The sequence below is a fragment of the Occultella glacieicola genome, from assembly GCF_004353825.1.
GTDB classification, from domain to species: Bacteria; Actinomycetota; Actinomycetes; order Actinomycetales; family Beutenbergiaceae; genus Occultella; species Occultella glacieicola.
Genome location: NZ_SMNA01000011.1, coordinates 115,344 through 162,460 on the forward strand (window position 1 = coordinate 115,344; position 47,117 = coordinate 162,460).

Below are 47,117 nucleotides of genomic sequence, written 5' to 3' on the forward strand. Positions count from 1 at the left end.
GCTGCGCTCTCGACTCACGGCAGACGGCGCCGTCGTCGACGGCACCAACTGAGCAATCGTGAATCAACATGCCGATTTGACCACGGAATGGCAATGATCGCGCGTCGACCCGGAGTCTCTCGGCGCTCAGCACCCCAATGCTTCACACCCAGCGGACACCAGACGGTCGTACTGCCACCGGTAGTCGAAATTGCTGCGCCGGTTCTCGAAGGGCAGGTGATCTGAATGCCGGCTGTGTTGTTTCCTGGCGACGCAGTGACGTTGGCCGTCGAGATGGAACCGCCAGAGCCGACACCCGGTGAAGTGCTCATCCGGCTCACCAAGTCCGGTGTGTGTGGCACGGATGTCCACTACTGGCGCGAGACTCCACAACAGCGCGGGCACAGACGCGACGTCGTGCCGGGACACGAGGCCGTCGGCGTGGTGGATTGCGTGGGACCGGGTGTCGTGGCATTCGGACCGGGTGATCGCGTCGTCGTCGGCATGCTCCATATCGGCTGCGGGCGATGCCGAGACTGTGCGTCCGGAAACTACTCCCATTGTCTCGACAAGCAGGTCTTGGGACGGACCCTGCATGGCTCGTACGGGCAGTACGTGTGCGTGCCCGACCGAGCGGTGTACCGACTGCCGGACGCCCTGACGGACAGCGTCGCGGTCATGACCGCGTGCAACCTGTCCACCGCTCACTCCGCGGTGCGCAAGGCGGCCTTGTCTGCTGGCGGCAAGGTCGCGATCTTCGGACTGGGAGGGGTGGGGTTGTGCGCGCTGATGGCCGCCGCCACACACGGCGTCGAAGTCACCGCCATCGATCCCATCGCCGGTCGACGGGACATGGCAGCTTCGTTGGGCGCGACTCTCGTGAGCGACCCAGAAGACTTCCACGCCTCGCTGGCCGCCGGTCACACACGTGGCTACGACGCCACGATCGAGTGCAGTGGGCACCCAGGTGCACAAGCAGATTCGATTCGGGCACTGGTCCCCGGAGGGCGGTCCGTGGTCGTCGGCGGTGGAGGTCGGTTCACGTTCCGAGCCGAAGAACTGCTGGCACGTGAGTTGACCCTGGTCGGCTCCTCGGTGTGCCCCGCCGATCTGTTCTACGACGTGCTGGACTTCGCTGCCACACACCATCGAGAACTTGAGGGGCTACTCGGGCCGACGTTCGGCATCACCGACGCAGAGCAAGCCTTGCGACACTCTGCCGACGGGGGCATAGGCAAGCCGATCTTCGACTGGCCGCACTGAACCCGATCCAGGACGGCCCGGACCCCGCTTCCAGTGCCCGAGCAGGCACCGCCTGACGCGGAGTTGAGGCCACCTGGACCTCGACTCACGGACTGACCGACCCGCACTACACGGTGCCGCCCACGTGTCAGGCGAGGTCTTGACCCGAAGTTTCGAAGAGAGCGACTAGGTGTTGAAGCGGAACTCCACCGAGTTCCGGTACCGACCAACCTCGGATCGAGCGGCACCATGGAGCTACTCCGGCGGTTGCAGCCGCGGGTTCCCCGACAGCGCCCGATCCCACCCGTGACGCTCATGGACGGTCTTAACGTGGGCCTCGGCGTTCGCCTTGGGCGCCGACAATTTGCTGCAGGTCATGCCCGACCGAGCGGAAACGCTTGTGCCCGATGGATTTCCAGTCCTCTCCGAGCACTCCGTGAAAGCCGAAGAGAGGCAGACGATGCTTGCCCAGCGCTTGATCGAGTCGGCAACGGCCGCACGCAACTCTCGCTCGAGGGGTCGAAGTCCGCACCTTCCCGTGTGCGTCGATCTTGCCCCCCACGTCCAGCGTGGTCGCGCCGACGAGGCTTGTGCCGGCGCGCTCCCGTAGCACCTTGGAAACGACGACGGCTTGCGAAGGGTCAGTGCGCCACTGTGATGAACGTGCACGAGGCCGCTGGCAGGTGCAGGTCGCCGACGGATGTCGCGACGCGAGTCTCGTGCTCGAGAGCGTCCGTGCCGAGCGGTGACCGGTACGACTCGGCCATGGTGATAGTGCCTGCAGGGACATCGAGCGTTGCGCTCAGCGTCTGCTCACTGCGGTTGAGGATCGCGATCTGTAGGACGCCGTCGGTGTTTCTGGTGGCCACGGCGTCCAGCGCTGGGACCTGTCGCGGAACGCTGCTGGGATCGACACGGACGGAGGGGTTGCGGCTGTGCAGGTCGGGGACCTCGACCTCGGGTGCGTCGATTTGTACGTCCATGCGAGTCCCGGTCAGGCGTTCCCGGTAGGTGCGGAAGATGGGAAACAGTGCTGATCGCATCACGGTCCCATGACGGGCGTCGAGGACTGCGTTTCCGTTGACGAGGAATACGTAGTTCGCCATGGTGACGACATCCGCAGCGCGGAGCATGGCGTGGAACACACCAGCGACGAAGATGGCGTCGCTGCCCGTCCGCGGTGCCGTCCGATCCAGGCGAAAGGTGTCGTCTGCCTCCTGTCGGTAGTGTCGAATGTTCCACTCGTCGATGGCGATTCCGACTACCCGCGAGGCAGTTAGGTTGTGCTTGCGGACCAGTTGGCCCATCGCCTCGATCTGTGCCTCGAAGTGCAGGGGTGCCAGCATGACGGCTCGGCGTGCCTCGCTGCTGGCGGCAGGGTGCCCATCGCGATCGACTCTCGACCCGTAGAGGTGGAGGGAGAGGAGATCGATGCTGCTTCCTGCCACATCGAGGACCGTCGAATCCCAATCGGGGTCGGTGGCGCCGCTCGAGCCGACCCCGACGAGGCGGACGTCAGGCTGGTAGCGGCGGAAGAAGCGCGCCCAGCTGTCTAGCGTGTCTGCGTATTTCGCCGCCGTCATCCGCCCGGCCTCCCAGGCACCCCAGGTCTCATTGCCCAGGCCCCAGTACGCGACGGGCCACGGATCGTGGCGCCCGTTGCGCATCCGCTCGAGGACGTCGCTCGTGGGCTGGGAGCCGGTGGTGTAGTCGAGCCATCGGAGCGCCTCGATCATGGTGCCGGTGCCCATGTTGACGTTGATGTAGGAAGCTGCGCCCACGCGTTCGCACCAGTTGAGGAACTCGTGTGTTCCGAACTGGTGACTCTCGAGCTGGCCGCCGCCCCAGTGCCAGTTGGGTCGCACGGGGCGCCGCTCGAGGGGGCCGACGCCTTCCTCCCAGTGATAGCAGTCGGCGAAGCAGCCCCCGGGCCAGCGCACGACCGGTACCTGCAGCTCGGCCGCGGCAGCAATCACGTCCTCGCGGAGCCCGTCGTCGTCCATTAACCCCGGGTAGACGCAGTCTTCTACGTGCTCGAAGTACTGTCCGTAGATGTCGCGGTTGATCTCAATCGGTGCCGCGGGTTCCGCCACCGTGATCGTGCTGGTCAGAGTCCTGGCGTTGGTCATGAGGTCCTTCTGGTTCACTTTGCGCAGCGGGTAGATGAAGGCTCCCGCGAAGCGAGAGGGACCTGCTCAAGACTCCGTCACTATGAGTCCGCCTCCCGCTGTCGCCGTACATCTAGGCGGTCTCAATCTGCTCGGCGGATTTGGGACGGCGGAACGCGCTGCTACTGCTTGAGCACGAGGTAGAGGTCATACTTGAACGCGGTCGCATCGGGCCCGTCGATCCTCAGCCGCAGCCAGCCACCGAAGTGCGAGATCGGGACCCGGATGCCCTCGGCACCGGCTGGCAGCACGGCAGATGTCCCATGGGGCAGCCAGCGTCGTCCGTCTGCGGAGACCTCGACCTCCAGTGCGATCGGGTCGGGGCAGGGGACAACCGCATACAGGAACGCCGTGGCTTCCCCTGCCCAGGCGCACTCGTACGGCTCGGTGTGATGGGTGCCGGAGAAGTCGGCATGCCGCTCCAGGATCGCGGTGTGGCTCTCACGGATCATCCGATAACTCCCGTCGACAGCATCACCGAGTCCACGTAGAGGAAGGATCGGGAGTCGGTGTTCGCGTCCACCCAGAACCCGACGTTGAGCATCCCGCGCAGGTTGGGCCAGGCGGGCATAGTCAGCGGTTCGAGCGAGGCGCCGGACCAGACACGGTCGTTGCACTGGAACTCCAGGTAGCGCATCGTCGCCAGATCGAAGTCCACCCTCAGGTAGTGCCAGTTCTGTTTCGTGGCCAACTCGTTGTAACAGAGGTCCTGACGGCCGTCGGGGACGTCAGTCCACTGATCGTTTCCAAGGTGGAAGTGGGTCCTGGTCTCGGAGGAGATCGTCTGCGCGCGGCGGGGACTCGCCTTGTATTGCCATTGGTGCCGTGGCGGGCCGTCGCCGTCGGCGTTGAGGAAGCGCAGGTGCGGCATCACCCGGTGTTCGTCGTCCTGTAGGTCGAGGAAGATGCCAAAGCTGCGCACGTCACGGTCAGACAGCGTCATCGACGTCGCCTCCGGTTTGGAGGTGACCCATCCCTCGACGCGGATCGGCTGCGCCCGCCGGAACGTCAGGCGCTTCAGGGCAACGGCGATGCTGTCGCGGCGGGCACGGGTGGCCAGTTTCATCGCGTAACTGCCATGCAGCGAGCCCGCGGTGCCGGTGTCCCACATGGTGAGGTTGCTGAGCATCGGGGGTCGGAAGTCGCGTTGCTCGGGAAGGATCGTGTCCAGCGAGCCCTCGTAGTTCCCGGTCAGCAGCGTCCAGCCCTGCAGCCCGCGGTCGAAGTCGTCGTCGAGCAGTATCTGGGATAGCGGCTCGAAGCCGTCGGCGGCGTTCACAGCGGAAGCAGTACGGCTCGGCTGGGCGAGGCCTCTGCCTCGGCCAGGGGCAGAGGCAGGCAGATGAGCAGGTATTCCCCGGGGTCGACGTGGTGCAGCACGAGGCCCTCCACAACGGTGACGTCGGCGCCCAGCAACGTGTGGTGTACCGCGCGATCCGTTGAGCCGAAAGGTTCGATGGAAGGTGCGTCGATCCCGATCAGGGCGACGCCGGCGGTGACCAGCCGCTCGGCCGCCGCTCCGGAGAGCGCGCGGAAGTGAGGGTCGAACGACTCGCCTGCGCGTGCTGGCGCCGGGGTTCGCAGGAGCAGTCGCTCCTGCGGCTGCGGCTGCAGGGCGTCGATCTCGGCGGCCTCGATTGTGCCGGTCGGCGCGGCGACCTCGGCCACCCGGCAGCGGCCGATCAGCGGTGCCAGTGACTGCCCGCCAATCCGGGCGCCTCCGGCGAGGTGGTGGTAGGGGGCGTCGACGTGGGTGCCGGTGTGGCTGTTGAGCAACCAGCTGCTGTGAGCGGTCCGTTCGCCGGGTCGATGCCTGGAGTGCCAGCGCACCTCCGGCGGGAAACGATCCTCCCACGATGCCATTCCCGGCAGGATCGGTGCGGAGATGTCGATGATCGGCCCGAGCGACGTCGAGAGTGCACTCATCGCGCCAGCACCCCCCCGTCGACGGCGATCGCGTCGCCCGTCATGAAGGAGGCGTCCGGGCCGCACAGCCAGGTAGCGAGTCGGGCGACCTCGTCGGGGTCGCCGAGCCGCCGCAGCGCCGCGTTGTCCAGATACGCCTGTTCCTTGACCGGCTCTTTGGTGATGACGCGCTCCACCATCGGTGTCCGAATGTGGCCAGGCAGGATCGCGTTGACCCGAATGCCGTGCTCGGCCTCTTCCAGCGCGGCGCAACGGGTGAGGCCGATGATCCCGTGCTTGGCAGCTACATAGGCGGCGGCACCTCGGACGCCGCGCACTCCGACGACCGATGAGGTATTGACAATCGCGCCGCCGCCCGCGCGCCGCAGCAGCGGGATCTCGTGCTTCATCGACAGCCAGATGCCCTTGAGGTCGATGTCGATCGTCCGGTCCCAGTTCTCCTCGGTGCAGTCTGCGATAATCGCGCGCTGCTGCTCCACGCCGGCGCAGTTGACGGCGTGATCGAGCCGGCCCCAACGCTCTTCGATGACGGCGGCCAGGGCGCGCATGTCGTCTTCGCGTTGCACGGCACAGGGCACGAACAGCGCAGTCCCACCCGCCGATTCGATCTCGGCGGCGGTGCGAGCACCACCGTCGGCATCGACGTCAGCGATCACCACCGCGGCGTCCCCGGCGGCGAAACGCAGTGCGACAGCCCGGCCGATACCGGACCCACCGCCCGTAACTAAAGCGACTCGTTGACTCATGTGGAGTACTGTAGCGCTACAAGCGACCTGTGAAGCGCAGATCCGAGAATCGTGGGGTAAAACTGTCCGATGACCACGCTGCAAGACGTAGCGGCGCACGCCGGAGTCTCACCGATGACAGTTTCCAACGTGGTCAACGGTCGCCCCGGGGTCGCTGAGTCCACGAGGCTGCTGGTTGACGCTTCCATTCGGCACCTCGGGTACAAGCCGAACCTCTCCGCGCGACGCCTGGCCAAGGGCCGCACCGGCATGCTGACTCTCAGCATCCCCGAGGTGGAGATCCCGTATTTCGCGGAGATCTCCAGTGCGATGCTGCGGGCCGCTCTTGAGCGCTCGATGGACATCCTCATCAACCAGAGCGACTGGGACCGCGATCGCGAGCTGGATCTGATCCACGGCTCGATGAGCCTGCTGACCGATGGAATCCTGCTCTACCCCTCGACCCTGACGCAATCCGATCTGAACGGTGCCCGTCCTGGCGTCCCGCTGGTGCTGTTCGGGGGTTCGGAGGTGTTCACCAACGTCGATCATGTGGTGATCGACAACGTCGCGGCGGCTCAGGAGGCCACCGAGCACCTGGTCTCGCTCGGGCATCGGCGGATAGCCTTGATCGGTCCCCACCTGGAGCCGAATAGCCGCAAGCCGAACGGGCGTCTCGCGGGTTACGCCCGGGCACTAGAGGTAGCACGGATCAAGCGCAGCCAGGAGCTACTGGTCAACGTGCCCACCTATCACCGGGTCGACGGCTACCGCGCGATGCAGCAACTGTTCGAACTCCCGCAGCCGCCCACCGCGGTGTTCTGTCTCAGCGACCTGCTGGCGGTTGGCGCGCTGCACGCGGCCTACGACCGCGGCGTCGCGGTTCCCGGGGAGCTATCGATCATGGGGTTCGACGACGTCGAGGAGTCGCGGTACTCGAACCCGGCGCTCACCACGATCAAACCGGACAAGCTTGCGATCGCCAGGCACGCGCTCGACCTCATCTCCGGGCCAGGCGAGGGTTCCGAACAGAACGGGCCCCGCACCGTGATCACCAACCACGAGTTGGTTATCCGGGCAAGCACCGCGGCGCCGGGCCGCACTGCCGCCCACTGACCAGATTAGTCATCGCCGCGACAGTTGCGGACCGTGCATACGTACCTCCGACCGTCCTACTTGCGGGAGGGTGTATGTAGCGCTACAGTCGCGGTCGGAGGTTCCACCGTGCAACGTCGCCACTTCATGTTCCTTGCCACTGCCGCAGCCGCCGGCGCTCTCAGCCACGTGTCCCTGGAGGCACGACTCGCCGCAGCAGCGCCGCGGACGATCCGCCCCGAGCACCCCAGGCTGCTGCTCACCGACCTCGATCGGATCCGCAACGTCGCGGTCGGCGACCCGGTCGCCGAGGCGTGGTGTGCGGAGATCGTCGCCGTCGCCGAGGGGCTGACCGGCCAGCCGGTCTCGGCGTACACGCTCTCGGGCGGCCGACTGCTCGCCGTCAGTCGCGAAGTACTGCACCGGGTCTACTCCTTGGCGACCGCCTGGATCCTCACGGACGACCCGCGCTACGCGACGCGGCTGTGGCAGGAGCTCGACGCGGTGTGCGCCTTTCCTGACTGGCATCCGTCACACTTCCTCGACACCGCCGAGATGACGCACGCGGTCGCCATCGGCTACGACTGGCTGTACGGCCACTGGACCAGCGCCCAGCGCGGTGTCTTGGAGACAGCGATCATCGCCCACGGGCTGAGCGCCGCGCTCCCCGCCTATGCGGGATCGCAGCCGTGGCCTGCGTGGCCGAACAACTGGAACATCGTCTGCAATGGCGGCATGGTCGCGGGTGCTCTCGCTGTCGCCGACGTCGACACCGATCTCGCCGAGGACATCTTGGCCAAGGCGCTCGCCTCGTTGCCGCTCGCCCTGGAGGCCTACGGTCCCGACGGCGGCTACCCCGAGGGCCCGGCCTACTGGGAGTACGCCTTCAAGTATCTCGTGCTGCTCGTCGCGAGTCTGGAGAGCGCCACCGGGGACGACGAGGGGATCGCCGACCTGCCTGGCGTCGCGGACACCGGTGACTTTCCCCTGCACCTGACGGGCCCAACTGGCCTGATCTTCAACTACTACGATGGCGCGGACACGCCGGTGCATGCGCCTGAACTGCTCTGGCTGGCCCAGCGATTCGGGCGGGACGACGTCGGGTGGATCGGGCTGCGTGGCGTAGAGGAGCGCAAGTCCGGTTGGCCGAAGTTGGCGAGCGGCCTGATCTGGTATGACCCCGAGCTGGTGCAGGGTCCGGTCGAGGCCGACACGGCTCTGGATGCCCGATTCGACCGCTGTTGCGTGGTGACCTTCCGGAGCGGATGGGAGAGCGAGGAGGCGCTCTACCTCGGCGCCAAGGGGGGCGACAATAGCGAGCGGACGCTGGAGATATCTGGCCACTCGGACATGGACATCGGGACGTTCGTGCTCGATGCGCTCGGGCAGCGCTGGTTCACCGAGCTCGGCAGTGACGACTACGGCCTGCCCAGCTATTTCCGGAGCCTGCGCTGGAGCTACTACCGCAAGCGCCCCGAGGGTCAGAACACCCTGGTCATCGGGCCGGGTGACATCGACTCACCCGGGCAGGCGCTGCAAGCGGTCGGTACCGTCGTCGCTCGCGCGGTCGGACCCGAGGAGGCGTGGGCCGTCATGGACGGGACTGACGCCCGGGACGGCATCGTGTCCTGGCGGCGTGGCTGGCGCCTGTTCGACCACCGTCGCCGGGTCCTGGTCCAGGACGAGTTCGAGCTGGACGAGCCCCAGGACGTCTGGTGGTTCGCCCACACCGCCGCCGAGGTCGAGATCGCAGCGGATGGTCGCAGCGCGACCCTGACGTCCAGGGGTGAGAGCTTGCTGGCGCGAATTACGACGCCCGGTGCGGTGTTCCTCGCACTTGCTGCCCGGCCGCTGTGGACCTCGCCGGACCCCGCGGGACAGTCGCAGAACCGAAGCATCTCCAAGCTCGCGATCCGGCTTGTCGGGGTACAGCAGGGCAGCATCGCCGTGGAGTTCGAGCCGCGCGTGCCCGGCGCTCCGGCGGCAGCGCCGGAGCCGGTGGTGCCACTCGCGGACTGGGTCGCGCCGGCGAGCGAGGTCGCCATGCTGACGTCGCTTGAGAACGATGACACGCCGATCCCCGCGTTCGCACCCGGCAACTTCAGCTACCGCGTGGGCGAGCTCGCGAACCTGACCGCTACCGCGGAGTCTGGGGCGAGCGCCACTGTCACCGACGGTGACGCGTCCACCCCGGCCACCGTGGTTGTGACTAAACCTGGCCATCGCCCCGGTCGCTACCTCATCTGGCAGCACAACCCGTGGGGTCTGGGCAACTTCGCCCGTCCGATCATCGCCAGCGACGACGACGGCAACGTCCCGGAGAACACGATGGACGGCCAGACCGGTACCCGCTGGTCCGCGTTCGGCGACGGGCAGTGGATCGCCTTCGACTTGGGCTCGGATGGGCCGATCGGGAGCATCCGGATTGCCTGGCAGAGCGGCGAGGCCCGGGTCGCGTCCTTCGCGATCGAGGTCGCCGGCGAGGACGACCTGAGCTGGACGCCCGTCTGGCAGGGGCAAAGCAGCGGCACTACCGCGGGGCTAGAGACGACCACCTTCGGTTCCGTGACCGCGCGCTACATCCGGATCGTGTGCTTCGGCACCTCGACCGGTCAGTGGAACTCCATCACCGAGGTCGAGATCCCGGGTCGCGAGGTCGAGACCAGCTGGCTGGAGCGGGTGGAGCGCCTGGAGCTCGCCGTCGGCGATGTTCCGGTCGATGGCAGCGCGGCCAGTACTCTCGCCGGTATCGCGCGGAGTGGCGCTCAGATCGACGTCGACGACTGGACGGTCGAGTACCTCTCGCTCGATGAGTCGGTGGCCACCGTTGACCAGAGCGGCGTGATCTCTGGGGAGTCAATCGGTGCGGCCACCGTGGTCGCGATCGCGACGTCGCCTGGTCGGCGCCTGCTTCACACGGCTTGCACCGTCGCGGTCGGGGATCCGGACCGTCCAAGGTTCGCCTCTATCGGGGACACGTACGTGCGCGCCGGGCAGTACGCCGATACGAACTACGGGACATTCGGGGTGCTCCGGGTGAAGGCGACCCTCGACCCGGACGACGACCTCCACCGACGTGCGTTCCTGGAGTTCGCGCCGCAGCCGCAGTCGCGTCCGATCGCGCAGGTGCTGCTGCACCTGTCCGCGAGGGTGGCCGATCCAGCCGGATCGAGCATCGACCTGGTGGTCCGTGCGGCCGCTGGTGCGTTCGACGAAGCGGCCACGACCTGGAACGACCAACCTGCGCTCGGCGCGGCGCTCGGCGTCGTACCCGTCGACAGCTCCGTCGCGTGGCGCACGGTCGACCTCACCGACGAACTGGCGGAGCAGATTGGCGCCGGCGAGGCCGTGCTGCTTGCGCTCGTCCAGGAACCGGCCAGCGGTACCGGGCTCGCCACCGAGGTCTCAGGTCGACGCTCCACGACGATCCCCTACCTGGAGGTCGTGCTCGCATGAGCCCGACCGGCTCCGAGAGCACCGATTCCAACACATCCATCCCCCGCGACGACCCGAAGGGCCCCACCACCATGCACGCATCACCCGCGCGCGACCCCCAATTCGGCGCGGTGTCGCGCCGCCTCGTCCTCGGCGGCTTCCTCGGTGCCGCCTTCAGCTCCCTCGCCCTCGCCTCATGCTCGGGCGGCGGTGGCGGCAGCGGTGGAAATGGCGGTGGGTCGCAGGGCACCGGATGGACCCCACCGGCGTACATCCCGTTCGACGGCGTGACACCCGACCTGCCGGGATCGGACATCGGGGTGGCACCAGCCTTCTTCAACTATCCGCACAGCCCGATCGCGCGCGAGGACTTCCCGCTGCCACAGACCGACGGCGTCACGGCACTGCTGCAGGGCGGCGTGCCGCCAACCGCACCGGACCAGAATGAGGCCTACCGGCTCTTCCGAGAGCAGTCCGGCAACCTCATGGAAGCCGTGACCATCAACGCCGACGAGTACAGGAGCCGGTTCCAGGTCGTAATCGCCGGCGGCGACATCCCGGACTTCATGCAGATGCTGACAGTGCCGCAGTTGCCGCAGCTGCTGGAGGCCGAGTTCAGCGACCTCACGGACATCCTCGGCGGCGACGGCGTCGCCGCCTACCCGGGACTGGCAAACATCCCCACGCCGTCGTGGACCATCCCGAAGATCAACGGACGCCTCTGGGGCATCCCGCAACCGCGGCCACCGGCGGGCCGGATCCTGTCCACCCGCGGCGACATCTTCGAGGAAAAGGGCCTGGATCCCTACCCCGACCTCAACTCGGGGGAAGATTTCATCGAGCTGCTTGCGACCCTCACCGACCGGGGGAACGACCAGTTCGCGCTCGGCACCGACCCCGTGAGTTGGCTGCTCAACGGCCTGCTCGAGATGATGGAGGCGCCCAACACCTGGGCGGTTGAGGGCGGCACCTTTACCCACATGTTCAATTCCCCGCAGATGGTCGAGGCACTGAACGAAGGCAAGAAGATCATCGATGCCGGCTACCTCCACCCGAACTCCTTCTCCGACCCGGGACAGCACAACACCTGGTGGCGCGCAGGGACCACCTGCATGCTGTGGCAGTCCTTCGCCGGCTGGGGCACGTTCGCGCGGTCCGAACCGTCGTGGAACATCGGGTACGTGCGGCTACCGAAATGGGCCGGCGGGGGCAAGGCGCCGCTCTGGAAACTGCAGGCGGGTTACCCGGCGTTCGTCGCCATCAAGAAGCAGACGAGCGATGCCCGCCTGGAGGAACTGCTGCGTATTGCGGACTTCATCGCCTCGCCCTTCGGGACCGAGCAGTTCCTCACCGTCAACTACGGCGCCGAAGGTTTCACGTACGAGCGCCAGGACGGAGAGCCCGAGTTCCTGCCGGACCAGCGGCCGAACACCGTCCAAGGATGGCAGTACTGCGGCGCGAACGCGAACGCAGTGCTGTACGCCCCCGGTCAAGACGGGATGGTCCGGCGGCAGCACGCCTACCTCGAGGAGGTGATCCCCGCGGGCACCGAGAACCCGACGCTGGGGCTCTACTCCGAGACGGCGGTCACCGCGGGAGCGTCCTGGGAGCAGCGCACCGGTGACATGCTCCGCGAGGTGCTACGGGGCGCGCAGCCGGTGTCGGCCTGGGAAACGATGGCCAGTGACTGGAAAGCCGACGTCGGCGACAAGATGGCAGCAGAGTATGGCGAAGCAGCAGCAGCCGGCTGAGCGCCGTGCGGCGGGCCCGCACCAGCGGCCGTACATGGGAGCGCCCGTGTATGGCAACGGCCGGCACGTCGCCTGCCGTGGACTCCGGATCTGCACACCCGGCGGCCCCGAATGACGCGCGGCGACCTCGCGCAGACTCGCAAGCCGACGCGGACTCACGAAACATCCGCCACGCGCCCGGCGAGGTCCACGCCCTCCGCACCCTCTGGTGGCGCAGCCATGCGCAGGCGCCGGGCACGGCGCGACTGGAGCCTACTGGCGATCGCGTTGCCCGGCGTCGCTGTGTTCCTTTGCTTCCACTACCTGCCGCTGCTGGGGAACGTGATCGCGTTCAAGGACTACCAGCCGTTTCTAGGCATCCTCGACTCGGAGTGGGTCGGCCTGGACAACTTCTCAGTCCTGTGGGAGGGCAACCCGGCGTTCCTCAACGCACTGCGCAATACCATCGTGATCACGCTGCTGCAGTTGGCCTTTACCTTCCCGGTGCCCATCATGTTGGCGCTGCTCATGAACAGCCTCGCCTCCCAGCGGTTCAAGCGCATCGTGCAGTCGGTGCTGTACCTGCCGCACTTCCTGTCTTGGGTGGTGGTCGTCGCGCTGTTCCAACACATCCTGGGCTACGGCGGGCCGCTGGAGAGCCTGATGGCTGCGCTCGGCGGACCGGAGCCTGAGATCATCGGCAACCCCGACTTCTTCAAGCCGCTGCTCATCATCCAGGACATCTGGAAGAGCGCCGGCTGGGGCACCATCCTGTTCCTCGCGGCTTTGTCGGGTATCGACCAGAGCCTGTATGAGGCTGCGGAGGTCGACGGTGCTAGCCGCATGCGACAACTCTGGCACATCACGTTGCCTGGGATACGTCCGGTCATCATCCTCATCCTCATTCTGCGGATCGGCGACATCCTCAGCGTCGGGTTCGAGCAGATCATCCTGCAGCAACCCGCGGTCGGGCTCGCCGCTTCGGAGGTACTGGACACCTACGTCTACAACAACGGGATCATCGGCGGGCAGTGGGGTGTCTCCACCGCCGTCGGGCTGGTCAAGGGGGCTATCGGGGTGGCCCTGGTGTTGCTCGCCAACAAGGTCGCTCACATGTTCGGTGAGGACGGCATCTATCGAGGAGCAAACAAGTGACCGGCATGACCCTACCGGTGCAGGATCGCATCCCCAGGTCCAGCCCGAAGCGGCGGCTCCGCAGGGGCCGATCCTCACCCGCAGCCGAGGCGCTCAAGATCGTCGCGCTGTCGGTGTGCTGCCTGGCGGTGATCGGCCCGTTTCTCATGGTGATCTCGACCTCGCTGGCCGATCCGCTCCAGATCGATACCGGGGGCGGCATGGTGATCTGGCCGGAGCGACCGACCCTCGAGGCCTACCGGGTGATCTTCGCCGGGGGGCAGGTGACCCGGGCGCTTGCCGTCACCGGCTTCGTCACCGTCGTGGGGACCGCAGTCGCGCTGACCGTGACCGCGATGCTGGCGTACGCGCTGTCACGCCAGAAACTGCCGTTCAAACGCATCATCCTCATGGGTGCACTGATGACGATGCTGTTCTCCGCGGGAATGATCCCGGTCTACCTCACTGTGAAGGGCTTCGGGCTGCTCGACTCGTTGTGGAGCCTCATCATCCCGGTGAGTGTCTCGGCGTTCAACTGCATCGTAATGCGAGCGTTCTTCCAGAACCTGCCGGCGGAGCTGTCCGAGGCGGCGGCGATCGACGGCGCCTCGGAGATGCGAATCTTCCTCACCATCGTGCTGCCGCTGTCCAAGCCGATCCTGGCGGCGATCGGGCTGTTCTACGCGGTCGGGTTCTGGAACACCTTTTTCTCCGCGCTGCTCTACCTCAACGACCAGGAGAAGTGGCCGATCCAGCTGGTGCTGCGGCAGTACCTCATCAACAACGCCGCGATCAGCGCCGGTGACGCTGTCGCCGCCGGTGACCTGCCGCCGCCGCAGCCCGCGTTGCAGATGGCGATCCTCATCGTCTCGCTAGTACCCATCGCGTGCGTCTACCCGCTACTCCAGAAGCACTTCACGAAGGGGTTCCTCACCGGTGCCGTCAAGGGCTGACACTTCGGCGTGCGGGCACGTTCTCGAGACTTGCCTCGGACTGCTGGTCCACAGAACACGACGTCGGGTCTGCTGCACGAACAGGTGACATTGGCTAGTCACGCAGCCTGACTGGCTGGCGTGGTCTTCGATGGGCGTCAACCGGCCCAGGGGGTGCTGTCTACGGCGACGGTGGTAGGTCCGCTCGATCCAAGTCACGAAGACGCCCTTGAACGCGCAGATGTAGAGCTTGCCTTCGTTGGCTTGGATTCCAGTGTTCGGGGTGATGTCGCCGATCCAGAGTTCGTTGGCGGCCGCGGCGTTGAATTCTTGCCGGGTCCGGCCCTTGTCGTCGACCACGGCACGCAGGTCCTCGTGCAGAGGTGGCCCGGGCTTCTTGCCGTTCCTGCCTCGCTTCTTGCCGAACGCCGACCACCAGCCGTTGCCTCCCGGCAGATCTTCCACGCGGTGCGCTCAGCCATCGCAGTGCCGGCATCGCGGGCCTCATCGACCAGGAACCGGTAGCCGAACTCGGGATCGTCGCGGTGGGCGTCGAAGAGCACGTTGGCGCGGTAAGCCTGGTCGAGGTCAGCAGACGCGACCCGGACTCCCGAGCCAGCGCTAGTAGGGCTGGCCGGCGATCTTGAGCATCCGGCACGTCACCGTCACGGGGATCCCGTCATCGGCAAGGTCACGGACGAGCGGGGAACTCATTTTCCCGGCAGATGCACCTGAGAGAAGTACGACGCGGCACAGCGCAGCACCTCGACTTCTTGCTCGAGAGTCTTGATCCGCCGCTTGGCTTCACGCAGCTCAGCGGACTGGACCTCGGTGGTGCCGGGACGCTGACCGTCTTCGATGTCGGCTTTCTTCATCCAGCTATACGCGTCGTGAAGTGGACCCCGAAGTCCATGGCGATCTGCTCCAGCCCGACACCAGGCTCACGGTTCCTGGCGACCCTCACGACGTCGTCGCGAAACTCCTTGGGATACGGCTTGGTCACAGTGATCACCCTTCGAGCCCAACCCTCGGGCTAGGCAGATCAGGTGTCACCTATCCGTGCGGCAGACCCGGCATCGCCGTAGAATTGCGCACACCCAAGCAACGATCTCACCTGCAAGTTCCGCGTGAGAATCGTCCTTGTGGAGGCTAAGACATGCCATCCGACCAGTTCTCGAGAGGGCTCACGGACGGAGGGGTCCCCGCCCCGTCGATCGGATCGATCGGGCTAAACAGCACGCTCAAACGGAACGCTGTGACGGCTGGCAGCTCGATGGCGAGCTTGGTGACGTTGGCGTTCGTCGACTGCCCGCTCGGCACTGGAGAGCTCGCCAGTGGCGCGGCGGCAGCCACCGTGAATACCGCCCCCGCCGGACCTGCGAGGATCCGCGCGAGGAGGCGTGCACCGCGAAGCGTGAGTTCCGCAGACAACCCGTCCGGCGCGACCTGGACAGCCGCGTAGGTGTGCATGAACCACCAGGCGTCGACCGCGTCGTCGGCCACAACTTCATCCTGAACGATGACCTGTTGCCGCGAGTCGATCATGGCGAGCCCACGCTCCCAAGATGTGACTGCAGCTCCCGGAACGGCGGCGGTGAGATCTGCGATCGCGAAGGCGCCTGAGGCCCACGAGTCATGGCGAGTGATGCTCGCCGACGCGCTGGGATCCTGATCTGGTCCCGCTGTCGGATTGATGACCAACGTGTTCTGACCCTCGGCGCGCTTGCGGTAGTAATTCCACCTTTGGCCGTTCGGCCCGTAGTTGAAGTACCCCGACAGCCCGTAACTGTCACCGCCGAGATCGCTGGCCCACCGTTGACCAATCGCGTCGATGACGAAGGTCCCGAGGTCGAGATCGGCATGATTGGTGCTGTTGTCCCCTGCCTTGAAGCCAACGAAGACCGCGTTGGGATCCTCCCAGGCGCTGCGAAAGGTGGCCAACTCGATGTTCTGGAAGTAGCGGTCGAGTGTGAGCCCCGACGCCGTCGGGTCCAGGTTCTTGCTCGGGTCGTACCACAGGAGGTAGCGCGGAAGAAAGAGTGAATCCGTGGAACTGCTCTGGCTTCCCCACCACGTGTAGGCTGGCTTCGAGTATCTATTGGATAGCCACAAGAGCTCGGGAGGCTGTTGGGCTGTGGCATCCGAGTCATAGAAGTTAAAGAACTTCCCGGTTGGGCTAGTGAGGTGTATGGCAAAGTCGCCAGTCTCGGACAGGCCCGGAACGTCCGATAATTCATCGTCATCGCCGAGTGCGGATTCGAGTGCGGCGAGATAGATGACCAGGTACCTGATCGCGTAACCCCAGTATCCACCTTCGGGGTATCCACCATCAGGGCTCAACTGCTCGACACCTGGGAGAATCGCACTCAGGCTCTCAGCAAGCACATCGGCAGCGATCGTCGGCGACTCCTGTGCGATTGCGAGCGCGCCGAGCCCAAAACCGCTGTTGCACACGGTTCCCACGTTGTTGATCGAGGTCAGCGATGGGGCATTATTGAGATAGCCGCTCATCGCAGGCTGCAGACCCTTCTCGACGATGGCGTCCAGAGCGGTGGTGCGCTGGGTGGCGGTCCAAGACTCGAACAGCCAGTCGTAGGCGATGGCGACGGCGTGGGTCATTTCTGCCATCGGCAGATAGTCACCGGCGAGGTTCGGAGGATCGGAGGGGCTCCATCTCGGGAACCCGGCGATGGCCTCAACCTCATCCCAGGCGCGCTCGGCATAGGTTTGGGCACCGCCAAGCTGAGCGAGCATCGAGAGGGTGTAGATTCGATTGACAGTTGTCCGTGAGATGTTCAGAAGGTTGCCGCTCACGAATGTTGGCGGCGCCACCGTCAGCAGCCCCGTTCCGAGTGTCTGAAGCGTCCCGAACCATGACGCCGATACTTGGTCATTGGCGATACGCGCCGATACATCAGCGAAGTCTGTCGCGGTCGCAAGCAGACGTGGATGAATCCCTGCGAGGCTTCCTCGTACCCCCCGGGTGTCGTCGACTCCGTCAAATGCGACCGTTCGACCTGTGGCCGCCGATGCGCACGCGGCCGCGGCCAACTTGAGGGCCGTCCGACGGCTCGGCGACGTATGGAAGATCGCTCGTCCTACCATAGTTTTACTCCTCCGTGGTGGCACCAGTGCCGCATCGTTGGTCAGGTAGTCCCAGGCGGCCGTTGAGTACAATGAGGCAGCCGCATATCGAGGAACACCGCATTCCTCGGGAGGCCCCAATTCCTCCGCGCTTACTGGCTTTGCGTGACCAACTCAACATTGCTCCAGAGATCTCGTCAAGATTGATTCAACAATCAATCTCGTTCAATCCAGTCCAGCATCGGACGAACAGCGTGGCCGCGGACTCCGGCCGACCTCATCAAGGATCTAGACGGCAGAGTGCGGCAGCGCCCTTCTCCCCCCACCACGACACCGCAGACTGCCATCAGCCAGTACAGACAAGCCACATCGGCGTTCCGGGTCGGGCAACACCGCTGGCGCGTCGAACCCCCACCCGTGGCGGTAGCTACGAAATCGCCACGCTGGGCCGCGGCCCTTCAAGTATCGAACCGTGACGCGCCGAGGCATTCCCAGCCTGATGGGAGTGGGAGGGAGCGCTCACCGATGCAGGTCGCCGTGTCCGTCGCCGGCCCGATCCAGGGCCTGCTCTCCATCGGCCGCTATCTGAGGATGGGCCCTCCGAGCGGCCTACGAGCCTGCGCTGCGCCGGAACCGGCAGCGACAGGCAACCGTGCGGCGCTCACGCCTTCGCCAAAGCGCTCGGGAGCGCCACAATCACGCGCTGCCATGGGCAAGGTACGCCGGGATCGACGACAGGTTCCACGACGAGCTCATCCCGGAGGTCGACGACTGGCGGGTCTACTTTCAACTCGACGGGTCTCCCGGAAGCCCGCTCTGGAGCTAGCACGTTCGGCCCTGGAGGTTCTGAGCATGGCTACCAGGCCATCCTCGTGTTCTCGGCGCTGGAGGCTGTCCTGGCGGTCGAAACAAATCGCACGGTTACCTTTGAGGGAGCCCACATGGCATGTCTACGGGAGTCTGAGCATGGGTCGTGTGGCGCTGGGTCCACGGACTATTCGACTGGCAGCTCGTCCGCGTGCCTGCCGACATGCTCACCGTCACCGTGGGTCTCGATCAAATCCGTGTTCAGCCGTCCGTCACGATCTTGTTGAGCCGCGTCGTTAAAGCCCGGTCCCGCTCAGCGGTCGCGTGCTGATACCGCAGCGCCACGGTCACGTCAGTGTGGCCACCGCGGTGCAGCAGCTCGGCCAGAGTCGCGCCTTGCTGTGCGTAAACAGTCAGCCCCGTGTGCCGCAAGTCGTGAAACCGGAACCTCGGCAGCCCGGCCTCCGTCCGAGCCACCCGCCAGGCGTTGTCCAGTGCCGTTTGAGACACCCGGCCGCGCCGGGTAGCCAGCACAGCGGCTTCGGGCTCCGGGCCGGTGTGCGTGTCAAGGTGCGTGCGTAGGTCGGTGAGCAGGAACGCCGGCAGCGCGACGGAGCGTGTCGAACCGACTTTCGGTGGAGTCAGCCTGCCCGCCTTCACGTTGAACTGCCGGCGCACGTGCAATGTGGCGCGCGCTGCGTCGTCGAGGTGGTCGAGATCGCGCCGCTGTAGCCCGAGGACCTCCCCGATGCGCATCGCGCACCAGGCCGCGAGCGGCACCGCGATGCGCAGGCGCTCCGGCATGGCAGCGGCCAGCGCGGCCACCTGCCCGGGAGTGGCGACGTCCTCCCCCGATGGTGGCGTGGGCCGCTCCCGCGAGTGTGTCGGAGCCTCGGGAACGTAAACACCGTCAGTCCGCCGGCCTTGCGCTTGATGGCGGTGTTCAGGCATGAGCGCAGTACACGCGCCACATTCGGTGCCACACCGTTGAGCGCGGCACCAGGGTGGCGCGTGGACGGCCGCGAGCTCACCTCGGCGAGCAACTCGGCCACCTGCTCCGCCGTCAGGTCGACGAGCCTCACTTCGCCGAGCACCGGAAGCACATGCGCGCTCAGAACCGACCGGTAGCTGACCACGGCTGCCCGGGAGCGCTTCGGGTTCGTGTCGAGGTCGGTAAGCCACTGATCGGCCCACTGCGACAGCGTCAGCGACTCGCGCTCGGCCGTCTCGACGGCGGCCTCGCGGCCTGCACGCACCGTGGCTGGAGGCACGAACGTGTCGCGGGCGCGCTCGCCCTTGGCGAGGTCCAGCGCGCCTTGGCCTCACCCAGGGTGTCGAAGATCCCGACGGTGTACGTCTGCGCGTCCATCGTCAGGCGCGCACGGGAACGTCCCCGGAAGTCGGAGATACCGCGAGGGAGAGGGCGCTTCGCCATGCGGGTTCGGACCCCTCCCCACATCCAGCCCATCTCCAGACGCGAGGAGTGTGCCAGCTATGTGCCAGTTCTGCTGCCACATAGAGCGTTACCGCTGCTCACTCCTGCACATCGGCCAGAACACGAAAACTGCGGAATCCAGCCAGAAAGGCCGGATCTCAACGATCCGGCCTTTCGACTGTGGAGCTAAGGGGATTCGAACCCCTGACCTCTTCCATGCCATGGAAGCGCGCTACCAACTGCGCCATAGCCCCGTGTGGGAGCCCCGAAGGGCGTTGCTAGTTTAGACGATGCGGGCCGCAACTGCGAAATCCGCTTCGCGCACTCCGACGTTGTGGGCGGACAGGCGCCAGCTCGGGCGCTGCCCGTCGTTGGTGCGCAGCACCGACCAGTGGCAGTTGCCGATGCCCGTGATGCCCCGCCAGACCTCAGGATCCTGGCCGATCAGGGCCGTGATCCCGGCGCTGATGGCGGCGCCGTGGGAGACCACGACGAGGATCTCGTGCTCGCCGAGCGGCTCGGCCGCAGCGAGGACTGCTTCGGCGAACCTGTGACCGACCTCACCCCTGGTCTCGGCGTTGACGCCCTCCGGGTGCGCGCCGGCGTTCCAGGCGGCGAAGGCGTCCGGCCAGCCGGCTTCGATCTCGGGATGAGTCAGGCCCTCCCAGTCGCCGAAGCTCCGCTCGCGCAGCCGTGCGTCGGTGCCCACGTCCAGGCCGACGAGGTCGGCGAGGGACTGCGCCGTCTCCGCGGCCCGCATCAGGTCGGACGCGACGATCCTGGTCAGGCTCAATTGCGCGAGGAACGGGGCTGCGGCGGCGGCCTGCGCCCGGCCATGTTCGTTGAGCGCGATGTCGACCTGGCCCTGCAGCCGAGCCGTCGCGTTGTAATCCGTCTGACCGTGCCGCCAGAGCAGGAGGGTTCCGGCGCTCATGCCTGCCCGAGGGTCCGGTCCTCCGGTGCCTCGCCGGCGCTGGGGTGACCATGGACGTCCGGCGGCAGTTCGACCACGGGACAGTCCTTCCAGAGCCGTTCCAGGGCGTAGAACTCGCGGTCCTCGTCGTGCTGGACGTGAACCACGATGTCGCCGAAGTCGAGCAGCACCCAGCGCCCCTCGGCAACGCCCTCCTTGCGGACGGCCTTGGCACCCTCTTGGGCCAGGGCGTCCTCCACGGCGTCGACGATGGCCTTCACCTGGCGTTCGCTGGAGCCGGAGGCGACGACGAAGACGTCGGTCAGGACCAGCCGTTCGGAGACGTCGAGCGCGATGATCTCCCGGGCCAGGAGGTCGGCGGCGGCGCGGGCGGCGACGATCGCCAGTTCGATGGCGCGGTCATCAGCGGGCACGGTGCTCCTCGGTACGGGTCGGACGGTCGTCGACGCGGCACCTCCTGGAGCCGCCGGTCTCGGGTCAGTCTATGCGGCGGCGGCGTCAGCCTATGCGGCGGGCCCGTGAGCAGAGCCGACGCCCGGGTCCGGCCCGGCCGTCGCGGCCAGGGCTGCGAGCCCGTCGCTGCCGCCGAAGACGTTGCCGATCGCCACCTGCCAGACGAGCAGCCCGAGCACGAGACCGACGAGGATCAGCACGATGATCTGCAGCGCCCGCAGCCAACCCGGCGTGCCCTCGTCCTCATCCTCGTCGTCATCGAATTCGTCGTAGTCCTCGTCCTCGTGGTCACCCTCGAGCAACTCCTCCCGGGAGCCTGCAGACGCCGCCGCGGGCGCCTCGGGGCTGGACGCCGCGAGGGCGGGGGCTTCGACGGCACCGTCATCGGACTCCCCGGAGATCACGCTCGCCCAGCGGGGTGCCATGTCGAACGAGTCGTCCGACTCGTCGGCGCCGTCGGCCACCTCCGCGGGGTCGGCGGAGTGCTCGGTGCCGGCGGCGTCGGTCGAGGCGGTCGAGGCGGGCTCGGCCGGGTACGAGCGACTGGAGCGGCGCGTCACGGGCAGCGGGCCGCCGTCGTACACCAGATCGGGCTCGCGACCGGCGGGCACGTCGGTCACCGGCAGGACCGCGGTGACGTCCGACGCCTCCGAGCCCCAGGTGGACGCCGCGTCCGTGCTCGGCAGCGGGCCCGGGCTCGGCGCCGGCGAACGCTCGGCGACGACCGCGTCGCGTGGCGGGTCGGCGGCCGTATCGGTCGCGGCATTGATGTCGCGGACGGCCCGCTGGATCGGGGTCAGCCCACCTGTCTCGTCGAGTCCACGGGTCGCACGCGCGGCCGCCGGTGGTCGCACGACGGGGCGACGCCCGGTCCCGGTCCGTTCGCTCGGGGCTTCGGGGCTCGCCGGCTCGGCGTCCGCGCTGGCCTGCTTGGCCCGCAGGGATCGTCGCGACACGCCGAACTCGCCGGTCGTGGCGGCGTCGACGTCACCGGTCGCCGGGTCCGAGGTCCACGCCGCTGCCGGCGCCGGGTCGGCGGGTGCCGGGTCCGGGGTCACCGCGTCCGCCGACTCCAGGCCCGCGGACGTTCCACCCGTGGTCGCCGCGTCCGTGGCGGTCGGGTCGTCGGTCGCCGCCTCCGTGGCGGTCGGGTCGTCGGTCGCCGCGTCCGCGGTGGTCGAGGCGCCCATCGTGGCGGGCCCGACGGCGTCCGCCGGGTCGGCGACGGCACGTTCCGCGTCCGCGGTGGCAGGGGTGCCCGCCGAAGGCGCGGTGTACGCACTGTGGCCGCTCTGCCCACTCTGACCGCTGACCGCGGACATCGGCGTCGGCACCGGACCGTCAGGACCCAACTGCAGCGCGCCGCTGGCGAGTGCCTCGTCCCGGGCGCGCATCTCCCGCCGGGTCATCGGTCGCTCGAGTCCCTCGGCGGCTGCCCGGGCTCGCTCCGCCTCCCGGCGTCGCCGACGTTCGCCGAGGCCGGCGGTCGAGGTGTCCTCCTCGCTCACAGGTCCTCCCCCACTGGTGCTGCCACCCTCTCCGTGATCGTCGATTCGTCCTTGTAGAGCCGGTGCTTGCCGATGTACTGCACCACCCCGTCCGGCACCAGGTACCAGACCGGTTTGCCCGCGATCACGCGCTCCCGGCAGTCCGTCGAGGAGATCGCCATGGCGGGGATCTCGAGCAGCGAGTACTCACCGGGTGGGAGTTCCTCGGCGCTCAGGTCGTGGCCCGGCCTGGTGACGCCGACGAAGTGCGCCAGTTTCCAGAGCTCCGCGACGTCCTTCCACTGCATGATCTGGCTGAGTGCGTCCGCACCGGTGATGAAGAACAACTCCGCCCCGGGGTACGCGGCCCGCAGGTCACGGAGAGTGTCGATCGTGTACGTGATCCCGGGCCGTTCGATGTCCACCCGGGACACGGTGAACCGCGGGTTGGAGGCGGTCGCGACCACCGCCATCAGGTACCGGTGCTCGGCGACGGTGACGTTCCGGTCCAGCTTGAACGGCTGCGCCCCGGTGGGGACGAACACGACCTCGTCCAGACCGAACTCGTCGGCGACCTCACTGGCCGCCACGAGGTGGCCGTGGTGGATGGGGTCGAACGTCCCGCCCATGATGCCCACCCGCAGGGGCACCGGGCTGGCTGCGATCACGACCCGTTCCGCCGGGTTGTGGCCCCGACGCCGGCAGGAGCCACGTCAGCGGTGGCGGGTGCCCACGCTGCGGAATGCGAGAACCACCAACAGCAGGAACACGAAAGCAGCGAATGCGACCAGCCCGAAGCCCAGCGGAGGCATGCCCGAGGCCTCCTCGCCGTGCTCGGCGGCGAATGTCAGCAGTGAGTTACTCATCGACCCGGGTCCTCCTAGGGTTCCACAACGCTCAAGGGACAAGTCTCGCACGTCCGGCGGTCATCTCCGAGACGGCACGAGGTGATCATGGCCGCACGTGTCCGTCACCCTGGACGATCCACGTGGTAGTGGTCAGCTCGGCAAGGCCCATGGGCCCGCGCGCGTGCAGTTTCTGGGTGGAGATGCCGATCTCCGCGCCGAGCCCGAGCTGCCCGCCGTCGGTGAACCGCGTCGAGGCGTTCACCATGATCGCGGCCGAGTCGAGTTCGGTGGTGAACCGCTGCACCGAGGTCACGTCCGGGGTGCAGATGGCCTCGGTGTGGCCGGAGGTCCAGGTCCGGATGTGCTCGATGGCGGTGTCCAGGTCCGGCACGACGCGCACCGCGAGGTCGAGGCTCAGGTACTCGGTGGCCCAGTCCGCGTCCGTGGCGGGCTGGAAGTCCACGTCGTCACCGGCGAGGGCGCCGGTGGCCGCGTCGCCGTGGATCCGCACACCGGCCGCGGCGAGTGCGCTCAGTGCGCCGGGCAGGAAGTCGGCGGCGATCGCCTCGTGCACCAGCAGGGTCTCCAGCGCGTTGCACACCCCGACCCGCTGGGTCTTGGAGTTCAGCAGGATCGCGGTGGCCTTGGCCACGTCCGCTCCGGCGTCCACGAACAGGTGGCAGTTGCCGACGCCGGTCTCGATCACCGGCACGGTCGAGGAGGTCACGACGGTCCGGATCAGGCCGGCGCCACCGCGGGGTACGAGCACGTCGACGAGGCCACGGGCTCGCATCAGCTCCCGGGCTCCCTCCCGGCCGTGGGCGTCGATCGACTGGATCGCGTCGCCGGGCAGGCCGACGCGCTCGAGGGCGCGGGAAAGCACTCGCACGATCACCTCGTTGCTGCGGGCGGCCGCCGAGCCACCACGCAGGATCACCGCGTTGCCGCTCTTGAGGGCGAGCCCAGCAGCGTCGACGGTCACGTTCGGGCGGGCCTCGTAGATCATCCCGACCACGCCCATCGGGACCCGAACCTGACGCACGGTGAGGCCGTTCGGCAGGGTCGACCCCCGGACCACCTCACCGACCGGGTCGGGCAGCGCGGCGAGGTCCCGGAGGGCATCGGCGATGGCGACGACCCGGGCCTCGTCGAGGCGGAGCCGGTCGAGGAGGCCGGGGCTCATCCCGCCCGCACGCTCCCGTTCGACGTCCTCGGCGTTGGCGGCCACGACCTCCGCCTGCGCCGCGACCAGCGCGTCGGCCAGCGCGTGCAGGGCTTCGTCCTTGGTGCCGCGGGTGGCGCCGGCGAGCACGCGCGCGGCGGCCTTCGCCCGCTGCGCGGCATCGACGACGGCGATGCGCGCCGGGCTCGGCGTCTGCGGTTCGGCGTCGGTCTGGTCGTCCGGCGCCGCGCTGCGCGCGTCGGCGTCGGTGGAGTCGGTCGGCAGGGACTGGACACTCATGGCTCAAGGATAGGCCGGGGTCACCGCCGCGCCGGGTCCGGTCCGCCGGCCGGACCCGGCGGCGTCGTACGGGACCGGCTCAGGCCTCGGCGGCGGTACGCAGCCGCGTCGACCTCGCCGCCCGGGACGCCGTGCCGGCGGCGGGCGCACCGGTCGTGGCCGGCGCCGAGCCTCCCGTGCGCAGTCCCCGGGCCGCGAGTGCGGGCACGACGTCCTGCACCAGCGCGAGCACATCGGTGGGCACCGAGGCGGGGATCACGGTGAAGCCGTCGGCCGCACCGGCGTGCACCCACTCGGCCCAGAGGTCGACGAGGTCCGCGGCCGTGCCGATCGACCGCAACGGCGCCGTCCGGGGTGCCGTCTCCAGGGAGTTGAGCAGGTCCCAGCGCGCCCGGGCGCTCGGCCGGTCGGCAGAGATCACGACGTGGACGTCGATGACCACCCGCACGTCGTCGGGGTTGCGGCCCCACTCGGCGGCGGCGTTGCGGATCGCCGTGCGTGCCGTGCGAGCCTCCTCGAGGGTGGCCACCGAGAGGCGAGCGACGTCGGCGCGGGCGGCGGCCAGTTCCAGGTCGACGGCGTTGCGGACCGGGATGACGACGATCGGAGCACGGCGTCCGGACTCGGCCGCGCCCGAGGAACGGGCCGAGCCCGACCGGGTGTCCCGCTGCGGCGTCACCCAGGAGTTGATGACGGCGTCCACGGCGCGCGCGCTGGTCCCGTTCACCGGGGCCGTCTCGAGCTGCCAGCCGGCCCGCTCGGCGCTCGCACGATGCACGCTGGATACCGCACCGGCCACGTGCTCGGGCCGGGACGCCCCCAGCGGCACGGCCGCCACCAGGGTCGCGGTGCGGGTGTGCCGGGCCAGGCGGGACGCGGCCACGGCCCCGTCGAGCCACGCGTCGCGACGGCGCGGGCCACCGACGCGGAAGGTCTCGTCGAGGGTGAGCAGGTCGACGCCACCCTTGTCGGCCAGGGACGCCAGACCGGCGAGCCGGCCCATGATGAACGACTCGGCCTCGCTGTCCTCGGTCCGGCGCCACTCCCGGGGCGCTCCGGCGCCGGACAGGTCGAGGGCGATCAGGGAGGTGGTGCTAGGGGTACGCGGGGACTTCGACATGGGTGTTCACGCCTTCACGGTTCGAGCGGGGGCCTGCCCGGTACACCCGCGCGGCACGTGTCACGCGTGCCGGCCAGCGGGCCGTCGAACAGGAGGTGACGCCGAGGGGCGGGACGCCCGGGGCATCGGATGAGGGTCGGCTCAGGCCTGGACCGGCATCGCCGACATCGCCGGCATCGGACAACAGCACATCGGACGGGACACCCGCAGCGGCGTCGTCGTGAGTTCCCTGATGCTGATACCCATCGGTGGTGTTTCCCTCTACTCGGGCGCCTGCGGCGCCGTGCGCTTGCTCCGCGTCGAACGACCGGAGCCAGGTCGTCACCCGGGGCACCCCACCGCAGTTGGAGGGTTGCCGGTCAGCAAGCCGGGGCTGTGATGCTGACACTCAAGACCTTGGGCCCGAGTCTAGGAGAGCCTTGGATGACGTGTCAACAAAACCGCGCACACGGCGTGCGCGCGCACGAGCCCGACATCCGGCCCCGCAGGCCGGGCAGGCTCGCAGGGCTGGACGCCCGTCTCGGCATTCGGGATTCCCGAGGCGTCCCCGAAGCGGCCCGGCGGGCGGCGGTACGTTCGGACCACGGGAGCACCAGCCATGGGCGCCCGGTCACCCAGATCGCCGAGCTCGGACGGGAACGATGACCCTCACCCTCACCACCCTGAGCGGCAATCCGCGCCGGGGTTCTCGCACCCTCGCGGTCGCCGAGGCCACCGCCGCCCGGATCACGGCCCTCCTCAACGGACGCGACGGCCTGATCGGCGCCGCGGGCCTCGACACTGCCATCGACGACCGTGTGATCGAGCTCGCCGACCTCGCCGGGCAACTGTTCGCCCCCGAGCACCCCGAGGCCGACGAGGCACTCGCCCGCGTCGCCGGATCCGACGTGCTCGTGGTCGCCACGCCCGTCTACAAGGCCAGCTACACCGGGCTGCTCAAGTCCTTCCTCGACCTCTACGGCGCGAACGGGCTACGCGGGGTCGTCGCCCTGCCCGTCGTGGTCAGCGGCAACCCGGCCCACCTGCTCTCCACCGACATCCACCTGCGCTCGCTGCTCGTCGAGCTCGGCGCGAGCGTCCCGACCCGTGGCCTCGGGCTGGTCGAGTCCCAGCTGGGCACCGTCGACGACGTGCTGGACGCCTGGTTCACCGATCACGGTGACCTCCTGCACGGTGCAGTCACCGCCGGCGCCCGGGCGGGGGCAGCGGCATGACCACCGAGACGCTGAGCACCCTCGAGCGCCTGCTCGCGGAGCAGGACGAGCCCCAGCTGAATGCGGACGAGTACAAGCAGGTGTTCCGTCAGCACCCGGCCGGCGTGGCCGTGGTGACGTTCAACGGTCCCGGCACCGATGCCGCGGCCGCGCTGCCGGTCGGCTTCACGGCGACGTCGGTCATCTCGGTGTCCGCCGCTCCCCCGCTGCTCGCGTTCTCGATCGCCTCGACGTCCTCGTCGTGGCCCGCGCTGAGCCAGACCGGCACCGTGGTCGTGAACTTCCTGGATGGCCCAGCGGCGCACCTGTCCACCACGTTCGCCCGTAGCGGCATCGACCGGTTCGCCGACGCTCCCTGGCACCGGCTGACCACCGGTGAGCCGGCCCTCACCGAGGCCTGCGCCAGGGTCCGCGGCCGGGTCGTGCAGCGGATCCCGGCCGGGGACAGCTACCTGGTCACCCTGCGCGCGCTCAGCGCCGAGATCCCGCGGACCGGCTCACCGCTGGTCTACCACGACCGGACCTACCACCAGATCGGCGGGCACAGCCGGCTGGGCTGAGTCACGGCCGGCTCAGGACCAGTCCGGCAGGTAGGCCCTCGTGGCGGCGTCGATCGCCACCGAGTACGTCCAGTCGGTGCGCCGCGTGGAGCCCCAGGCCTGCCAGCCCTGCCGCTCGCTGTGCGCGAGGACCGTGACGCCGTCCGGCACCCAGGGCCCGGCGATCGGGGAGAAGAACGGGATCGCCCCCACGGCGCCGATGAAGGTCGCCCAGCGCCGGGCGATCTGACTGCGTTTCCACGGCCCGAGGACCACCATCACCCGGCGGTGCTGCAGGTAGTTCGCGACCAGTTCGATCTCCCAGGCGAAGCCCTGCCGGACCTCCTTCGGGGTCGCACTCAGGATCACCGCTCGGGCCGTCTGTGCGTACCGGGCCACGTGCTGCTGCCACTCGTCGTTGCTGAAGCTGGCCCGGGCGGCGCCGATCGGGGCGATCCGGGCCCCGGGCGGCGCGATCGCGATGACCGGCCCGGACATCGACAGCTGCTGCACCAGCACCTCCTCGAACCGCACCTGCCGGAACAGGCTGAGCGCCCCGAGCAGGCCTCGTCGACGCAGCAGGCCCGGTAGCTTCAGCGAGTCCTCGTCGAAGCTGCGCAGGTACAGGTAGTGCGGCCGGGTGTCCTGCGCGAGAGCGTCCGCGACCGAGGCGGCGCGGATCCGCCGTCCGAACTCGTCCAGGGCCACCAGGAGTGCGATGACGACGAGGAGCACGGGCACCAGCCAGACCTGAAGGTCTCCCGCGAACGCCCGGGCGATCGGGTACAGCGGGGCGGCGAGCGGCTCCCAGCGCCCCGAGAGCCCGTCAGCGGACGAGACCGGCCACCCGCCGGACGCCCCCGCGTACCAGTTCAGCAGCACGAAGATGACGAGCACCACCGGCAACATCCCGTAGGCGATGGTGCTCAGGGCCATGCCCACCCCGCCCCGGGCACCGAGGCTGCCGAGTCGCGCCGGCCGCACGTCCTCCACCGGGTGCGGCGGCAGGAACCGGTACATCAGGGCGACGATCCCGACGAGCACCGCGAGCGCGACCAGGACGCCGATCGCGGCGCCGGTGTCGCGGGCGACGATCGCCTGCAGCTCGACCAGTACGAGGAACCCGGCGAGGCCCCAGACGAACAGGCGGACCCGTCGCTTCCAACGTGCGGTCATCACCACCTGGGTGAGGTCGTGGTACCGGGGTGAGGTCGATCCCGACCGGTACCGCGGGCGGCGCAGGAAGGCGATCAGGCGGAACGGACCGACGAAGACGATCCAGACCAGCCACACGAAGACGATGGTCTGGATGAGCACGTCACTGACGTCGTAACGGGGCGACTCCACGTCGTCGTAGCCCTGCCCGGCCAGCGTGTCCTGCAGGTCGAGCACGTACGGGGCCAGTTGCCCGGCGCACGCGCGGGGGTCCTCGGGGCAGGGCATCCGCAGTTCCACGAGCGTCGTCGCGTCCGCCCCGCTCGCGATCCACTGCCACCTCAGCTCGGCGTCCGCCCCGTTCCAGCGGACCCGCTCGCGATCGTCGAGCACGGCGACCCCGGTGACCGGCCGGCCCGGGATCCCGCGCCACTCGGCCATCCCGATCGCCTCGTCGTCGTCGTCGCAGACGGCGTGCCACAGGGTCAGTTCCCCGCCGGCGCCGGGTCCCTGCCAGCGCCACTGCTGCGCGGTGCCGCAGCCGGGCGCGTCCTCGAGGCTCTCGTCGACGGACGAGGTGACCAGGAACCAGTCGTCGCCGGGGGTCCAGGGTGGGTCCCCGGCCGGCGCCGCGATGGCCGACGGCGTCGCGAAGGTCAGCAGGACGACGGTCACCAGGACGGTGGTCAGGGTGAGCAACGCGCGCCGGGTTCGGCGCCCGATGGGCGCCCTCACTCCGGTCTCTCGTAGTCGTCCGGCCAGACGACGACCACCTCGATGCCGGCATCGCGCGCGGCGGCGACCACCTGCGCGGTCCCCCCGACGCCACGCTCGGCCTGACCGTCCCAGACGGCCAGCAACAGGTCAGCGCCCTCGAGCACCGCCAGGCCGGCGGCCAGGTAGGCATCCGGGCCCGGTTCGTCGTAGTCGAGCACACGCACGGAATCGGCCCGAGCCAAGAGGTCCTCGAACGGGTCCCGGAACTGCCCGAGCAGGGACTCGGCGTACCCGGCGGCGGGCAGCACGACCTCGAGGCGCAGGCCGAGGGACAGGGCGATCTCGGCTGCCAGCTGGTCGGCGCCCTCGGCGAGACTGCTCACGAGGTGGGCCGGCTGCCTCTGCTCATTCGGCCCGGTCGGCCCGGCCGGCCCGCCGTCACTCCTGCGCGCGTAGGGTACGAGGACCGCGCGCACCCCCGCGGCGATCACGTCGCGGGCGGCGTCGTCGTAGATCCGGTGGCCCGAGACGGCGATCCTGACGCTCATCCGACCGACTCGTCCGGGGTCCGGCCGGGCTCGGCGGTGCGCAGCGACTGCCAGGTGGTCGACTCGTCGGCGAGCACGGCCTCGGACCGGGCCACGAACGAGGGCCAGTCCTGCTCGTCGATGCCTTCCCGGGACCACGCGACCAGGGTGGCCAGGTGGCTGGCCGTGCGGCCGTAGATCTCGTGGGTCTTGCGGTGCTGGCGCATCTGGTTCCAGGCCCCGAACACCGCGGCCAGTGCGCCGAAGACCCCGAGCAGGTCGAGGTCGATGATGTTCGCGGCCTTGAGCACCGCGGCGGCGAGCCCGGCGGCCTCGGCGAGGAGCATGGCGAGGAACCAGCGGTCGGCGAGCGCACCGTGCCGGCGGCTCTTGCGCGCGTACCAGGTCATCTGGTCCACGATCCGACCGGTCACGTAGGCGTCGCGCCGGGTGGCGAAGTCCGCCTCGCGCAGGTCGGACATGGCCCGGGTGACGTACTCGAGGTTCTCGCCGTGCGTCGCCAGCGTCACGCCCAGGTCCGCGATCTCGTCGTTCTGCGCGGACAGGAACATCCGCCGCGCCCGGGGCCCGTCGAGGTCCGGGCCGAACGGTGCGCCGCGCACGGCGAAGCGCCAGCTGTCCGCCTTCGCCGACTCGGCGACCGACCGGGCCCGCAGCCAGTGCGACTCGGAGTCCTTGGTGTTGAGGTAGACGCGCAGCAGCAGGCTGGCCCCGAAACACACGGCGCCGAGGACGGCCACGATGTCCGCCCCGGAGCCCGGCAGCGGGATGGAGAACGTCCCGCACAGTGCGGCCAGCACGAGCAGCGTGTAGTGGACCCGCATGCCCCGCACGAACGTGGTCTGAGCCTTGACGGCCACATCGTCGGCGGCGGCGACCACCCCGGAGAGGTCCTCGTCGCGCAGGATGCCCGGCGGGCGCACACTCGGCTCCGACGTCTGGCTCATGCACCCCTCCGGCGATCCATCGACGGCCCAGCCTAATGGCCGTGAACCGGCGGCGGCGTCAGTTTCCGCGGTAGGGGCGCACCTGCACCAGGTCGTCCCGGTGGACCACCTCGCGGTCGTTGCCGTCCCCGAACCGCTCCCGGAGCTGGGCCGACGTGGCCCCCATCCGCTCGGGCAGCTCCTCGGCGGCGTAGGCCACCAGCCCGCGGGCCACGACGGTGCCGTCGGCGGCGCCGATCTCGACCGGGTCACCCGCCTGGAAGGTGCCCTCGACACCGATCAGTCCGGCGGCGAGCAGCGACTTCTTCCCGACGGTCACCGCCCGGACGGCGCCCTCGTCGATGATCAGCCGGCCGCGGGTGTGGGCGGCGTGAGCGAGCCATAGGCGGCGCGTCCGGATTCGGCGCCCGGTGGCCGCGAACCAGGTGCCGACGTCGTCCCCGGCGAGCGCGGCGGCCGCGTTCGCCGCACTGGTCAGGATGACCGGCACCCCGGAGCCGACGGCGATCTGTGCCGCCTCGACCTTCGTCACCATGCCACCGGTCCCGACGTGGGAACCCTTCGCGGTCAGCTCGATGCCGTCGAGGTCCGCCGGGGAGTCCACCCGGGCGACCCGGGTCGAGCCCGGGCGGGTCGGCGGGCCGTCGTAGAGGGCGTCCACGTCCGAGAGCAGCAACAGCCCGTCGGCCCGGACCAGGTGGGTGACCAGGGCCGCGAGGCGGTCGTTGTCCCCGAACCGGATCTCGTGGGTGGCGACCGCGTCGTTCTCGTTCACGATCGGGATCACGCCGAGCGCGAGCAGGCGCACCAGGGCACGCTGGGCGTTGCGGTAGTGGCTGCGCCGGATCACGTCCTCGACGGTGAGCAGCACCTGACCGACGGTCCGCGCGTGCGCTGCGAACGCCCGGGTGTAGTGCGCCATGAGGAGGCCCTGGCCCACGCTGGCGGCGGCCTGGGCGGTGGCCAGGTCCTTCGGGCGGGCGCTCAGGCCGAGCACCGTGAGCGCGGAGGCGATCGCTCCGGAGGAGACCAGGATCACCTGCCCCCCGGCGGCCACCCGGGTGGCCAGGACGTCCGTGAGCGCCTGCAGCCGCTCGACGTCGAGGCGACCGGCGTCATCGGTGAGCGAGGAGGAGCCGACCTTCACCACGATCCGACGGGCGCGCGCCGGATCGGCGAACTCCGACCGGTCGGTGAGGGTCGCGGTCATCGGTCGTCGTCGTCGTCTCGATCGGTCCACAGTTCGGCGCGGGCCGCGGCCTTGGCGTCCATCCGTTCGTGGAACTCCTCGCGCTTCTCGGCGCGGGTGGGCCGGCTGCGCTCCTCGAGGCGGAGGTCCGTGCCGCGCGGGGAGGCGAGCAGCTCGGGCCCGGTGAGCAGGGTCGGCTCCCAGTCGAACACGACGCCGCGGGGACCGTCGCCGATCACGACCTCGTCGCCCGCGACGGCACCGGCCTTGAACAGCTGGTCCTCGACGCCGAGCCGGTGGAGCCGGTCGGCGAGGTAGCCGACCGCCTCGTCGTTGGCGAAGTCGGTCTGGCGCACCCACCGCTCCGGCTTGTCGCCCCGCACGAGGTAGTAGACGTGGTCGGTCTGCCGGCGCGTGACCGTGAAGCCGGCCTCGTTGACGGCGCGGGGCCGAAGCACGGTGCGGGTCGCCTCGGGGGCGGGCGCGGCGTCCCGGGCCTGCTGCACGATCTCGGCGAGCGCGAACGACAGTTGCCGCAGGCCCTCGTGGGAGGCGGTGGAGATCTCGAACACCCGCAAGCCCCGGGCCTCGAGGTCGGGGCGGACCAGTTCGGCCAGGTCACGCGCCTCGGGCACGTCGATCTTGTTCAGCACCACGAGCCGCGGCCGCTCGGTCAGCGGGACCCGGCCGCCCTCGATGCCGACGTCGCCGGCGTACGCGGCCAGTTCCGCCTCGATGACGTCGAGGTCGGTGATCGGGTCGCGCCCGGGGTCGAGCGTGGCGCAGTCGAGCACGTGCACGATCACCGCGCAGCGCTCGATGTGGCGCAGGAACTCCAGGCCCAGGCCCTTGCCCTCGCTGGCACCGGGGATCAGCCCGGGCACGTCCGCCATCGTGAACCGGGCCTGGCCGGCCTGCACCACACCGAGGTTCGGCACCAGGGTGGTGAACGGGTAGTCGGCGATCTTGGGGCGGGCCGCGGACATCGCCGCGACCAGCGAGGACTTGCCGGCGCTCGGGAACCCGACGAGGGCCACGTCCGCGACGGTCTTGACCTCGAGGACGAGGTCCTCCTCCCAGCCGGGCTCGCCGAGCAGGGCGAAGCCAGGGGCCTTGCGCTTGGGTGAGGAAAGCGCGGCGTTCCCGAGACCGCCCTGCCCGCCGCGGGCGGCCACGTAGCGGGTGCCGGCGCCGACCAGGTCGGCGAGCAGCTCGCCGTCGGGCGTCTTCACGACCGTGCCGTCCGGCACCAGCAGCACCAGGTCCTCCCCGCGCCTGCCGGTGCGCATGTCGCCGGCGCCCTGGGTACCGCCCTCGGCCCGGCGGTGCGGGGAGTGGTGGTAGTCGAGCAGCGTGGTGGTCTGTGGGTCCACCTCGAGGATCACGTCACCGCCGGAGCCGCCGTTGGCACCGTCGGGCCCCCCGAGCGGCTTGAACTTCTCACGGTGCACGGACGCGCAGCCGTGGCCACCGTCCCCGCCGCGCGCGTGCAGGACCACACGGTCCACGAAGTTCGCCATGGCTGGCTACCTCCCGATTGCTGGGTCGACGGATGGTGTGGAACAAAAGACGGCGGGGGCGGAGCGGCTCATTGCCGCTCCGCCCCCGCCGGACGTTCGTGAGTGCGCGGGAGGCTCAGGCCTCGGCGGCGACGACGTCGATGACCTTGCGGCCACGGCGGCTACCGAACTGCACCGCACCCGGTTCCAGGGCGAACAGGGTGTCGTCCTTGCCGCGGCCGACGTTGTTGCCCGGGTGGAAGTGGGTGCCCCGCTGGCGGACGATGATCTCGCCGGCCTTGACGACCTCGCCACCGAAGCGCTTGACGCCGAGCCGCTGAGCGTTGGAGTCGCGCCCGTTGCGGGAGGAGCTTGCGCCCTTCTTGTGTGCCATGACGAACCTGCTCTTTCGAAGCTCTGAGGGTGGGAGGGTTACTTGATACCGGTGACCTTGAGGCGCGTCAGCTGCTGACGGTGCCCCTGGCGCTTGCGGTATCCGGTCTTGTTCTTGAACTTGAGGATGGTGATCTTCGGGCCCTTCTCGTCCCGAACGATCTCCGCCGTCACCGTGACCTTCTTCAGGTCGGCGGCCGCGGAGGTCACCTTCTCCCCGTCGACGAGCAGGAGGGGCTCGAGTTCGACCGAGTCACCCTCGGCGCCCTTGAGACGGTCCACGACGACGACGTCACCGACGGACACCTTCTCCTGTCGGCCGCCGGCCTTGACGATCGCGTACACCACTTTTCCTGCTCATCTCTGTCGTCACAACATGTCTGGGTTCCCGCGCAGGCAGCCATCTCGGGCCTGATGGCCATCGAAGACATCCGCTGCTCACACCCTGGGGCGCGCACCACGGGAGACGGTGCTGGGGCACCGACGCTCAAGATTACGCGAGAGGGGCCGCCGGAGCAAACCTCGCACGTGTGAGTTTCGCCATGACGGGGTGGGCCCGGGTGGGCCCGGCGCCCCGATGGGGCAGGATGTGCCCCGCACGCACCCGCCGTCGACCGGAACCGAGGCCCGAAGCATGCCCGCCGATTCTCCCACGATCCTGGCCACGTCCGGTGGCTACCGTCCCGGGCACCGGGTGCGACTGGAGTTCGACGCCCTGGTGCACCACGGCGTCGACCTCTCCGGGGTGTCCGGCCGGGCGCCCCGGGTCAGCTTTCTCGGCACGGCCGGCGGCGACCAGGAGTGGCGGATCGCGATGATGCACGAAGCAGCGCGGGACGCCGGGTTCGACCTGACCGCGGTGCGCCTGTTCAGCATGCCCAACCTGGACGATCTCGAGGGGCACCTGCTCGGGGCGGACCTGATCTGGGTGGACGGCGGGTCGGTGGCGAACCTGCTCGCGGTCTGGCGGGTCCACGGCCTGGACGAGATCATGCGCCGGGCCTGGACGGCCGGGGTGGTCCTCGCCGGGGTGAGCGCCGGATCGATCTGCTGGTTCGACGGAGGCACCACGGACTCCTTCGGCCCCGAACTGCGCCCGGTGACCAACGGCCTCGGACTGCTCCCCTACGGCAATGGCGTGCACTATGACAACGAGTCCCGCCGTCGGCCGCTCGTGCACTCGCTCGTGGCGGACGGCACCCTCGGGCAGACGCACTGCACGGACGACGGCGTGGGTCTGGTCTATTCGGGCACCCGCCTCGTCGAGGCGGTCACCGAGGTCCCCGGCAAGGGCGCCTACGTGGTCCGCCGCGACGCCGCCGGCGGCGCCGTGGAGGAACGCCTCGAACCCCGGCTGCTGACCCGCTGAGGTCCGGACCGTGGATCGGGCCGGCGACCGTGGGATGCCCTCCCCTGGGCGGACAGGCCTGCCCATGGGCGGCCCGCTGTGGAGGCCGGGTGGCGGGCCGGTGGGCGACTAACCTGGGGCGCGATGAGTCTCCAGCCCCAGACCGCCGCCCCGGCACCACCGAAGCGGCGCGTCCAGCCTGCGGTGCCCCGCACCCCGAGCCAGCTGCTGCTGGCGGGCGGAGGCGACCCGTTCGATCGCGCCCGCGCGGCGGTGGACTCGGCACTGGCCACCGTGCACGAACTGCTCGGCTTCCTGCCGGCCGAGCAGGATCAGCTGCACGGCCGGTTCACCACGCTCGCCTCGATGCTCGACGCGGACCGCCGGATGCTCGCCGACTGGCGGCTGGTCCCTGCCGAGCAGCAGCTCCTCGGCACTGTGACGCCGCCCACCTGGGGTGAGTACGCGACGCTGGCGGGGGCGCCGGCCGGCCGGACCCCGGTCAACCCCGACCCACAGGCGGAGCCGGTGTACGGCTTCAACGCGGTGCTCGGGCACGTCGGTGGGGCGCTGAAGTCCGCGACGGACGCGCTCGCGCAGTTCGGTGGACAGCTCGGGTCGTCCCGCCGGTTCCTGCTCGCCGGCAACGTGGCCAACGCGGCCGCGGACGTCGACCACCTGGCCGCGATGTTCACCGCGGCCGTGTGGGACTACGAACGGCCGGCCATGCCGACGCTGCCGGCCCGGTCCGGGCGCATCGAGCTGCGGGCCTCACCCCGGGCGCGGCCGCAGACCCGGTGGGCCCGGTACGCCCGCGCGATGTTCGTCGCCGACCGGGTCGAGTTCACGACGGCGCAGGGTCGGCGGGTGATCGGCCTGGACACCCCGATCGAGTACCTGCTGCACGTGGCGCCGCCGTCGCCGGTGGACGTGCTGGCGCCGTACGACCCGGCCGAGCGCTACGCGCGGGTTCCCCTCTACGACGAGCTCGGCGCCGTGCACTTCTGCAACGCCGCCGGCCAGAGCATGGGCGCGATCGCCGTCGCGGACTGGCTCGTCCAGCCCGAGGTCACCCAGGCCCAGTCCTGGTCTGCGGCGCCGGGCGCCGAGCACCTGCGGGCGCACGGCCGCCTGGTGTGGGCGCTGCAGGCGAGCGGCATCACCGCCGGGGCCGCGACCCTCCGGGTGCCGATCCGGCGCGGTGTGGCGCACCCGCCGATGGCCGACCCGTCCCGGGTCCGGCCCAAGGCGAGGGCCGGCGCCACCGGCGTGGCCAGCGCGCCGAACCCGGCCGCGATGCCGATCGAGGCGGTCGCCGACGTGATCCGCCCGGCCCCGCACCTCCTCCCTTACCGCGGCACCGCGGCCCGCCCGGCCGACGCCCACCGGCGCCGCGCCAAGCGCGGCAACACCCTGAACAAGGACACCGGGCCGGCATCCCCGCTGAACGCGATCATCCGGTGGCCGGCGCTGGCCGCGATCATCATCGGCGGACTCGGCTCCGCCTACCTGCTCGCCAACACCTGGTGGGTGCGCACCTGCGTGATCCTGATGTTCGCCGCCGTGCTCGAGCCCTGGCTCTGGTGGCTGTGGTCCTGGGCCCGCGACCACGACGTCCGCCGGATGAAGGCGGTGTACCGGCCCGGAGCCGCGCCCGGGCGGTCCAACCGGTTCTCCCGGCGGGCCGCGCTGCTGTTCGACGGCGCGAACGTGGGCATCCGCACCGCCACCGGCCACGAGGCCTGGCTGGCCGCATCCTCGGACACCGACATCGGGCTGGTCTCGGTGCAGCGGCTGATGCACCAGGGGCAGGCCTGGGCCTTCGCGCTCACCGACCGGTGGGGCCACTGGCGGGCCGTGCTGCCCGCCGAGGCGTGGGCTCCCGGTGGGGACCTGAGCGGCCTGGCGGGTTTCGCTCAGGCCGCCGGGTTGGAACTCGGGGACACCTCCGCCGTGCCGTTCACGGTGGCGAACGACCCGTTGCAGGAGTCGTCGGCGTTCGCGGCGACCCGGTCCACGGGCCCGCGCACCCGCGGCATGGTGATGCTCGGGATCTACGCGCTCTCCGTGGCCCCGCTGACCCTGCTGGGGTCCCGGACCGCGACGTTCATGCTGTTTCTGGTGGCCGCGATCGCGCTGACGCCGACGTTCCTGCGGTTCGTGTGGAACCGGTGGCTGGACCGTCCGTCCGCTGCCGGGGAGGCGGACGCCGGACGGCGCAGCGCCACTCGGGTGCCGATGAGCGCGGGGAACACCGGGCCCTGAGAATGCGCTGCGGCTCAGCACAACCCCGCAGCCACGTCTCTTGCGTTGCTCGCCGGTCGCACCAGCCGGCCGGACATGACTGTGGGGCTCCCGGATGGAAGCCCCACAGGTCGGTCAACGTTGAGCGCTCACGCGGAGCCCGAACCGTCCGCTTCGGCGTCGTTCGCGTCCGGCTGACGGTTGTTCCCGCCCGCCTCGGTGGGCTCGGTCCCGGCCACCTCGCTCGGCTGCTGTGCTTGGAATGCTGCGTCGTCCGTGGCCTCGACCGGGGTCTGCACCACCGGGGCATCGCCGGAGCGCGCCAGGTTCGACGGCGCGGCGAGGGCCTCGTAGCTGCCCTCGACGAGCCGGACCTGGACCGGCTCGTCGCTGCCGTCGCCGAGCAGGGCGCCGTCCACCGAGGCCACCTCGGCGGCGGCCGCCTCGAACTGCGCGGAGTCCGAGGAGTCGCGGCCGATGCCGCGGGCGAGAGCGTCGAGACGCTCCGCGACCGAGCGGTCCGGGATCGGCAGCCGCGGCAGCAGACCCACGCTCGCGCCACCGGAAGCGTTGGCCGAGTCAGCAGGGTCGGCGGCGTCGATCGACGCCGAACCCGTGGCCGCAGCACCCGGATCCGCAATCGCGGCCTCCGAGGATCCGGCGGCCGCCGGGCTCTCGCCGGTGGCGATCCCCGCACCGGGGGCATGGGCGCCGACCGGGGCGTCCACCCCGTGCTCGTGCTCGTGGGCGTGCGCGGCCGCGGCCGCGATGGTGGCGAGCGTGGCGCGCACCGCGGCCCGTTGCTCCGGGTCCACCTCCGCCTCCGGGGCCGGCACCTGGGCCGCTGACGCGGACTGGCGGCTGTCGCCACCGCTGCGCCGGTTGCCCCGACGGCGCCCGCCGCGGGTCTCCTCGGCCTCCGGCTCGGTCGGGCCGTCGTTCTCGACGGGATCGCTGTGCACGATGAAACCGCGGCCGTTGCAGTGCTCACAGGTCTCGCTGAACGCCTCGACGAGGCCCTGGCCGACCCGCTTGCGGGTCATCTGGACCAGGCCGAGCGAGGTCACCTCGGCCACCTGGTGGCGGGTCCGGTCGCGGCCGAGGCACTCGGTCAGGCGCCGCAGCACCAGGTCCCGGTTCGCCTCGAGGACCATGTCGATGAAGTCGATGACGATGATGCCGCCGATGTCGCGCAGCCGGAGCTGGCGGACGACCTCCTCGGCCGCCTCCAGGTTGTTCCGGGTGACGGTCTCCTCGAGGGTCCCGCCGGAGCCGGTGAACTTCCCGGTGTTGACGTCCACGACCGTCATCGCCTCGGTGCGGTCGATCACCAGGGACCCGCCCGAGGGCAGGTACACCTTGCGGTCCATGCCCTTGGCGAGCTGCTCGTCGATGCGGTGCGCGGCGAACACGTCCTTGCTCTCGACCCAGTGGGTCAGTCGCGGCTCCAGGTCCGGGGCCACCGAGGCGACGTACTCCGAGATGGTCGACCAGGCCTCCTCACCGGAGACGGTCAGGGACGCGAAGTCCTCGTTGAACACGTCCCGGACCACCCGGGTGGCCAGCTCGGGCTCGCCCTTGAGCAGCACCGGTGCGGAGACCGACTTGCGGCCGGTCTTGGCCTGGATGTCCGCCCACTGCTTGGTGAGCCGCTCGACGTCGTTGCGGAGCTCCTGCTCGCTGGCGCCCTCGGCGGCGGTGCGCACGATCACCCCCTGCCCGTCCGGCACGATCTCCTTGAGCAGCTTCTTCAGACGCGCCCGCTCGGTGTCCGGGAGCTTGCGGGAGATCCCGGTCATCGCCCCGGACGGCACCAGCACCAGGTACCGGCCGGCCAGGGTGATCTGGGAGGTCAGCCGGGCCCCCTTGTGCCCGATCGGGTCCTTGGTGACCTGCACGAGCACGGAGTCGCCGGAGGACAGGGCCTGCTCGATCCGGCGCGGCTGGCCCTCGAGCCCGGCGGCGTCCCAGTTCACCTCGCCCGCGTAGAGCACGGCGTTGCGGCCCTTGCCAAGGTCGATGAACGCGGCCTCCATCGAGGGCAGCACGTTCTGGACCCGGCCGAGGTAGACGTTCCCGACCATCGAGGTCTGGGTCTTGCGGGCCACGTAGTGCTCGACGAGGACGTTGTCCTCGAGCACCGCGATCTGGGTGCGCCCGTCGCGCTCGCGCACCACCATGGCGCGCTCGACCGACTCCCGGCGGGCCAGGAACTCCGCCTCGGTGATGATCGAGCGGCGCCGGTTGGAGTCCCGGCCGTCGCGGCGCCGCTGGCGCTTCGCCTCCAGCCGGGTGGAGCCCTTCAGCGCGGTGACCTCGTCGCGCGCGGCGCGCGCCCCGTCGTCCGACCGGGAGCCACCGCCGCTGCTGCCGCTGCCGCCACGGCTGCGGCGGCGCCGCCGGCGGCGCGAACCACCCTCGGAGCCGTCACCGCCGTCGGAGTCCTCGGCAGGTTCGGAGTCCTGCGCGGTGTCGTCCTCGGCGTCAACGTCCGTGGCGGCTTCCGCGCCGTTGCCCTTGGGCCCGTTGCCCTCGGTGCCGTTGGCCTCGGGCTCCTCACCCTCGGACTCGTCGCCGGCGCCGTCGTCACCGGAACCGGAGTTCGCCGGCCGGCGCCGCCCCCGGCCACCGCGACGGCGTCGACGCCGGTTCGGCGCGCCGCTCTCGTCCGTGGTGTCCGTGGTGTCGGCCTCGTCCGGCTGCTCCGACCCGGTCTCGTCGGCTCCTGCCGCGGGCACGGCCTCCGGCTCCTCCGCCTTCCGGCGACGACTCGCGGGCCGCTCCTCGGCGGCGACGCTGCGCTCCGGCGGGCCCGCCGGAGCGGCTGCCCGACGGCTGCGGCGGGCGACGTCCGGTGCCTGGAACAGCAGGGCGGTGGCGGGCAGGCGCGGGGAACCGTCGTCGGTGTCGTCCTCGGTGTCGTCGTCCTCGGAACCGGAGTCCTCGTCCTCGGCGTCCTCGTCCTCGGCGTCGGTCTCGATGCCCACGCCGGTGTGCCGGTCGCGCTCGGGCAGGTCGATGTCGACCCGCGCCAGTTCCTCGGCCGGCTCCTGCTCGCCTTCGCCCTCGTCGGGCTCCACGCCGAAGGCCGCGAACACATCCAGGGTCGGTGCGGGAGCGGGTGCGCCTGCCGCGGCGCCGGCCCGGCGGGAGCGCCGAGCGCGCTTGGGCGCCTCAGTTGGCGCTTCGGTGCTGGCTTCGGTCGTCGCGACGGCGTCCGGCTGGTCAGCTGTGCCGGTGGCGGTGCCGGTGCCGGTGGCGGCGTCGGTGGCGGCGGTGGCGTCGTTGTCGGCCTTCTTCCGCGACCGGGAACCGGACGCCCGGCGCTTCTTCGGGGCCGGCTCAGCGTCCGACGGCGCAACGGGGTCCGCGGGCGTGGCACCCGGTCCGTCGGTCACCTCGGGCGCGTCGGTCGCCTCGGGCGGCGCGCTCGCGTCGCTCTCCTCGGCGACCTTCTTCTTGCGGGGGCTGCGCTTGCGCGCCGGCTTGCTCGGCGCCTCCGGCTCACCCGAGGCGTCCGGCCCTGCCGACCCTCCGTCCGCACCGTCGCTCGGGAGCGAGCCTGCGCCGTCGGCCGCCTGTGCCGCCTGAGCGGCCGCGTGCTCCTCGGGGGTCATCACCGGCCGGGTGGCACGGCGGGAGCGGCGCGGGCGCGGCTGCTCGGCGGGGACCTCGGTCGGCTCCGTTGCCGCGGTCTGTTCGTTGGGGTTGATGTCGTTCTCTGTCACGGGTCGTGCTCCCGGTGCCCGGTACCCCAGCCATACCCGCCTGGTGCCCGTGGGCTGTTCGTCGGCGTCGCCCCGCGGGGCGGCCGTGAGAAAGTCGTAGGTGCCTCGGGCCTCGCGAGTGCTCGCGTCGACCGTCCGCCGATTCCATCACGCACCATGTGGGCACGTTCTCCGGGTGGTCGGTCCTGGCCCGCGCCTTGCCTGGTGGCGGCGCGTGTTCCACAACCCCAACTACCTTTGCCGATGTCGTCGGGCTCACCGGCAGGTATGGGACTGACCGGCTCGCCGCGGCCAGTATCGCACAGGGCACCGGGGCCGTGAGGTGACACGCCGTCGTGATGCGGGACCTTGGTCCCAGACCACCGGAAGGCACCGACCTAGCGTTGAGGGCACCGTTCCTCCCCGCTCTCGTGAAGGCTGGCCCGCACCGGTGGAAGCACTCGACGTAGCCCGTTGGCAGTTCGGCATCGTGACCGTCTACCACTTCATCTTCGTTCCGCTCACGATCGGCCTGGCCCCCCTGGTCGCCGTCATGCAGACGATCTGGACGTTCACCGGGAAGGAGAACTGGTACCGGCTCACGAAGTTCTTCGGCAAGCTCCTGCTGATCAACTTCGCCATCGGGGTGGTCACCGGGATCGTCCAGGAGTTCCAGTTCGGCATGAACTGGAGCGAGTACTCCCGGTTCGTGGGAGACGTCTTCGGAGCGCCGCTGGCCATCGAGGGCCTGGCCGCGTTCTTCGTGGAGTCCACGTTCCTGGGCCTGTGGATCTTCGGCTGGGACCGGCTGCCGAAGAAGATCCACCTGGCCTGCATCTGGGCGGTGGCGGTCGCGACGAACGCCTCCGCGTTCTTCATCCTCGCCGCGAACTCGTGGATGCAGCACCCGGTCGGCGCGATCTTCAACGAGCAGACCGGGCGCGCCGAGATGGTCGACTTCGGCGCGGTGCTGACCAACAACACCCTGGTCGCCGCGTACACCCACACCGTCGCGTCCGCGATGCTGGTGGCCGGGACCTTCGTCGCGGGGGTGGCCGGCTGGCTGCTGGTACGCGCGGTCCGCAACTCCGATACCTCGCTCGCCCGGACCGTGTACCGGCCCGCCGCCCTGCTCGGGCTGGTCACCATCGTGATCGCCGGCGCCGGAGTGGTCGTCAGCGGCGACTACCAGGCCAAGCTCATGTACGAGCAGCAGCCCATGAAGATGTCCTCGGCGGAGGCCCTGTGCGAGGGCGAGAACGGGGCGGACTTCTCCCTGCTCACCATCGGTGACCTGTCCAACAGCTGTGAGGGCGTGCAGCACATCCTCACCCTCCCGGGCGTGACCAGCTACCTCGGTACCGGCGACTTCGACGGGTACCTGCCCGGCGTGGAGGACCTCCAGACGCAGTACGAGGAGCAATACGGCGAGGGCGTCGACTACCGCCCGAACCTGGCCCTGACGTACTGGTCGTTCCGGCTGATGATCGGATTCGCGGCCGGGTCGGCGGCGCTGGCGGTCGTAGGACTGTGGTTGCTGCGGCGCGGCCGGATCACGGACTCTCGGTGGTTCGGGCGACTGTGTCTGGTGGCGATCCCGATGCCGTTCGTGGCCGCCTCGTTCGGGTGGATCTTCACCGAGACCGGGCGCCAGCCCTGGGTGGTGGCGCCGAACCCGACCGGCGTGGACCTGGTCTGGATGCTCACCGCGGACGGGCTGTCCACCACCGTGCCCGTCGGTGAGGTGCTCGCCTCCCTGCTCACCTTCACGGTGCTCTACACGGTGCTCGCGGTCGTCTGGTTCACCCTCATGCGCCGGTACGCCGCGATCGGGGTGGCCCCGGCGGCGTCCGGGCCGTCCTCGGGCGCGAAGCCGGACGACCCGGGCGGCACCGACGGCAGCGCCGAGTCCGAGTCCGAGCCCCTGTCCTTCGCGTACTGAGTCGAGGAAGTCATGGATCTGCCCCTGCTCTGGTTCGCCATCATCGCCTTCTTCTGGATGGGCTACCTCGTCCTGGAGGGTTTCGACTTCGGCGTCGGCATGCTGATGCGGCCGCTCTCCAAGGACGACACGGACCGCCGTCTCGTCATCAACACCATCGGCCCCGTCTGGGACGGGAACGAGGTGTGGCTGATCGTGGCCGGCGCCGCCACGTTCGCCGCGTTCCCCGAGTGGTACGCGACCATGTTCTCGGGGTTCTACCTGCCGCTGCTGGCGATCCTCGCGGCCCTGATCATTCGTGGGGTCGCGTTCGAGTACCGCGGCAAGATCAACGACGACGTCTGGCGGGCCCGGTGGGACTGGGCGATCACGATCGGGTCCTGGGTCCCGGCCGTGCTCTGGGGGGTGGCGTTCGCGAACTTCGTCCGCGGGGTGCGCCTGGACGCCGACCACCAGATGGTCTCCGGGTTCTTCGAGCTGCTCTCCCCGTTCGCGCTGCTCGGCGGGGCCACCACGGCGCTGCTGTTCGCCCTGCACGGCGCGATCTTCATCAGCCTCAAGACCGACGGGCAGATGCGCGAGCGGGCCGGGCGCACCGCCGCCGCGCTGGCGGGGCCGACGCTGGTGGTGGCCGGGGGTTTCGCGGTCTGGGCGCACTCGGCGCACGCCTGGACCTGGGCGCCGGTGGGCGTGGCCGCGGCCGCCCTGGTCGGGGTCGTGGTCGCGACCCGGGCCCGCCGTGAGGGCTGGGCGTTCACGCTCAGCGCGCTCACCATCGCCGCCGTGGTGGTGGTCATCTTCGGCTCGCTGTTCCCGAACGTGCTGCCCGCGATCAACGACCCGGCGAACTCGCTGACCATCGCGAACGCCTCGTCCACGGACTACACGCTGACGATCATGACCTGGGTGGCGGCCTGCCTGACCCCGTTGATCCTGGCCTACCAGGGCTGGACCTACTGGGTGTTCCGCAAGCGGCTGACCACGTCCGCGATCCCCGCCCACATCGGCCTGCCGCGCAAGCACCCGACGAAGGACCCGGCCCGCTCGTGAGCAAGCCCCTCGACCCACGCCTGCTCCGCCGGGCACGCGCCGCGCGCACCTACATCCTGGTCGCGGCCGCCCTCACGGTGGCGATGACGGCGTGCGTGGTGGGCGGGGCGGTCCTGCTCGCCCGTGCGGTGGCCCCGGTGATCACCTCCGACGCCACGATCGCCCAGGTGCTGCCGCAGATCGCGTGGGTCGGGGCGCTGTTCGTGGTGCGGGCCGTGCTCGCCACGGTCTCGGAGTCGATCGCGCACCGCAGCGCCGTCCGGGTGATCAACCAGTTGCGCGAACAGGTGCTCACCCACTCGGTGGAACTCGGGCCGCGGTGGCTCGCCACCAACGGCACCGACACCGCCACCCTGGTCACCCGGGGCATCGAGGCCCTCGAGCCGTACTTCGTGCGCTACCTGCCGCAGTTGTTGCTGACGGCCGTGCTGACGCCGTCGGTGCTGGCGGTGATCGCCGGGATGGATCTGCTCTCGGCCGTGACGATCGGCCTCACCATCCCGCTGATCCCCCTGTTCATGTGGCTGGTCGGGGTCGCCACCCAGAAGTACGCGGCGGACCGGTTGGCGGCGCTGTCCCGTCTGGGGAGCCGGCTGCTGGACCTGATCGCCGGCCTGCCCACCCTGCAGGCGTTCGGACGTGCGCTCGGCCCCGTCCGCCGGGTCCGGGAACTGGCCGACGCGACTCGCCGCACCACGATGGCGACGCTGCGGGTGGCGTTCCTGTCCGGTGCGGTCCTGGAGCTGCTCGCCTCCCTGTCGGTGGCGATGGTCGCCGTCGGGGTGGGGCTGCGGCTCGTCTACGGCGAGCTCGACCTGGTCACCGGGCTGGCGGTGCTGATCCTGGCCCCGGAGGTGCTGCTGCCGCTGCGCCAGGTCGGTGTGCACTTCCACGCCGCGGCGGACGGGGTGGCCGCGGCCGAGCGGGTGCACGCCGTCCTGGACACTCCGGCCGGCCGGTCCGGCGTTCCCACCCGGTCGGTCCGGGCCGTGACCGCGCTCGAGTGGGACGGCGTGAGCGTGCGCGCGGGGGACCGCGACTATGCGGCGCCCGCGGGTCTGCGCGGAGTCGTGCGGTCGGGGACGATCACGGCGCTGGTCGGCCCGAACGGGTCCGGGAAGTCCACGGCAGCGATGACCGCGCTCGGCGTGCAGGCCCCGGACGTCGGCCGGGTGTTGCTGCACACCACCGACGGCGTGGTGCCGCTCACCGAGGTGGCCCCGGACTCGTGGTGGACCCAACTCGCCTGGGTGCCGCAGCGTCCCGTGATCGAGCCCGGCACCCTGCGCGAGTATGTCACCGGCGGTGAGAGTGTCGAAATGGCGACCACAACAACACTCTCGGCAGCACCCTCGGCGGCGGCCGCGACCGGACCCACCTCGCAGACCAGCGACGAGAGTGCCGAAATGGCAGCCACAACAGCACTCTCGGCGGCGGCCGCGGCGACCGGTTTCGCCGAGGCGCTGGCCGGCCTGCCGCTCGGCTGGGACACCCCGGTGGGGCGGGGCGGCGTGGGCCTGTCCCTCGGGCAGCGCCAACGCCTGGCCCTGACCCGTGGGCTGCTGCACCCCGGCCGGTTCCTGGTCCTCGACGAGCCGACCGCCCATCTGGACGCGGCGAGCGAGGCACAGGTGCTCTCCACCCTGCGTGCGGCCGCGGACGCCGGGAAGGGGGTGCTCGTGATCGCGCACCGGCCCGAGCTCATCGCCGCCGCGGACCACGTGATCGAGGTGTACGCAGGCCCGCTGCCCGACGGAGCCGAGCGGTCCGACCACGACGCCGATCCGGAGGCCACGGCCGGGCCTGCCGCCGCCGAGCCCAGTGCCGAGCCTGCCGAACTGCCCGGGGTGGCCCGATGACCGCGCCGGCGGGCCCACCGCACCTGCGGGCGCCCGACCGCCGTCGCGGCGGGCCGGAACTCGCCGCGCTGCGCCGGATCCTTCCGCTGCTGCACGTCGACCGGGGCCGGGCGGTCATCGCGGTGCTGTGCGGGACGCTCGCGCTGGGCAGCGCCGTCGGCCTCGCGGCCGCGTCCGCGTGGCTGATCGCCCGCGCCTCCGAGATGCCGCCGGTGATGCACCTGGGCGTCGCCGTGGTGGCCGTGCGGGCGCTCGGCATATCCCGTGGCGTGTTCCGCTACCTGGAGCGGCTCTCCTCGCACGAGGTGGCGTTGCGCGGGGTGGTCGACCTGCGCACGAACGTGTACCGGATCCTCGCCGGTGGGCACCCGGAGGCGACCGCCGGCATGCGTCGCGGCGATGTCCTGGCCCGGGTCGGCGCGGACGTCGACGCGGTCGGTGACGTGGTGGTCCGGGCGCTGATCCCGACGGCGGTCGCCGTCGTGGTCTCGGCGGGCACCGTCGCCCTCGTGGCCGCGTTCTCCCCCGCCGCCGCGGCCATCCTGGCGCTCGCCCTGCTGGTCGCGGGGATCGGTGCGCCCACCCTCGCGGCCCTCGCGGCCCGGCGCAGCGAGCTGGCCGGTGTGCAGGCCCGCGCGGACGTCGCCGCGGCGTCCATGCTGATCCTCGACGGCGCCACCGAGCTGCGCGTGTCCGGTCGCCTCGCCGGCGCCGTCGCCGACCTGCGCCGCGCGGAGGCCCGGGTCGCCGCCGCCCAGGACGCCGCCGCC

Annotated in this window: 37 protein-coding genes, 1 tRNA gene, 2 pseudogenes and 1 riboswitch (1 of these 41 only partly in view); of the genes and pseudogenes, 15 read left to right on the forward strand and 25 right to left on the reverse strand. The window is 70.1% G+C overall.

Annotation, left to right across the window (positions count from 1 at the left end; translation table 11 throughout):
- Positions 1 to 52, forward strand: the end of a protein-coding gene (locus EXU48_RS19840) for an FAD-dependent oxidoreductase (protein WP_165962907.1). Its footprint begins 1,346 nt before the window's first position; only the last 52 of its 1,398 coding nucleotides appear in the window; its start codon lies beyond the left edge, outside the window; its stop codon occupies positions 50 to 52.
- Between the two features lie 173 nt (positions 53 to 225).
- Positions 226 to 1,242: a zinc-dependent alcohol dehydrogenase gene (locus EXU48_RS19845; protein ID WP_133109418.1), complete on the forward strand. Its 1,017-nt coding sequence runs from the start codon at positions 226 to 228 to the stop codon at positions 1,240 to 1,242.
- A 620-nt stretch (positions 1,243 to 1,862) separates the two neighbouring features.
- Here EXU48_RS19845 and EXU48_RS19850 read toward each other — a convergent pair.
- From EXU48_RS19850 to EXU48_RS19870, 5 genes are all read right to left on the reverse strand, one after another.
- Positions 1,863 to 3,368, reverse strand: coding sequence for an alpha-L-arabinofuranosidase C-terminal domain-containing protein (locus EXU48_RS19850; RefSeq protein WP_133109419.1), 1,506 nt, complete (start codon positions 3,366 to 3,368; stop codon positions 1,863 to 1,865).
- 143 nt (positions 3,369 to 3,511) lie between these two features.
- Positions 3,512 to 3,841, reverse strand: coding sequence for a hypothetical protein (locus EXU48_RS19855; RefSeq protein ID WP_133109420.1), 330 nt, complete (start codon positions 3,839 to 3,841; stop codon positions 3,512 to 3,514).
- The gene (locus EXU48_RS19860; protein ID WP_133109421.1) at positions 3,838 to 4,668 is read right to left on the reverse strand and encodes a DUF6772 family protein; all 831 of its coding nucleotides are present in this window, start codon (positions 4,666 to 4,668) and stop codon (positions 3,838 to 3,840) included. The genes EXU48_RS19855 and EXU48_RS19860 overlap by 4 nt, the downstream gene beginning before the upstream one ends.
- A complete protein-coding gene (locus EXU48_RS19865) occupies positions 4,665 to 5,315 on the reverse strand; it encodes a cyclase family protein (RefSeq protein WP_133109422.1) in 651 nt (216 codons plus the stop codon). Before EXU48_RS19865 ends, EXU48_RS19860 begins: the two co-directional genes overlap by 4 nt.
- Positions 5,312 to 6,061, reverse strand: coding sequence for an SDR family NAD(P)-dependent oxidoreductase (locus EXU48_RS19870; RefSeq protein WP_133109423.1), 750 nt, complete (start codon positions 6,059 to 6,061; stop codon positions 5,312 to 5,314). The genes EXU48_RS19865 and EXU48_RS19870 overlap by 4 nt, the downstream gene beginning before the upstream one ends.
- A gap of 69 nt (positions 6,062 to 6,130) precedes the next feature.
- Between EXU48_RS19870 and EXU48_RS19875 the strand changes: the two genes are divergently transcribed.
- From EXU48_RS19875 to EXU48_RS19895, 5 genes are all read left to right on the forward strand, one after another.
- Positions 6,131 to 7,156: a LacI family DNA-binding transcriptional regulator gene (locus tag EXU48_RS19875; RefSeq protein WP_133109424.1), complete on the forward strand. Its 1,026-nt coding sequence runs from the start codon at positions 6,131 to 6,133 to the stop codon at positions 7,154 to 7,156.
- 108 nt (positions 7,157 to 7,264) lie between these two features.
- Complete coding sequence (locus EXU48_RS19880) at positions 7,265 to 10,591, forward strand: CBM96 family carbohydrate-binding protein (RefSeq protein WP_133109425.1); 3,327 nt, start codon at positions 7,265 to 7,267, stop codon at positions 10,589 to 10,591.
- Entirely contained in the window at positions 10,588 to 12,321 is a 1,734-nt protein-coding gene (locus tag EXU48_RS19885; protein WP_133109426.1) for a type 2 periplasmic-binding domain-containing protein, read from the forward strand. The genes EXU48_RS19880 and EXU48_RS19885 overlap by 4 nt, the downstream gene beginning before the upstream one ends.
- A gap of 219 nt (positions 12,322 to 12,540) precedes the next feature.
- Positions 12,541 to 13,455 carry an ABC transporter permease gene (locus EXU48_RS19890; RefSeq protein WP_133109427.1) on the forward strand — a complete coding sequence of 305 codons (915 nt, stop codon included), beginning with the start codon at positions 12,541 to 12,543 and terminating at the stop codon, positions 13,453 to 13,455.
- Positions 13,456 to 13,460: 5 nt separating this feature from the next.
- Entirely contained in the window at positions 13,461 to 14,387 is a 927-nt protein-coding gene (locus tag EXU48_RS19895; RefSeq protein WP_133109461.1) for a carbohydrate ABC transporter permease, read from the forward strand.
- Between the two features lie 126 nt (positions 14,388 to 14,513).
- On the opposite strand, the pseudogene EXU48_RS25525 reads toward EXU48_RS19895, so the two are convergent.
- The 12 genes and pseudogenes from EXU48_RS25525 to EXU48_RS19950 all read right to left on the reverse strand — a co-directional run.
- Positions 14,514 to 14,831, reverse strand: a pseudogene (locus EXU48_RS25525) (hypothetical protein); the annotation flags it as partial.
- Positions 14,832 to 15,076: 245 nt separating this feature from the next.
- The gene (locus EXU48_RS25530; RefSeq protein WP_165962908.1) at positions 15,077 to 15,241 is read right to left on the reverse strand and encodes a hypothetical protein; all 165 of its coding nucleotides are present in this window, start codon (positions 15,239 to 15,241) and stop codon (positions 15,077 to 15,079) included.
- Positions 15,242 to 15,515: 274 nt separating this feature from the next.
- Positions 15,516 to 17,120, reverse strand: a complete 1,605-nt coding sequence (locus tag EXU48_RS19905; protein WP_165962909.1) for a heparinase II/III family protein — start codon at positions 17,118 to 17,120, stop codon at positions 15,516 to 15,518.
- A gap of 1,398 nt (positions 17,121 to 18,518) precedes the next feature.
- Positions 18,519 to 19,082, reverse strand: a complete 564-nt coding sequence (locus tag EXU48_RS25190; protein ID WP_235857156.1) for a tyrosine-type recombinase/integrase — start codon at positions 19,080 to 19,082, stop codon at positions 18,519 to 18,521.
- Between the two features lie 791 nt (positions 19,083 to 19,873).
- Positions 19,874 to 19,946: transfer RNA gene (locus tag EXU48_RS19920), tRNA-Ala, on the reverse strand.
- A 29-nt stretch (positions 19,947 to 19,975) separates the two neighbouring features.
- On the reverse strand, positions 19,976 to 20,626 hold the full coding sequence (locus EXU48_RS19925) for a histidine phosphatase family protein (RefSeq protein WP_133109430.1): 651 nt from the start codon (positions 20,624 to 20,626) through the stop codon (positions 19,976 to 19,978).
- Entirely contained in the window at positions 20,623 to 21,039 is a 417-nt protein-coding gene (rsfS, locus tag EXU48_RS19930) for a ribosome silencing factor (protein ID WP_133109431.1), read from the reverse strand. Before rsfS ends, EXU48_RS19925 begins: the two co-directional genes overlap by 4 nt.
- Positions 21,040 to 21,129: 90 nt before the next feature.
- Positions 21,130 to 22,587, reverse strand: coding sequence for a hypothetical protein (locus tag EXU48_RS19935; protein WP_133109432.1), 1,458 nt, complete (start codon positions 22,585 to 22,587; stop codon positions 21,130 to 21,132).
- Positions 22,584 to 23,234 (reverse strand): nicotinate-nucleotide adenylyltransferase, encoded by a 651-nt coding sequence (gene nadD, locus EXU48_RS19940; protein ID WP_407938762.1) that lies wholly within the window; start codon positions 23,232 to 23,234, stop codon positions 22,584 to 22,586. The genes EXU48_RS19935 and nadD overlap by 4 nt, the downstream gene beginning before the upstream one ends.
- A gap of 45 nt (positions 23,235 to 23,279) precedes the next feature.
- Positions 23,280 to 23,432 carry a hypothetical protein gene (locus EXU48_RS24625; protein WP_165962911.1) on the reverse strand — a complete coding sequence of 51 codons (153 nt, stop codon included), beginning with the start codon at positions 23,430 to 23,432 and terminating at the stop codon, positions 23,280 to 23,282.
- 85 nt (positions 23,433 to 23,517) lie between these two features.
- Positions 23,518 to 24,876, reverse strand: coding sequence for a glutamate-5-semialdehyde dehydrogenase (locus EXU48_RS19945; RefSeq protein WP_133109433.1), 1,359 nt, complete (start codon positions 24,874 to 24,876; stop codon positions 23,518 to 23,520).
- Between the two features lie 79 nt (positions 24,877 to 24,955).
- Positions 24,956 to 25,996 carry an LLM class oxidoreductase gene (locus tag EXU48_RS19950; RefSeq protein WP_133109434.1) on the reverse strand — a complete coding sequence of 347 codons (1,041 nt, stop codon included), beginning with the start codon at positions 25,994 to 25,996 and terminating at the stop codon, positions 24,956 to 24,958.
- 280 nt (positions 25,997 to 26,276) lie between these two features.
- A riboswitch (SAM riboswitch) is annotated at positions 26,277 to 26,392 on the reverse strand.
- A gap of 245 nt (positions 26,393 to 26,637) precedes the next feature.
- Here EXU48_RS19950 and EXU48_RS19955 point away from each other — a divergent pair.
- Positions 26,638 to 27,210: an NADPH-dependent FMN reductase gene (locus tag EXU48_RS19955; protein ID WP_133109435.1), complete on the forward strand. Its 573-nt coding sequence runs from the start codon at positions 26,638 to 26,640 to the stop codon at positions 27,208 to 27,210.
- Complete coding sequence (locus EXU48_RS19960) at positions 27,207 to 27,770, forward strand: flavin reductase family protein (protein WP_133109436.1); 564 nt, start codon at positions 27,207 to 27,209, stop codon at positions 27,768 to 27,770. The genes EXU48_RS19955 and EXU48_RS19960 overlap by 4 nt, the downstream gene beginning before the upstream one ends.
- A 12-nt stretch (positions 27,771 to 27,782) precedes the next feature.
- Here EXU48_RS19960 and EXU48_RS19965 read toward each other — a convergent pair whose 3' ends face one another.
- The 7 genes from EXU48_RS19965 to rplU all read right to left on the reverse strand — a co-directional run bounded on the left by EXU48_RS19965 (position 27,783) and on the right by rplU (position 34,545).
- Entirely contained in the window at positions 27,783 to 29,639 is a 1,857-nt protein-coding gene (locus EXU48_RS19965) for a hypothetical protein (RefSeq protein WP_133109437.1), read from the reverse strand.
- Positions 29,636 to 30,169, reverse strand: a complete 534-nt coding sequence (locus EXU48_RS19970) for a TroA family protein (RefSeq protein ID WP_133109438.1) — start codon at positions 30,167 to 30,169, stop codon at positions 29,636 to 29,638. The genes EXU48_RS19965 and EXU48_RS19970 overlap by 4 nt, the downstream gene beginning before the upstream one ends.
- Positions 30,166 to 31,116 (reverse strand): DUF4231 domain-containing protein, encoded by a 951-nt coding sequence (locus EXU48_RS19975; RefSeq protein WP_133109439.1) that lies wholly within the window; start codon positions 31,114 to 31,116, stop codon positions 30,166 to 30,168. The genes EXU48_RS19970 and EXU48_RS19975 overlap by 4 nt, the downstream gene beginning before the upstream one ends.
- 58 nt (positions 31,117 to 31,174) lie before the next feature.
- Complete coding sequence (gene proB, locus EXU48_RS19980; protein ID WP_133109440.1) at positions 31,175 to 32,326, reverse strand: glutamate 5-kinase; 1,152 nt, start codon at positions 32,324 to 32,326, stop codon at positions 31,175 to 31,177.
- Entirely contained in the window at positions 32,323 to 33,825 is a 1,503-nt protein-coding gene (obgE, locus tag EXU48_RS19985; RefSeq protein WP_133109441.1) for a GTPase ObgE, read from the reverse strand. The genes proB and obgE overlap by 4 nt, the downstream gene beginning before the upstream one ends.
- A 115-nt stretch (positions 33,826 to 33,940) precedes the next feature.
- Positions 33,941 to 34,198, reverse strand: coding sequence for a 50S ribosomal protein L27 (gene rpmA, locus EXU48_RS19990; RefSeq protein WP_133109442.1), 258 nt, complete (start codon positions 34,196 to 34,198; stop codon positions 33,941 to 33,943).
- Positions 34,199 to 34,236: 38 nt separating this feature from the next.
- Positions 34,237 to 34,545, reverse strand: a complete 309-nt coding sequence (rplU, locus tag EXU48_RS19995; protein WP_133109443.1) for a 50S ribosomal protein L21 — start codon at positions 34,543 to 34,545, stop codon at positions 34,237 to 34,239.
- A gap of 286 nt (positions 34,546 to 34,831) precedes the next feature.
- Here rplU and EXU48_RS20000 point away from each other — a divergent pair, with 286 nt between their 5' ends.
- Positions 34,832 to 35,566: a Type 1 glutamine amidotransferase-like domain-containing protein gene (locus EXU48_RS20000; protein ID WP_133109444.1), complete on the forward strand. Its 735-nt coding sequence runs from the start codon at positions 34,832 to 34,834 to the stop codon at positions 35,564 to 35,566.
- A 123-nt stretch (positions 35,567 to 35,689) separates the two neighbouring features.
- Positions 35,690 to 37,810: a hypothetical protein gene (locus EXU48_RS20005; RefSeq protein WP_133109445.1), complete on the forward strand. Its 2,121-nt coding sequence runs from the start codon at positions 35,690 to 35,692 to the stop codon at positions 37,808 to 37,810.
- Positions 37,811 to 37,938: 128 nt separating this feature from the next.
- On the opposite strand, the gene EXU48_RS20010 is transcribed toward EXU48_RS20005, so the two are convergent.
- Positions 37,939 to 41,517: a ribonuclease E/G gene (locus EXU48_RS20010; protein ID WP_235857157.1), complete on the reverse strand. Its 3,579-nt coding sequence runs from the start codon at positions 41,515 to 41,517 to the stop codon at positions 37,939 to 37,941.
- Positions 41,518 to 41,947: 430 nt separating this feature from the next.
- Between EXU48_RS20010 and EXU48_RS20015 the strand changes: the two genes are divergently transcribed.
- The 4 genes and pseudogenes from EXU48_RS20015 to EXU48_RS20030 all read left to right on the forward strand — a co-directional run.
- Positions 41,948 to 43,438, forward strand: coding sequence for a cytochrome ubiquinol oxidase subunit I (locus EXU48_RS20015; RefSeq protein WP_133109446.1), 1,491 nt, complete (start codon positions 41,948 to 41,950; stop codon positions 43,436 to 43,438).
- Between the two features lie 12 nt (positions 43,439 to 43,450).
- Positions 43,451 to 44,488 carry a cytochrome d ubiquinol oxidase subunit II gene (gene cydB, locus EXU48_RS20020; RefSeq protein ID WP_133109447.1) on the forward strand — a complete coding sequence of 346 codons (1,038 nt, stop codon included), beginning with the start codon at positions 43,451 to 43,453 and terminating at the stop codon, positions 44,486 to 44,488.
- The gene (locus EXU48_RS20025) at positions 44,485 to 46,347 is read left to right on the forward strand and encodes an ABC transporter ATP-binding protein/permease (protein WP_235857158.1); all 1,863 of its coding nucleotides are present in this window, start codon (positions 44,485 to 44,487) and stop codon (positions 46,345 to 46,347) included. The genes cydB and EXU48_RS20025 overlap by 4 nt, the downstream gene beginning before the upstream one ends.
- Positions 46,344 to 47,117 (forward strand): annotated as a pseudogene (locus EXU48_RS20030) (thiol reductant ABC exporter subunit CydC); the annotation flags it as partial. The gene EXU48_RS20025 and the pseudogene EXU48_RS20030, both read left to right, overlap by 4 nt.

Coding starts and splice junctions, on each gene's coding strand:
- EXU48_RS19845 (WP_133109418.1), top strand. CDS start 226: ATGCCGGCTGTGTTGTTTCCTGGCGACGCAGTGACGTTGGCCGTCGAG.
- EXU48_RS19855 (WP_133109420.1), bottom strand. CDS start 3,841: ATGATCCGTGAGAGCCACACCGCGATCCTGGAGCGGCATGCCGACTTC.
- EXU48_RS19865 (WP_133109422.1), bottom strand. CDS start 5,315: ATGAGTGCACTCTCGACGTCGCTCGGGCCGATCATCGACATCTCCGCA.
- EXU48_RS19870 (WP_133109423.1), bottom strand. CDS start 6,061: ATGAGTCAACGAGTCGCTTTAGTTACGGGCGGTGGGTCCGGTATCGGC.
- EXU48_RS19875 (WP_133109424.1), top strand. CDS start 6,131: ATGACCACGCTGCAAGACGTAGCGGCGCACGCCGGAGTCTCACCGATG.
- EXU48_RS19885 (WP_133109426.1), top strand. CDS start 10,588: ATGAGCCCGACCGGCTCCGAGAGCACCGATTCCAACACATCCATCCCC.
- EXU48_RS19890 (WP_133109427.1), top strand. CDS start 12,541: ATGCGCAGGCGCCGGGCACGGCGCGACTGGAGCCTACTGGCGATCGCG.
- EXU48_RS19895 (WP_133109461.1), top strand. CDS start 13,461: ATGACCCTACCGGTGCAGGATCGCATCCCCAGGTCCAGCCCGAAGCGG.
- EXU48_RS25530 (WP_165962908.1), bottom strand. CDS start 15,241: ATGAAGAAAGCCGACATCGAAGACGGTCAGCGTCCCGGCACCACCGAG.
- EXU48_RS19905 (WP_165962909.1), bottom strand. CDS start 17,120: ATGCTCGCTCAGCTTGGCGGTGCCCAAACCTATGCCGAGCGCGCCTGG.
- EXU48_RS19925 (WP_133109430.1), bottom strand. CDS start 20,626: ATGAGCGCCGGAACCCTCCTGCTCTGGCGGCACGGTCAGACGGATTAC.
- EXU48_RS24625 (WP_165962911.1), bottom strand. CDS start 23,432: ATGAGTAACTCACTGCTGACATTCGCCGCCGAGCACGGCGAGGAGGCC.
- EXU48_RS19945 (WP_133109433.1), bottom strand. CDS start 24,876: ATGAGTGTCCAGTCCCTGCCGACCGACTCCACCGACGCCGACGCGCGC.
- EXU48_RS19950 (WP_133109434.1), bottom strand. CDS start 25,996: ATGTCGAAGTCCCCGCGTACCCCTAGCACCACCTCCCTGATCGCCCTC.
- EXU48_RS19955 (WP_133109435.1), top strand. CDS start 26,638: ATGACCCTCACCCTCACCACCCTGAGCGGCAATCCGCGCCGGGGTTCT.
- EXU48_RS19960 (WP_133109436.1), top strand. CDS start 27,207: ATGACCACCGAGACGCTGAGCACCCTCGAGCGCCTGCTCGCGGAGCAG.
- EXU48_RS19970 (WP_133109438.1), bottom strand. CDS start 30,169: ATGAGCGTCAGGATCGCCGTCTCGGGCCACCGGATCTACGACGACGCC.
- EXU48_RS19975 (WP_133109439.1), bottom strand. CDS start 31,116: ATGAGCCAGACGTCGGAGCCGAGTGTGCGCCCGCCGGGCATCCTGCGC.
- proB (WP_133109440.1), bottom strand. CDS start 32,326: ATGACCGCGACCCTCACCGACCGGTCGGAGTTCGCCGATCCGGCGCGC.
- obgE (WP_133109441.1), bottom strand. CDS start 33,825: ATGGCGAACTTCGTGGACCGTGTGGTCCTGCACGCGCGCGGCGGGGAC.
- rpmA (WP_133109442.1), bottom strand. CDS start 34,198: ATGGCACACAAGAAGGGCGCAAGCTCCTCCCGCAACGGGCGCGACTCC.
- EXU48_RS20000 (WP_133109444.1), top strand. CDS start 34,832: ATGCCCGCCGATTCTCCCACGATCCTGGCCACGTCCGGTGGCTACCGT.
- EXU48_RS20005 (WP_133109445.1), top strand. CDS start 35,690: ATGAGTCTCCAGCCCCAGACCGCCGCCCCGGCACCACCGAAGCGGCGC.
- cydB (WP_133109447.1), top strand. CDS start 43,451: ATGGATCTGCCCCTGCTCTGGTTCGCCATCATCGCCTTCTTCTGGATG.